We start from the raw sequence: 57,421 nt of genomic DNA, 5'->3' as shown, positions 1-57,421 counted from the left end.
CTCTTTGATGGAAGATCAAGTCTACGGCTTACAAAAGCAAGGGGAAAAACGCGCGATTGCGTTTAATAGTCAATTGGACCTTGCTGATCGCCAGTATGTGATGCAGCATTTGCAGAAGTACAAGTTTTTGTTTTTAAGTCCAGAAATGATCGTACAAGAAGCTGTTTTGCATCAATTGGAACAGGTTAAGATCGCCATGCTCGTGGTGGATGAAGCCCATTGTGTTTCGCAATGGGGCATTGATTTTCGACCAGAGTACTTGCAGCTTGGTGAAGTAAAGAAACGCTTGAAGGCACCCGTTACGTTAGCATTGACGGCTACAGCAACAGCACAAGTGGAAGCAGACATACGGCAAGTATTATTAGCAAAGAACGCCAATGTCTACCGTTATTCGATGAACCGCAGCAATATCGGCTTGTTCGTAGAGCAAACGACAGACAAAGATGCGGCATTAGCAGACTATCTCAGCCGCTTAGGCGGGGCTGGGATCATCTACTGTTCCACAAGAAGCAAAGTCGAAGAAGTCTATAACAAACTGCGTCAGCGCTATTTGGTAGGCTATTATCATGGTGGTCTCGCGAGTGATCAAAGAAAAACGTTGCAGCAGCAGTTTTCTCAGAATAAATTAAAATTACTCGTTGCTACCAATGCGTTTGGGATGGGGATCAATAAGGAAGATATTCGCTTTGTGATCCATTATGATCTACCTGATTCATTAGAGAATTACAGTCAAGAAATCGGGCGAGCTGGTCGTGACGGCAAACAAAGCAATGCGATTTTGCTTTATCAGGAACATGATGAGCAGATCCATTACTTCTTTCAGCGAGAAAACAAAGAAGAACGCCTTGCTTTAGAACGAATGGTTCAGGAGAAGAGGAAAGAACCCTTGACACCGTTGCAAGAAAAGTGGCAGCAAAAAATGAAAGAGTTGGGAACTTCCTTTTGGCTGGAAACATTAAAACGCAATGAACAGCAAAAACAAGAACAATTACAGAAAATGTTGGCTTATATTCATTTTACAGGTTGTCGCCGACAATTTTTACTGGCGCATTTCGGAGAGGAAGCCCAGGAGAATCCTTATTGTTGCGACAATGACGGGATCGAAATAGCGGGTGAAGAACAGCTGCCCGAGAAAAAGGAAGCCCATCATTGGCAGGAACGTTTAATAAAAATTTTTAAAGATATAAATTGAATCGTATTTTGTAGGACAGTTTTTATTTACCTATGGTATAATACATCGGAAGGAAACTAGGAGGGAATACGAGTGAGCAAGAAAGACAATGACTACAATTCAGAAAATCAAGAACCGTGGGAACAACCAATCTATGATACAGAATACGATGATTCTGCATCAAGATCCCAACAAAGAAAACAAAAGCGTGGGAATTCACTCTTTTTGACGATCGTTTTAGTTTTGCTTTTCTTGATCGTGGCAATTCCGGTTGGTGCCGGTATTTGGGTATTGAACCATAACAATGATGCCCCAACCACAGCAAGTTCGAGCAGTACTGTAGAAAGTACGACAGAGTCTTCAACAACCGAATCATCAACGACGGAATCATCCACTACGGAATCGACAAGTGAAACGAGTTCGTCAACAAGTGAATCAAGTTCTTCTAGCAGTTTTTCTGCGCCAGCTTCATCAACACCTTCAAGCAGTGAGCCGGCACAAGAACAAAACAATGCTGGACAAGATACTACCCAAAATAACCAAGGGCAAGGCGCTGCTGGTAATGAACAGTATACCACTGTGCAAGCAGGTGAAGGTCCTGAACAAGTGGCAGCTCGTACAGGTATCTCAGTTGAAACCCTATATCAATTAAATGGGATTGATCCGAACAACTACATGCTTTACCCTGGCGACACGTTAAGAGTTAAATAAAAAACCGCTTTGGCGGTTTTTTTTCTTGAAAGAGAGAAGCCAAGGTGGACGATAAGCAGAAACGATGAAGGAATACACATCGTTGGGAAACGAGGAGTAAGAAAAATGAAAAAAATCAACATCGCTATTGATGGTCCTGCGTCATCTGGGAAAAGCACAGTGGCAAAAATCATCGCGAATGACCTGGGATTTATTTATACGGATACCGGTGCCATGTATCGAAGCATCACGTATTTAGCTTTAAAAACGGGCTGTTCACTTGAAGATGAAGCGGCGATCGCTGCTTTGATCGATCAATACCCCATCACTTTTGAACCGACTGAACACGGTCAAGAGGTCTTTGCGGGAGGAGAGCAAGTCACAGAAGCGATCCGTCAGCCAGAAGTAACCAACGCAGTTTCGAAGGTGTCGGCATACCCTGCGATCCGCGAAAAACTCGTCCAACAACAGCAGATGATCGCTAAAGATGGCGGTGTCGTGATGGATGGCCGCGATATTGGTACGGCGGTTTTACCACAAGCAGAAGTCAAAATTTTTCTGGTAGCAAGTGTGGAAGAACGCGCACAGCGCCGTTTTAAAGAAAATCAGCAAAAAGGGATCAAAACCGATTATGAGACGTTGAAAGAAGAGATCCAGCAAAGAGATTATCTGGATTCTCACAGAGAAGTCTCCCCTTTGAAACAAGCGGAGGATGCGGTTCGAATCGATACGTCTGGTTTAACGATCGAGCAAGTCGTCGAAGCAATCAAAAAAACCATCAAAGAAAAAATTGATTAACAAAAACAATGGGTGTTCCCCATTGTTTTTTTATTTTTCGAAACCAAAAGATGAAAGTGAGTAAGAAAACAGAGGTGAAAAGACTTTTTTAACGAAAAAACCGTAGTTTTTTAGGAAAATAAGAGAAATCGCTTTATTTTTTTTTCATTCTATTTTAAACTAAAAGATGTAGTGCAATTATTGCAGAATTGTTGGTTAGGAGGACATGAGAGATGACAGAATTTGAAAATAATCAGGTTGAGAGTGGAAATGAATCAATGGAAGCCGCTTTAGACAATTTCCAAGAAGTAAAAGTTGGAGATATCGTTAAAGGTGAGGTATTGGCCATTGAGGATAAACAAGCGATCGTAGGGATCGAAGGCGCCGGCGTTGAAGGCGTTGTTCCTGCAAAAGAATTATCAACTTTACCTGTTGAAGACATCAACGAAGCAGTCAAAGTTGGGGATGTCTTAGAATTGGTTGTGATTTCAGCAATTGGTAAAGACAAAGAAAACGGCAGCTATCTCCTTTCTAAACGTCGCTTAGACGCGAAAAAAGTTTGGGAAGATATCGAAAAAGATTTCCAAGAAGGAAAAATCATTGAAGCACCAGTCACCAACGTTGTTAAGGGCGGGTTAGTGGTTGATGTAGGTGTTCGTGGGTTTGTCCCAGCATCAATGGTCGAAGACCATTTTGTTGCGGATTTCGAAGATTACAAAGGGAAAACATTGACCTTCAAAATCGTTGAGATCGAGCCTTCAGAAAACCGTTTGATCCTTTCTCATAAAGCAGTTGTCGAAGCAGAAAAAGCAAAACAAAAAGAAGCTTTATTAGCTGATTTATATGAAGGACAAGAAGTAGAAGGAAAAGTAGCGCGTTTGACCGACTTTGGTGCCTTCGTAGACCTTGGCGGCATCGATGGACTTGTCCATGTCTCTGAAATTTCTCATGGACATGTTGGCAAACCGAGTGATGTTTTATCTGTTGGCGATACCGTCAATGTGCGTATCTTATCTGTTGATGCAGACAAAGAACGTGTGTCACTTTCGATCAAAGACACATTGCCTGGACCTTGGACCAATATTGAAGAGCAAGCGGCTGTTGGCAGTGTCTTGACGGGGACTGTTAAACGCTTGACAAGCTTCGGTGCGTTTGTGGAAGTCTTCCCAGGTGTTGAAGGGCTGATCCATATTTCACAAATCTCCCATAAACACATTGCGACACCACATGAAGTCTTACAAGAAGGTGATGAAGTGCAAGTGAAAGTGCTTGAAGTGAACCCTTCAGAACACCGAATCGCATTAAGTATCAAAGCATTAGAAAAAGCCGAAAACACCAATGAAACACAAGAGGTTTCAGAGGATGATTATCAATTGCCAGAAGAATCAACTGGTTTTACTATGGGTGATATCTTAGGCGATGCCTTAAAAGACAGCGACGAAGAGTAATTGTATGCCATCAGCTTATAACGATTCGATGTTTGAATTTGTTATAAGCTGGTTTTTTGTTTGTCAGGAAAGCTTGCAACTTTCCATGGCTTTAGGTAAACTAAGTAAGATTGAATACAAGAAGCAGCGTACAAGGACTGCTTTTTTAAATGGAGGGTAAAAAATGTCAAATCCAACAATAGCGATCGTTGGACGTCCGAATGTGGGGAAATCGACCATTTTCAACCGGATAGCTGGAGAACGAATTTCGATCGTTGAGGATACTCCAGGAGTGACCAGAGATCGTATTTATGCCACTGGTGAATGGCTAGGCCGTGAGTTTAGCGTGATCGATACAGGTGGGATCGATTTAAGTGATGAGCCGTTTATGGATCAAATCAAGCATCAAGCAGAAATCGCCATCGATGAAGCAGATGTCATTGTTTTTATTACGAGTGCTCGTGAAGGAGTAACCGATGCTGATGAGCTTGTGGCTCGTTTGCTGTACAAAAGCAACAAACCCGTGATTTTAGCCGTCAACAAAGTTGATAATCCCGAGATGCGTACCGACATCTATGAATTTTATGGTTTGGGTCTAGGCGATCCATACCCAATCTCAGGAAGTCATGGATTAGGGATCGGGGATGTCCTTGATGAAGCTGTCAAACACTTCACCAATGAAGCAGAAGAAGAAGATGATTCCATCATCAAGTTTAGTTTGATTGGTCGACCAAATGTCGGTAAATCCTCTTTGATCAATGCAATTCTTGGGGAAGAGCGAGTGATCGTTTCTGATATCGAAGGAACGACTCGTGATGCGATCGATACCCATTTTACCAGCGAAAGCGGTCAAGAATTTACCATGATTGATACGGCAGGGATGCGTAAAAAAGGGAAGGTCTACGAGTCTACTGAAAAATACAGTGTGATGCGGGCGATGCGGGCCATTGAACGCTCAGACGTCGTCTTGATGGTCTTGAACGCCGAAGAAGGGATTCGCGAGCAAGACAAACGGATCGCTGGCTATGCCCATGAAGCAGGCCGTGGAATCATTATTGTTGTCAATAAATGGGATACATTGAAAAAAGAAACGAATACGATGCGTGATTTTGAAGAAGAAATCAGAGATGAATTCCAATATTTGGATTACGCGCCAATCATTTTTGTTTCCGCAGTGACGAAACAGCGCTTGAATAAGCTGCCGCAATTGATTGAAGAAGTCAGCATGAATCAAAACATGCGTATTCCATCTGCGTTGTTGAATGACGTCATTATGGACGCTGTGGCGATCAACCCAACCCCAACAGACAAAGGCAAACGTTTGAAGATTTTTTATGCGACGCAAGTAGCTGTCAAACCGCCAACTTTTGTTATTTTTGTCAACGAAGAAGAACTGATGCATTTCTCTTATGCACGTTTCTTAGAAAATCAAATCCGCAAGGCATTCACTTTTGAAGGAACGCCGATTCGGATCATTCCTCGCAGAAGAAAATAGAGATTTTATCATACTTTGTTTCTTTTTACAAAGAAATCTGTCCTTTTCTAGAAAAATGGGAAAAAACCAAAAAAAAAACCCCCTAAAATGTTAAAATCCTTGATATTACAAGGTTCTTATGATAACGTTATATCAGAATATTGATGGTAATCAATATTTGACAAAAACCTTGGACCACTCAAGATTTTTGTTGATGCATGACATCAAAAAAAATATCAGGAGGTGAAACCATCCATGGCAAATAAAGCAGAATTAATCGAAAAAGTTGCAGCAGCTACTGACTTAACTAAGAAAGACGCAACTGCAGCAGTAGACGCTGTATTCTCAACAATTCAAGACGCTTTAGCTAACGGTGAAAAAGTTCAATTGATCGGCTTTGGTAACTTTGAAGTTCGTTCTCGTGCAGAACGCAAAGGACGCAACCCACAAACTGGTGAAGAAATCAAGATCCCTGCTAGCAAAGTACCTGCATTCAAACCAGGTAAAGCTCTTAAAGACGCAGTGAAATAATTGAGTCTTGTAGAAACCCTTGAGTAATCAAGGGTTTTTTCTTTTGTCTAACTAGGAACTGCCACCATGCAGGCGGATCGAATGGGAAAAGAAACGGTTATTATTGTCAGAAAATTCAAAAATATTTTTTGTTTTTCTTTTGATCTAAAAAAAACAAGGGTTGCGGGCACACCCTAAATTCTCAAGCAAGAATAAAGGTGATTTAAAAGTCATTTTTATCAAAAGAAGCAAGCGATTAAATGACATCTAATGTGAGGAAGGGTTCCTTGAAATTGTCATTATTGAAAAAAAATTCAGAAAATTCGTTGACAAGTGTTTTTGCAAAGGGTATATTGGTAAACAATTACAAGAACGTTACTATTTCTAATGAAGGAGCCATTTTCTATGCGCAATTTTAATCAATATTTATTAGTCATTATTATTGATACCAGGACTTAGAACACGGAAGCAAAAATTATCCGTTTGTTTGAGTCCTATTTGCGTAAGTAAAATGGGATTCTGGCAAAGCATCCCAGTTTTTTATAACCGGGATGCTTTTTTTTATTCCAAAATGCAGGAGATGATGAGTGTGAGAAGTGATCAGATTAAAAAAGGGATCGATGCAGCGCCAGCTAGGAGTCTGCTCTATGCCACAGGACAAGTAAAAAATATCCATGACATGAACAAGCCATTTATTGCGATATGTAATTCCTATATCGATATTGTGCCTGGACATGTGCATTTACGGGAGTTAGCAGATATCGCTAAGGAAGCGATTCGTGAAGCTGGCGGCATCCCTTTTGAGTTCAATACGATCGGTGTGGATGATGGCATTGCGATGGGCCATATTGGCATGCGTTATTCGCTACCCAGCCGAGAATTGATCGCTGATTCCGCAGAAACCGTGATCAATGCTCACTGGTTTGACGGCGTATTTTATATCCCGAATTGCGACAAGATCACTCCTGGCATGATTTTAGCAGCGATGCGGACGAACGTACCGGGGATCTTTTGTTCTGGCGGTCCGATGAAAGCCGGTATTGATCCACGGGGCCACCAGATAACCTTGTCTTCCATGTTTGAAGCCGTGGGGACTTACAAGACTGGCAACATGACGAAAGAAGACTTTGAATTTATGGAGCAAAATGCCTGTCCGACTTGCGGTTCCTGTGCAGGGATGTTTACTGCCAATTCAATGAACTGTCTCTTAGAGATCTTAGGATTGGCAATGCCAGGCAATGGTACGATTCTTGCCGTGTCTGAAGAACGACGAGAACTAGTTAGACAAGCCGCCTTTAAGTTGATGGATCTTGTTGAAAAACAAGTGAAACCTCGAGACATCGTGACCAAAGAAGCTATTGATGATGCCTTCGCTTTAGACATGGCGATGGGGGGTTCCACCAACACAGTGCTGCATACCTTAGCGATCGCCAATGAAGCTGAGATCGATTATGACTTAAGACGGGTCAATGAAATCGCTAAAAGAGTGCCTTATCTCTCAAAAATCGCGCCATCATCAGCCTATTCGATGCACGATGTTCATGAAGCTGGCGGCGTTTCGGCAATCATAAGGGAGCTTTGTGATATCGAGGGAGCGATTCATCCTGATCGACCGACTGTCACAGGCAAGACGTTACGAGAAAATGTCGCTGAAGCGAAGATCCACAACGAAGAAGTTATTCATCCCAAAGAAAACCCGTATAGTCCTGTGGGTGGTCTATCGATCTTGTACGGTAATATCGCCCCAGAAGGCAGTGTCATCAAGGTCGGTGGGGTCGATCCAAGTGTCCAAGTGTTCAAAGGCAAAGCGATCTGTTTTGATTCACATGATGAAGCAGTTGCTGCCATCGACAATCATACCGTACAAAAAGGACATGTTGTAGTGATCCGCTATGAGGGACCAAAAGGAGGACCAGGTATGCCAGAAATGTTGGCGCCTACCTCAAGTATCGTTGGACGTGGGTTAGGCAAAGATGTCGCCTTGATCACCGATGGCCGCTTTTCAGGAGCGACCCGAGGAATCGCCGTGGGCCATATTTCGCCAGAAGCCGCTGCAGGGGGTCCATTAGGCCTTGTCAACGATGGCGATGAAATCATTATAGATTTACCAAATCGAACGCTGAATCTGCAAGTATCCGATGAAGAGCTTGCCGAGCGCGCGCAAGAACGACCGAAGTTTCGTTCAAAAGTGAAAAAAGGATGGCTTGCACGTTATACCGCTTTAGTGACTTCTGCCAATACGGGCGGGATTATGCGAGTACCTGATGAGGAGGAGTAGCAATGGAAAATATCGAGTATCAAGCATCGCATCTAAGGACTGGCGCACAAGTATTAGTGGACAGCTTACAAGAGCAAGGCGTCGAAATGATCTTTGGCTATCCGGGCGGCGCCGTCCTGCCGTTATATGATCAATTATATGATGCAGCGATTCCGAATATTTTGACGCGTCACGAGCAAGGCGCGATCCACGCCGCTGAAGGCTATGCCAAAGCTACTGGCAATGTTGGAGTCGTTTTAGTGACGAGCGGACCAGGTGCTACAAATGTCGTCACGGGCATTGCCGATGCTATGAGTGATTCCGTACCATTGGTAGTTATCACGGGACAAGTGGCGGTACCAGGAATTGGCAAAGATGCCTTCCAAGAGGCGGATATTCTGGGTATCACGTTGCCGATCACGAAGCACAACTACCAAGTCCGCTGTGTCGATGAGCTGCCAAAAGTGATCGCTGAAGCCTTTCATATCGCTTCCACAGGGCGAAAAGGACCGGTTGTCATCGACCTTCCGAAAGATATTACCTTACAAGAAACCGCTGAAACCTGCTCGTTGCCAATCACAAGGAAAAGCTATCAACCAACGGCAGAGCCTTCCCGTCTGCAAATCGAAAAACTGATGCAAGTCTTGGAAAAAGCTCAGCGACCAGTGGTATTGGCGGGTGCAGGCGTGATCGCTGCCGAAGCTGCGGCTGAACTAAATGCATTTATTGCCAAGTACAAGTTGCCGACAGTGACAACGTTGCTTGGCTTAGGCTTACTGCCAAGTGATCATCAATTTTTCTTAGGCATGGGCGGTATGCATGGCACCTATGCGGCGAACATGGCTTTATCAGAAGCCGATTTGATTATCAATATCGGCTCTCGCTTCGATGATCGCTTAGCAACGGCCGGCAGTCAGTTCGGCAAGCAGGCCATCGTTGCTCATATCGATATTGACCCAGTGGAGATCGGCAAGATCGTAGAAACAAAGATCCCAATCGTCGGCGATGCCAAGGCTGCTTTGCAGCAAATGCTGCGGTACCCACCAACAAGAGGAACCTGGACGACTTGGTTGGATCTATGCCAAAAACGGAAAAAGGAAAAACCTTATCGCTATGATCGCACTCAGACACAAGAAATCAAACCACAAAAAGTCATCGAAGAAGTAGGGCGTTTGACCAAAGGAGAGGCTTACGTCATCACCGATGTTGGTCAGCATCAAATGTGGGTCGCGCAGTATTATCCTTTTCGCTTTCCCAAACAATTGATCACCAGTGGCGGACTAGGGACGATGGGCTATGGCATCCCTGCAGGAATCGGCGTTCAATTTGCTCATCCAGAAAAAATGGTCGTGGTGTTCGTTGGCGATGGTGGATTTCAAATGACGAACCAAGAATTTGCGATTTTGAATGAGTATGGCTTGAATGTCAAATTTGTGTTATTGAACAACTGCTCTTTAGGAATGGTTCGCCAATGGCAAGAAACATTCCATGGCAAGCGGCGCTCTGCCTCCGTTTTTGCGCAGCAGCCTGATTTTGTCAAACTGGCACAGGCTTATGGCATTGAAGGCTGTCGGATCGATGCCCCAGAGCAACTGGCTGATCAATTGGCAGCAGCTTTTTCTCAAGCAGGGCCGCAGCTGATCGAAGTAATGGTCTCGCCATCTGAGCATGTGCTACCGATGATCCCACCGGGGAAAGCCAATCATGAAATGATGGGGGTCTAAGGGGATGAAACGGGTATTAGCAGCAATCGTCCATAATGAAGCAGGTGTTTTGAGCCGTATCACGAGTGTCTTAAACCGCCGGCAGGTCAATATCGAGAGTATCTCTGTCGGCACAACGGAACGGCCAGAATTTTCACGAATGACGATCATTGTCAACGTGAACGATTTGGCAGAAACAGAACAAGTGACTAAGCATTTGAACAAGCAGATCGATGTCTTGAAGGTTTCTGATATTACAGAAGTTCCTCATATCGAACGGGAGCTGGTGCTGATCAAAGTCAATGCGCCAACCACAAGCCGTTCGGAGATCCAAGCAGTGATCGATCCATTTCGAGCACACATTGTCGATGTGGCACTGAAAACGATCGTTGTGCAAGTTGCCGGCGATACGAAAAAGGTAGAAGCATGCATCGAAGTTTTACGTCCATACGGCATCAAACAATTGGCACGGACGGGTGTCACTGGCTTTACAAGAGGGTAAGTGCAATTTTGAATTGCTTAAAATAAAGAAAGAATTCGGAGGAAACAAGTATGGTAAAAGTATATTACAACGAGGAAGTTACAGATAATCTAGGAGACAAGAAGATTGCGATCGTCGGCTACGGCTCTCAAGGGCACGCTCATGCGCAAAATTTACGGGACACAGGTCATGAAGTCTTTATCGGCATTCGTGAAGGAAAATCAGCGGAAGCCGCAAGAAACGATGGATTTGAGGTTTTCCCAGTAGCCGAAGCCGTTCAAAAAGCGGATGTAGTCATGATCTTGGCACCCGATGAGATCCAAGGATCGTTGTATAAAAATGAGATCGAACCGAATCTTTCTGCGGGCAATGCATTAGCATTTGCTCATGGTTTCAATATTCATTTTGATGTGATCGCGCCACCAAAAGAGGTGGATGTTTTTCTAGTTGCGCCAAAAGGACCAGGTCATTTGGTGCGTCGAACCTTTACCGAAGGGTTTGCGGTACCAGCCTTGTTTGCAGTTTATCAAGATGCGACTGGCAACGCACAAGCAACGGCTTTATCCTATGCAAAAGGCATTGGTGCCACACGGGTCGGCGTTTTGGAAACGACCTTTAAAGAAGAGACCGAAACCGATCTTTTCGGTGAGCAAGCCGTACTTTGTGGCGGTTTGACCAGTATGATCGAAGCGGGCTTTGAAACATTGGTAGAAGCGGGGTACCAACCGGAATTGGCTTATTTTGAAGTTTGTCATGAATTGAAACTGATCGTTGACTTGATTTATGAAGGAGGCTTCAAAAAAATGCGCCATTCGATCTCGAATACGGCTGAGTATGGTGACTACGTTTCTGGTGCACGGGTGATCACTGCACAAGCCAAAGAAAACATGAAAGCCGTATTGACAGACATCCAAAACGGCCAATTTGCGAAAGGATTCATTGAAGACAATCAAAACGGCTTCCCTGAATTCCATAAAATGCGTGAGGAAAACGGCAATCATCAAATTGAAAAAGTCGGCAGCGAGTTACGGAAAATGATGCCGTTTGTTGCGAAAGATTAGGAGGGACGCGTTTGTTGGTGACAGTTTCTGCAATCGAACAAGCCTACGAGCGACTGCGGGGAGCAGTTAGTCATACGCCGCTGCAGTATGATCGCTTTTTATCTGAGAAGTATCAAGCGACGGTCTTGTTGAAGCGAGAGGACTTGCAAAAAGTCCGCTCCTTCAAATTACGCGGTGCCTACTATGCGATCACCCAGGCAGATCCTGAACTGACTCGTCGTGGCGTCGTCTGTGCCAGTGCCGGGAACCATGCGCAAGGTGTTGCTTATACCTGTCAAGAACAGCAGATCCGAGCGGTTATTTTCATGCCGACAACGACGCCACAGCAAAAAATCGCGCAAGTCCTCTTTTTCGGTGGAGATTATGTCAAAATCGAATTGGTGGGAGATACGTTTGATGCGGCAGCCCAAGCGGCTAAACACTTTGCAAAAGAACAGCAAATGGCTTTCATTGCTCCCTTTGACGATCCTAATATTATCGCAGGACAAGGAACCGTTGCTGTGGAGATGCTGGCGGATGCTGAAAAAAAACAAGTAACGATCGATCTGGTCGTGGCAGCGATTGGCGGGGGCGGCTTGATCAGCGGAACCGCAGCCTATTTGAAAGAAAAGCAACCGAAGATAAAAGTTGTTGGAGCAGAACCTGTAGGGGCAGCCTCGATGCAAGCCGCCTTTGATCATCAAGGACCAGTGGCACTGGAGCATATTGAAACCTTTGTGGATGGTGCAGCGGTCAAACAAGTCGGAGCTCAAACCTATGCCCATGCCAAACGCTACGTGGATCAATTGGTAGCTGTGGAAGAAGGCGCAATCTGTCAAACGATTCTGGAATTGTACAGCAAGCAAGCGATCGTCGCTGAACCAGCTGGTGCCTTGAGTGTGGCAGCTTTGGATCTGATCAAAGAGCAAATCAAAGGCAAAACAGTCGTCTGTATTGTGAGTGGTGGTAACAATGATAGTTCCCGTATGGCAGAGATCGAAGAGAAATCACTGATCTATCAAGGATTGAAACATTATTTTATCGTCAATTTCCCACAACGTCCCGGTGCGTTGAAGGAATTTGTTAGCCATGTATTAGGTCCCGATGATGATATCACTAGGTTTGAATATACAAAAAAAATCAATCGTGGAACAGGACCAGTAATGCTGGGAATCTTGTTGAAACACAAAAAAGATCTCCCCGCATTACTGTCACGAATTGAACAGTTTGACCAAAACTATATCAACCTTCAGCAAAATCAATCACTCTACTCACTTTTGGTTTAAGAAAAAACATGATTTTCCTTTGGAAGAAGAGGAAATCATGTTTTTTGCTTTTTATCGGATCGTTGAACCAATCACAGGAAAATACTTCCTAATCATTAGCGATTTAGTAGGTGTTTAAGCGGCTTCTTGTTATAATAGAAAGTAGTAGCAAAGGAGTGAGCCGATGGAAGCTGTTTTTTTCCGAAATGAACAAGAAACCCAAATTTCTTATGGTGAAACACTAGCATCGGTCATGAGAGAACAGTCGATCGAGCCGCAGCAGGTGATCATTTTGACGAATCAGCGCTATTATGACCGCTTTTCAGAAAAATTGACCCGCCTGTTTTTGCCACGAGAGGTCAATTGGTATATTTGTACCAATCAAATGTATTGCAACAACTTTAGCGAGTTTAAAGCTGCAATGGATTTCTTCGGTCGCTTTTCAAAACAAGAGCCGCTGTTGATCGTCGGTTTTGGGAATGAAGGCGTGTTGGCATTGAGCAGTTTTATCCACGCGACGTCGGTTCTGACGACACAGCTTTGGCTGATTCCCGTTTCCTTGCGGGCCTTAGCTAAAAGTGTGAAAGAAACAGCGATCGTTGTGAAAAAGCCAGATATCCCGATGCTGGAAAATCCTAATACACCCGAATTTGTTATTTACGATCAGACGATCGCAGAAAAACAGATCGATGGGAAATTGGTCGATTTTTTGACTCTGATTCGTTGTGGCGTGCTTGCCGATAGTGAGTTTTTAAAAGAGCTTTATCGAACCTATCCCAGTCATCAGGCGTTGATGAGACATTCGTTGGCTGCGTATACCGATCGGTTGATCCAACTATACCAGCAATCAGGCAGCGAATTGGAAGAGTTTGGCCAACTCTTTGCCGATGCTGCTTATCGAACGGAAAATGGGCACTTGCTGTCTGATGCGATGAAATTATTCTTTGGCTTTTTGTTTCATTTTATGTGGACCGTCCAGCAGCAATTGACTGTTGATCTGCCCGTGTTCTGCCCATGGCTTGCCCGCTTAGGTTTTCCCATCGAATTGCCCGAGTCTTTTTCATTAAGCGAATATTTCAGTCATGTACTGGAATTGCAGCAAAAAGAAAAAAAACTGTTATTTTTGGCAAAAGTTGGTACAATAGGGGGCAGAACGAAAATCGAGGAAAAAGATCTCGTCCAGACGATGGAGACTTATCAGCGATTAATCAATGAGATTCGAGGGGTCTAAATGGAAACATATAGTGAAAAAATGTTAAAGGCATTAGCCGCGGAAGAACTGGCTGAAGCACAATTAAATTTTACCGAAGCTCTGCAAAAAGATGATGATGAGACATTAGGCGCTTTAGGTGATGAACTATTGCAGATCGGCTTTTTGGAAGAGGCGAAAACGTTATTTGAAACCTTGCAACAACGACATCCTGATAATGAAGCTTTGCTGCTTCCTTTAGCAGAAATTGCGATGGAAGAAGACCAGATCGAGACGGCTTTTGCCTATATTGATCAAATACCACCGACCAGTGAAGCGTATTTGCAAGCCTTGCTATTGAGTGCGGATCTTTACCAATTGATCGGTATCCCTGAAGTTAGTGAAGCCAAACTAAAAGAAGCGCAAAGCATTGTGCCAGATGAACCTTTGATACGGTTTGCCCTAGCGGAGTTAGCCTTTTCGACTGATCGCTATCAAGAAGCCGTTGACCTTTATCAAGGATTGCTGGAAGAAGAAATCACGGATATTTCGGGGATCTCGATCGTTGAACGGACGGGTACATCATTGAGTATGGCTGGCAAGTTTGAAGAGGCATTGGAATATTTTGAAGCAAGCCTAGAAGACGAACAGACCGATGAGCGTCTTTTTCAAACAGCTTTAGTCTATTTGCAGCTAAAAGAAAATGAACAAGCGATTCGCTACTTGCAGCAGTTGCGGGTCATGAATCCGCAATACCGTGCCTTGTATCTTTATCTTGCAGAAGCATTGCAAGAAGAAGAGCAGCTGGAAGAAGCGCAGCGTGTGATCGAAGAAGGGATTCATGAAGATCCATATCAAGTGGATTTCTATCATTTTGCTGCCGAGAATGCTTACCGACTTCATGACAGTGAAGCAGCAGAATCATTTTTACTAAAAGCACTGGAGACTGGTGACAAAGAAGATGATACGTTACTGACCTTAAGTAATTTATACTTGAATGAAGAGCGTTGGCAAGAAGCGATCTTGACCATCGAACGAATGGAAGACAATGAACAGCCGCATGCCCTTTGGAATTTGGCGCAAGCGTATAATGCGCTGGAAGATTTTGACAAAGCAGCAAACTATTACGAAGAAGCCAATGCTGATTTGCACCATGAGCCAGCATTTATGAAAGAATATGGCATTTTCTTACGTGAAGAAGGGCGTTTACCTGAAGCACTTCATTTGCTGCAGCATTATTTGGCGCATGAGCCAGGTGATTTAGAAGTACAGTCGATCGTGGAGGACTTATTAGAAAGATAGGTGAGAGAAATGAACATCAATGTACAAGAAAAGAAAAAGTTTCTTAATTGGTTAGTTTCGACCGTTTCCTTCAGCCGCCGAGAAGTCTCTTGGGTGTTAAACTATCTGGCGAACCATGAAGCGATCTTGACCAATGTTCATTTTGTAGAAGGGGCGGCCGCAGCCAAACGGGGCTTGAGTGTCCGCAGTACAGAAATTGGGGGCGAACCGTTTGTCTTGAGCATCGAAGGGCAGACCTTTTATGACATTGATCAGATTTTTCATGAGATTCGCATGAATTGGAAACAACCCTTGTATCTTGAATGTCTCTTCCCAGATTCTTGGTCGCAATCCTTTTATTTAGCAGTTTTAGAAGACAATCCTTATGAACGTTGGAACGACCACTTGGATCAAGAAATGACCCAACATGTTACTCAGTACCTTGAAAAAGAAGAAACAAAAACCAAAATCGATACCTTGTATCGGCAAATCGATCTAGCCTTGGAAAATGGGGATCGTGATGCCTTCTTAGAACTTTCCGATGAAGTAAATCGACACTTGCTCCAGCAAAAAGAAGAAAGCCGTTAACAAGCAAAAAGCAGCCTTTTAATCGGGGCTGCTTTTTTCAATCTTTATTTTGTTTTAGAAACAGCGGTTTTGCGCTGTAAGAACCGCGACTTAGGTCTTAAGTAGGTAAAGCCTTCACCTTCGACTTCATGGACATTGATGACAGAAACAAACGCTTGCGGATCAAAGTCATGAACGATGCGCTTGACTTCAGAAATCTCCCGCCCGCTGACCACCATATAAATGATTTGTTTCGACACTCTTGAGTAAGCCCCTTCGCCCTGTAAAAACGTGACGCCTCGTTCTAATTCATCCATTAAAACAGGAGCCATCTCTTCGCTGTGATTGCTGATCACTAAGATCCCTTTGGCTGAATAGCCGCCATCTAGGATCGAATCGATCACGCGCGTGAAGACATAAGAAAAAATCAAGGTATACATCATGCGGTTCAAATCTATATAAGTCAAAGAAAGCAACAGGACGAACACATCAAAGATCAAAAGCGAACGACCGATCGTCACCCCAAAGTTTTTCTCTAAAATACGTGCCAATACATCGACTCCGCCAGTCGTTCCCCCGACCTTGTAGACGATCCCACTACCGATCCCTGCAATCAAACCAGCCAAGAGCGCAACGATCAGCAGATCGTGCTGCAGATCGATCAACAGGGGAACACTCTGCCAGAATGCCAACCAAAAAGACAAACCAAAAGTTCCTAAAATCGTATACACTAATGAGCGTCGACCAAGAATTTTGCCACCGATCAAAATGATCGGAATATTTAAGATCAGTGTACTGATGGCAGGATTGATTCCCCATAAGGCTCGCAGGATCAAGGTGATCCCCGTCACACCGCCTTCTGCTAAGTCATTTGGGATATTTAGATAGACTAGACCGAAGCCATAGATACTTGTACCAAAAATAATCAAAACAATATCGCGAATCGTTCGCCATGAAAAAAATGCCCGCATCCTGTTTCCTCCGTTATTCAACTTCCACAAGTATCAATGTAGCACGAAATCATTGAATGTACAACAAATCCTGAAGGGGGCTCTATCTAGGCAGGCAGCCATTCTTTTGGTAAGATAAACGAGAAAGGGTGGAGAAAATGACAGAAAAACGTTCTTTGGCATCGATGCAAGAAGAAGTCGATGCGTATATTCAGCAATTCAAAACTGGCTATTTCAGCCCCCTCGCCCAAATGGCTCGTTTGACCGAAGAAGTCGGCGAATTGGCGCGAGAAGTGAATCACTATTACGGGGAAAAAAATAAAAAAAGCGATGAAGTTGAAAAAACAGTGGCAGAAGAACTCGGAGATGTGCTCTTTGTGACGATGATCATGGCCAATTCACTAGACATCGACCTGACTGAAGTGTTTGAGGAAAATATGGCAAAATTCAATCAGCGGGATGCGTATCGTTTTGAAAGAAAAGATGGGAAAGTAAATGAAACTGACTAAATTACCAAAAGAATTTGCGGAAGCTGCACCGCTTTTAAAAAAAATCGAAGCCGCAGGCTATGAAGCATACTTTGTCGGCGGCAGCGTGCGAGACACGATCTTAGGCCAGCCGATCCATGATGTCGATATTGCTACCAGTGCATTTCCAGCCGAAATCAAGGCACTTTTTCCTCGAACCATTGACATTGGCATCGAGCATGGGACGGTGTTGGTTTTGTGGGAGCAGGCGCAGTATGAGATCACTACGTTTCGAACGGAAGCAGCCTATCAAGATTACCGCAGACCCGACAAAGTGGATTTTGTCCGTTCCCTGAAAGAAGATCTAAAACGGCGGGACTTTACCATCAATGCGTTGGCACTTCAAGAAGATGGTGTCATCATTGATCTTTTCGATGGTCTGGCAGATATCGATAATCAGATTTTACGAGCAGTGGGTCACCCCCAGGAACGTTTCCATGAGGACGCCCTACGAATGATGCGGGGGCTGCGTTTTGTCAGTCAATTGGGCTTTGTTTTAGAAACAGAAACATTGGCTGCTATCCATGCGAATCATGCCTTGTTGGGAAAAATCTCTGTTGAACGGATCATGATTGAATTCGTGAAATTGCTGTTAGGCAATCATCGGAACCAAGCACTACGGGCGCTAGTAGAAACCGAATGCTATATCTATTGCCCAGGCTTGCGGGAATACGGTGAGGCGTTACTGCGGATGGCAGACCTGCCAACGATCCCATTAGAAAACGAAACGGCGGCCTGGGTTTTGCTGATTGACCAAATGGGTTTAGCGCCGGAGGCAGTCCGCAGCTTTTTAAAAGCTTGGAAATGTTCCAATGACTGCATCCGCCAAGTACACACGGCTTATCAAGCACTGCTCGCGCGTCGAAACGGCGAATGGAATGACCTAGTGTTGTATCAGTTCGGTCTAGAAGCAACCTGTTTAGCCGAAGGATTATTGCGTTATGACAATCAGCCCAACGATCCAGCAAAAATCAGTCAGCGCTATCAGCAGCTGCCGATCCATTCACTGAAGGAGTTGGCGATCAATGGACGTGATTTACTGCAAACGATCGATCGTTCTTCTGGTCCGTGGCTCAAAGAAGTCTTGACCGCTGCCGAAGCTGCAGTCATCACACGAAAAATCCCTAATGAAAAAGAAGCACTATTAGCGTTTGTCCAAGCGTATTTAGCAAAGGAGGGATAACTGAAGAATGGAAAGCAAAAAAGAATTTATCGTGGGACAGCAAGACACTGCGGCTGTTTTGGGTTCTGGGGGATTAGACGTTTTAGCAACCCCACGATTGGTAGCAATGGTGGAAAACACCTGTTGGGAAGCCCTTGAGCCTACTTTAGATAAAGGGTTTACTACCGTCGGTACAAAGTTTTCGATCAATCATTTGAAGCCTTCACCAGTTGGAGCGACAATCACAGTTCTTGTGCAGTGGGAAAAAGAACAGGGGCTCCAATTTCATTATCAGGTAATCAACGAGAAACAACAGATCATTGCCAATGGGACGCATCAACGAGCGGCAGTGGAAATCTCTCGGTTCATGAAAAAAGTCAACGAAAAACAAAGTTAATTTGTGTCCCGATGGCGACTATGTGTTAGAATTAAAGTGTATTACTAATAAAAAGGAGCGTTTTGTCATGGCTAGAGAAATGAAAGCTTTAAAATTTTATTTCCGTAATGGAGAAACATGGACGATTGAGCGCCGTTACATCGGTGACTTGTGGATCAAACAAATCACGACCAGTTTTGGCCGCATCCACGGAAGCGAATTTGTTGAGATTCATCCATGTGCTGGGTTCAAAATTGAAATCTTCCAAGAAGGCGATCATGTGGCAACGCATGACATCAACTTAGGTGGGCTTGAATTAGGGATGTTTGCCCGTGCGTTGAAATATGAAGATATCGAACGGATGGAAATTCTTTACCGTAACGGTACACCGGATCTTGTGTATTTCCCATATAAGGACAAAGATACGGAAGGATTGGATAACGTATACCAATCAACAAAAATCAGTGAGAAAACGAAGAGCCTTTATATCGTGATCGACCCGAATCAGACAGTCGATGATGTCTATAAAGAACATTTCGAAGAATAAGAAAAACGCAGAACCAGCTGGTTCTGCGTTTTTTTTAGAATGATTCTTGGAACATATCCGTATACTTTTTTAATAAAAGATAGTCTTCGGCATATTCATCTTTTAAAACGATCGTATCGCCAAAGAAACTCTTACGCGCATGTTGGATGATACGATGCTGAATATCTTTTTCTAAAAGGTAATCGATCTCAGACTGTTTCAGGTTTTGTGCAGCAGTCGCCCGATTCTTTTCTAAATATTGCAGCAAATCGTACTCAAGGTGTCCCGCACCGTTGATGACTCGTTTGTATTCGATTTTGTCAATTTTCATCTGCTCACACTCCTTGCTATTAAAGTACCTTAGAAAAGAACAAAGGGGGAGCTGGGCGAATCGAAATTACATAAATCTTTAAAAAATGGACCGTTTGTTAATGTTATCTTAAGATTTGTCAGCAAAAAGGAAAGAAAAACGAATCAAGTGCCAGTATTTTTCGAACCATCAGCAAACGGTTCTTTTTCCTTTTGCTGATGGACGGGTCCTATATTAGCGATCCCATCTAGACCACCGGCATGTCCGCCGACTAATTTGCTGCGAGCAATGGCGCGAGCGCCTTCCATTCGGCTTGTGGCATGAACGATCGAAGTGAAGCCGTATTTCTCACGAATCTTATCGATGATCAAATCTAATTTACGCTGGCGCAACTGCGTTTCTGCTTGCTCAAAAAGATCCAGCTGGACATTTTCTGTATAAACCAATTTTGAATAGGTAATACCAATGTGGCGAACGACTTGCCCCGTATAAAATTTTCGAAAGAGAAACAGGCAATGAGCCACAAGTTTGCGGGTATTATCAGTTGGCGGGATCTTCATTTGTCGGGAAAAACCAGAGGCAGTTTCACCAAAGGCTACGCCGATGTAAACATTGATACAAGCGGTCTGACAATGATGACGGCGAATCCGAGCGGCAACTTGCTCCGCCATTTCCTTGATGACGATCTCGATTTCTTCTTGTAAATAATAATTGCGATGTAGGACTTGGCTATTGCCGTAGCTTTTTTCCATCACTTGTGGTGTCGGTTCAGATAAAATCGTGCGATCAATGCCATGGGCGTGATGATAGAGCTGCTCGCCAATGATCCCCATGCGACTGCGTAAAAGATCAGGACTGGCGTGAGCCAATTGCTCGATCGTTTCAATCCCCATCAAGTGAAGTCGTTTTTCTGTGCGCCGACCGATCCCCCAGAACTCTGTCATAGGGGCGATCTGCCAAACTTTTGTCGGTACATCGTCATAGGTCCATTCAGCGATCAAGGAACGATTGTGTTTGGATTCGTTATCTAAAGCTAGTTTTGCTAACAATGGATTATCGCCAATGCCGATGGTGACATACAATTTCGTTGTTTCGTAAATGTCTTTTTGAATTTGCTGGGCAATCACCCAACGTTTTTCTTCGCGAGAGATCGTTTTATCGGGAATGAAAAGATCCAGTGTACGGGTCAGATCCATCATCGTTTCGTCGATCGAATAGAGCAGCAAGTCGTCTTGTCCAACATATTTGCGAAAGACATTATTGACTTTGGTGTTTTCTTTGATATAAAAACTCATACGCGGCGATGCTTTGTACAAATCGGGATGTGTCGGCAGGTTGTCATTGCGAGTCACATTTGAAATCCCCAATACCGATTTTGCCTTTGGGGAAGCTGCTAAGACTAAGCCGTTACCAGTATTGTCAGAATGTGACATGACGACCAGCATCGCTTGGATAGGATCTAACCCGCGAGAGATGCATTCGACAGAAGCATAAAAACTTTTGACATCGATAAATAAGATATCGCGTTTTGGCTCGAGCGCATAATTAAAACCACCCATTTTTATCACTCCTTACCGAGATTATACGAACGTTTGTTCTTTTTTGTCAAGCGAACAGGAGTGGATGAGGTGGATTTGTTTTTTTATAGAGAGATTATTTTTGTTTTATAATGATGGGAAACATTGGTTTATAAGGAATACATTCATTTCAGATTATCAGAATTCGATTGGACATAAATACGGGGTTTTGTCTTTTTACCCGAAAAACGGATAAAAAAACAGCCGATCCATTGGACCGACTGTCGTAGCTTAAATCAATTTTCGGCAGGTAGGGTTGCAAACAAACTTAAGAGATTGCCGTCTATATCTTTGACAATGGCATAGTGTTGCCCCCAAAAGGCAGACCAAGGTTCTTTGAAAGACTGATACCCGGCAGCAACGACTTTTGCATGAAGGGCATCAACTTCTTCAGGAGAATCACATAAAAAGGCTAATTCAATCGTATCACCCACAGTCATTGGTGCATGTCCGTAGATCCCAGCAACCATCTTGCGGCTATTCAAGGAGATGCGAACCCCGTCGTTTGCTAATTCCATATAATCTTCTGAGTGCTGACCTAGTGGCGTGAAGCCAAGTACTTGATAAAAAGCCAGTGCCTGTTCCATGTTTTTTGTGATAATACCGACCATATCTAGTTTCATTGTTTTCTTCCTTTCATGTGGGCGTTCTTTACATAACAGTCCATGCAGTTGCTAGCAATGAAGATCACTTCGTTTCTGTCAGACGGTAATGGTGCAACCGTTCAGCCAACGTACCAGTATGCAATTCAAATAAATGGTTGTCATCGTCATAAAAATAAATAGAAGCACCTTCGCCTTTGATGCGGGAACGATCTTTTTCGATCTTCAATCCTAGTCCTTGGATGCGCGTAATCAAGGAATCGATTTGAGCTTGATCGATTTTAAAGGCAATATGGTTATACGTTTTCGGCAGCTTCTGGGAGGCATCCTCCATAACAGCAAGCCATAAGCCATCGATCAAAAAGAATTTTTCTGGGAAGTAAGAATGGGCCTGATCTTGACTATCATAAACTTCCTCTGCATCAAACAATGTTTCCAGCATCGTTGTCGTCTTTGCTAAATTCTGTACGATCAACGTGATATGGGAAATCTCCATCGCATCAACACTCCTTTGCTATGACGAAATAGGGGAAAGAGAAACAATCAGTATCAAAAGAAGCATTATGTTAGTGATTGTGAAATACCAAGAGGAAGAGCAGAACATAAAACAGTGTATCTGTTGCGCAAGGAATAAGTTTCTTCGTGTATTTTGTCCAAAAGAAGACATTTATTAAGAAGAGGACAATCACCGTCGGTAGGCTAAAGGTCCAAGCAGGGTGTTTGATGAAAATGAAAAGCATATTTCCAATAAGAACAAAAAGAAAAGCGCCATAAAACAGACGATAGTTACTAGGTAGATACGCAAAATTGCCAAGCATGGGTTCACCTCCTATAGGCAGTATAGCATGAAAGGGTCGATCGGAGATCAAAGTGTACAGAAAAGGTGGCAACGGGAGAGAGCGGCTTCATATTATGGTTATTGCCAAAATCATCTCGCGCATAATCGCGGGAGAGATACTGCAAAAAATTTCGGAAAATAAAGCTGTCGCTAATCGCCCCTGAAACTTTTGTGGTTGCTCATGGGTTCGCCTTATTCTTCCGCCAGAAAAAAAGCAGCAGTGCATTCACTAAGTGAATTTGGCTACTGCCTGCTTCTTTTTATGATGGACAAAGAGAGACAATAAAACGATGAAAAGAATAGTTATTCGATGTGTTCCAGGAGAAGCTTTTCTGAGCAATTTAGGCAAAGGATCGGCGCGTTTATCAGTGCTAATTCTTTTCTGGGTTTTAGTTGGTAAGCAGAAGCTTTCGGCGGAAACGGCCATTTTGTCCAAACGACTTCACCTGTGCCGATCACTTTTTTGCAATGGTTGCAACGAAACTCTTTTTCTTCTTTGTTAAACATTTAATTTCTCCTTTTTTCTATACATTATACATTAAAATTTATTTTTGTGACTTTACAAAGAAATGGTCTAAAAGTCCAAAGAAGAGAAGTCAAGAAGCAGCTAAAACAAAGAGCAATCAAGGAGACGATGCAATTACTATCTAAGTTTGAAAGAACAAGGGCTAATAGAAGGGGAGTTCCATTCAAAACTATCACCTCAAAGCTAGTTTTTACAAAAAAAAGAAGTTCGCAAACGCCTTGGTTATCAGCGTTTGCGAACTTCTTAAATAGCATTATTTTGTTTCGCGGTGTAAAGTAACTTTTCTTTCACGTGGGCAATATTTTTTCTTTTCCAAACGATCAGGATTGTTACGTTTGTTTTTGTTTGATAAGTAGTTGCGTTCTTTACAAGAAGTGCACTCTAATGTGATGTTTACGCGCATGTTTTTCCCCCCTAACGATACAAGAATCCTCTAAGAAATCTCTCAGACTAAAATATAATAGCATGTTTCGTGAGGGAATGCTAGCTTTTTCCTGAAATTTGTTAAGTAGTTTTACTTGACGAATTTCTTGAAACGCATTAGTCCAATTTGCTCTGGATATCTTCGATCATTTTGGTGTAGGCGATCGGACCGTTGTAGAGCCAGCTTGATTCAGGGCCGAATTCCCATAAATGATTGTTTTTGACTGCATTAAGATTTTGCCAGACTTGTTCACTGAAAAAATCAGCGCCTTTATCACTATTCACTAAAATCAGGTAATCGGCATCCAATTCTGCTAATTTTTCCAGAGAAACGGCAGACCAATCAGCAGTGGCACTTTCACTGATTTCCGAAACCAGTGCGGGAACTTCAAAACCGAGTTCGTGATACAGCAGCTGACCGCTTGATTTTGTTTCTGAAACCATGAAGACAGAGTTATTGACCACCCATAAAACAGCGATCGACTTGCCTTGGATTTGATCAGCGTACGTTTCTTTGGTAGCAGCGACTAATTCATCATAATCAGCTTCTACTTGGGCAGCTTGCTCTTCTTTGTGTAACACCTTTGCGATATCTGTCAGACGTTCCCGCCAGGTCACGTCTTCGCCATTTGTGACCACATAGGTCGGCGCAATTTTACTGTATTGATCATATTTGTCGCCTTCCACCATGGAATTGCTATCCATCAGCAGCAGGTCTGGCTCAAAGCTCAAGACATCTTCAAAGGGCAGATCGTAGTTAATCCTTGGAACCTCCGCCAGTTTGTCTTGCAAGTATGCTTGATCACTGTCATTGCCGACGGTCCATTGAGCAACCGGTGTTACCCCTAAAGCGACCAAATAATCTTCCAAATAACTACCAATCACCCGCTGTGGGTTTTCGGGAACAGTGACTTCATTTCCCATCGCATCGGTAAAGGTTGTTGCTATTTCTGAAGAAGTAGTGGCTGATCCACTGCTATCCGTTGAGTCATTATTCGTGCCGCAAGCACCCAGTAGGGTAAGGGAGCAGGCAGCTAGCAGGGTAAGCCAAGTACTTCTTTTTGACCATTGTTTCATAGAAACATTTCCTCCTTTGTTACATGTTGAGCACTTATTATTTTAATTGAGAATAATTCTCATTTGCTGATAGCTATTATCACGAAGAAACGCGCCTTTGTCAATCTTATTTTTTTATTTCCTTTTTTTAGAACTATTGACGAATAGTAGGATTACATTCATAATTGATAAGCATTATCAATCATTTATTTTGGGGACGAATATGGCGAAATTACGAACAGTTGACTTGAGTGTCGGCTATCAAAAACAAAAAATTGTGCAAAATCTAACAATTGAGATGCCAGAAGGGAAAATCATCGGCTTGATTGGTCCGAACGGCAGTGGGAAATCGACGTTTTTAAAGGCACTTGCCCGAATTTTACGGCCTTTGTCTGGTGAGGTCCTCTTAGATGCACAAAACCTGCAAAACATCAAAACCAAAGAAGTAGCGAAAAAGATTGCGCTGCTCTCACAAGTTAGCGATTCATCGATTGGCTTGACGATTCGCGAAATTGTTTCTTATGGTCGTTTTCCCTATCAAAAAGGACTAAATAGTTTATCGGAACAAGATCTTGCAGCGATTGACTGGTCCTTGCAGGCAACGGGTTTGACGGCACTAGCAGATGAAACGATCAGTACGCTGTCAGGGGGACAAAAACAGCGCGTATGGATTGCCATGGCACTGGCGCAAGATACGGATATCGTGATTTTAGATGAACCAACGACTTTTTTAGACCCTGCGCATCAATTAGAAATTTTGCTCTTATTACAGCAAATCAATAAAACCTACGGAAAAACGATCATTATGTCGATTCATGACCTGAATCATGCCTCACGTTTTTCTGATTATATTTATGCATTAAAAGGTGGAGAACTGTTGGTCTCTGGTACACCGGAAACAGTGCTGACCAAAGAGTGGCTGCAGCGTTTGTTTGAGATCGATGCCATGTTAGGTACCTTTCCTAATAGCACAAAGCCATTGGTCTTGACCTATGAGTTAGGAGCCCAAGCATGAAAAAGTTTCCTTGGTTGCTGCTGCTTTTTAGCGGCTGCTTTATTATCTGTTTCTTTTTGGCGATCACCCAAGGCGCTGCAGACCTTTCCTTTGAAACGATCTGGGATGCTATCTTTGCTTTTGATTATGAGAATCAGCTGCATCAAGTCTTGCGCAATATTCGATTGCCCCGTGTGTTGGCTGCTTTTCTAGTAGGAAGTTGTTTTGCTGTTACGGGAGCTATCATGCAGGGAATTACGAAAAACGCTCTGGCAGATGGCGGTCTTTTAGGTGTCAACAGTGGGGCTGCGATGGGATTAGCGATCGCATTTATCCTATTTCCTAGTATTCAACCGAGTCAAGCGGCGCTATTTTCGTTTTTTGGTGCCTTTGCGGCAACTGCGCTGCTTTTTTTATTGACTCGCTATGCCAAATTGGGTATGTCACCTACAGGTTTGATTTTGGCTGGTGTGGCACTAAGTTCTTTTTTCTCAGCCATCAGTCAGACCCTGTCACTGCAATTTGATTTAAATCAAGAGCTAGCCTTTTGGTTTATCGGTGGTGCCGCAAATGTGACTTGGCAGCAACTGCGTTTTGTGGGCCCCATCTATCTGATTGCCATCGTTTTTGTGCTACGTCTAGGAAAAGCGTTGAATCTGTTAGCGCTAGGAGATGACACCGTCATTTCATTAGGCAAGCACCCACATCTGATTCGGGCATCTGCCTTACTGTTAGTCGTAGTTTTGGCGGGAATGGCGGTTTCGCTTGTTGGACCGGTCAGTTTTGTCGGCTTAATGGTTCCTCATGTCGTGCGGGGAATGGTGGGCAAAAACTATCAACTGATTTTGCCTTTGACGATTCTTGGAGGAGGAACACTGGTGATGGCCGCTGATCTGGCTGGCCGCCTGATCAATCCGCCCTTTGAGACACCCTTTGGGATACTGATGGCATTGATTGGTGTGCCTTTTCTATTGATCAAGATACGGAGGGAAGGCTGATGAAAAAAACACTCTCTGTTTTTTTCCTACTGCTGATGGTCGCTTTTTTAGGAAGTGTCATGGTGGGAAAAACAATTTTATCCTTTCAGGCATTAGGGGCAATCTTTCAAGGAACGGCATCTTCGAGTCAAGTACTGACTTTTACTGAGTTTCGACTACCACGGGCTTGTCTAGCGCTGATCGCTGGTGGTGCCTTTGGTTTTTCTGGGTTTGTCTTGCAAGGAGTAACGAGAAATGAGTTGGCTGATGCAAGTATCGTAGGAATCAACAATGGGGCAGGGCTCTTTGTGATGATCTACTTAGGTTTTTATACCCAAGGATCGCAGCTTTTGCCTGTCGTTGGGATCATCGGTGGTTTATTAGCTGCTGTACTGGTCTATTTGATTGCCTATAAGCACCGCCAATTGTTATCGATGGAGCGAGTACTGCTGGCGGGAATCGCCGTCAATGCAGGGCTGGCGGCGGCTACCTTACTCTTTACGGTGGAATTATCAAAAGACCGCTATCGCTTTGTAACAGCGTGGCTTTCTGGTTCGATTTGGGGTACTTCTTGGCAGCAAATCACCAGTCTGCTTCCTTGGGTCATCGTATTGTCTGTCGCAGCTTTCTGGACCGTACCAAGGCTTAACTTACTTGGCTTTGGCGAGGAGCAGGCAATTAGCTTAGGGGTTTCTTTGACCCGTTTGCGGACGTGGTTTTTAGTGATCGCGGTTGGTTTGGCTGCCAGTACGGTTGGCTATACTGGTAATTTAGCCTTTGTGGGCTTATTGGCGCCTCATATCGCTAAGGGACTCATCGGCAGAGAATCTCGCAGTGCCTTTTTCTTAGCGGGAATGATCGGCAGTCTGCTAGTCTTAGTCAGTGATACGATCGGTCGTTTGCTATTGACAAGCGGCGAGATCCCAGCTGGTATCATCATTTCTATCGTAGGGGCACCATACTTTGTCTTTTTGCTGATCCGACGTAAAGAAGGATGAGCAACTAGTCATGATCTTGTCAAGAAAACTGCGATTCTAGTTTGCTATTTGGACACAGTTTTTGGTACTATTTCTGAGAGGAGTGATCCAATGGAAAAACCAGTCATTAGAGAGCACATGATCCAAACATTAAAACAAATGCCAATCAAACAAAAGCAGCAGAAAGAAACGCTGATTTTGCAGTTGCTGTTTTCTTCTCAGATTTGGCAAACAGCTGAGTCAGTAGGTGTGATCCGTTCGTTGCCATTTGAATTTGACACAGCGGCTATTTTTGCTAAAGGATTTGAACAAAACAAACGAATCGCAGTGCCGAAAGCACAACAGAAAAAATTGCAGTTTTATCATGTGGAGCCGACAACGCGTTATGAAGCGTCGGCATTTGGGGTTGAAGAGCCGATCAGTGAGCAAGAAGCCCATCACTTGGATTTGCTGATTGTTCCCGGTTTGGCGTTTTCTAAAAACGGCTATCGCATCGGCTTTGGCGGCGGCTATTATGATCGTTTCTTGTCAGCTTTCGATGGCAAGACCGTTTCTTTGGTCTTCGGAGAGCAATTCAACGATCAATGGACACCAGATGTATTCGACATCCCAATCGATAAAATCTATACGGATTCTCTTATTCGCACGTAAAGGAGCACGTCAATGAATTCTCAAATGAAAAGATGGCTGAATCAGCCGGTCTTCACGTATCTGTTTTTAGCTATCCAAACAATTGTGTTTATCTTAGGTTATTTTAGTCCCTCTATTCAATCAGGCGGAGTGATGTTTGGTCCGTTTGTCGTTTATTTAAATGAATATTGGCGTTTCGTTACCCCGATCTTTCTACATTTCGGTTTGGCTCATTTTGCGATCAATTCTGTGATTCTGTATTATATGGGGCAGCAAGTAGAAGCCATCTATGGTCATAGCCGTTTTTTTGCCTTGTATTTGCTAAGCGGCATCATGGGCAATACCATGAGTTTTGCCTTCAACCAAATAGGGGTTCAATCAGCAGGCGCTAGTACTTCTTTATTCGGACTTTTCGGGGCATTTTTGATTTTAGGTTGGCATTTTAGAAATGATTACCGCATCCAAGCAATGGTACGGCAATTTGCCCTATTCGTTGGATTGAACCTGGTTTTTGGGGTGTTTGATCAAACGATCGATATGTGGGGACACATTGGGGGGATCCTCGGTGGGTTATTGTTAGGGAATCTTTTGGCATTGCCAAAGAACTATGGAAAATATTCGATACACACCAGAATCCTCTCTGGCGTACTCTTTGTTTTCTTATTGGCTATTTTTGTGATATATGGTTTTAAAAAATATTAATTACTTGTATAATAAGCAGGAAGTGGTTAAATGGAAACGTTATATGACGTACAACAATTACTGAAACAATTTGGTGTTTACGTATATGTCGGCAAGCGGATCTACGATATAGAACTGATGCAAATCGAGCTGAAAAACTTTTATGACAGTCGCTTGATAGATCGGGATGTATATCTGACTGCCCGGCGAATTCTTACGCGGGAGCATCGAATTGAAGAAAGCCGGGAGGAAAACAAGTGATGGACAAAAAAATCATCGGAATTGATTTAGGCGGAACAACGGTGAAATTCGCTATTTTAACGAGCGAAGGGGAGATTCAGCAAAAATGGAGTATTGACACCAATATTCTTGATGAAGGCTCACATATCGTGCCAGAAATCGTGGCATCGATCAATCATCGCCTAGAATTATATGGCTTACAGCCAGAAGCATTTATCGGTATTGGTATGGGGACACCAGGAAGTGTCGATCGTGACAAAGGAACCGTCATCGGTGCCTACAATCTGAACTGGAAAACACTTCAGCCAGTCAAAGAACTGATTGAAAAAGGCACAAAAATCCCGTTTGCCATCGATAACGATGCCAATGTAGCAGCTTTAGGTGAGCGTTGGAAAGGGGCAGGGGATAACAATCCTGATGTCATCTTTATCACACTAGGTACAGGTGTTGGCGGCGGTATCATCATGGAAGGGCAATTGCTTCATGGGGTTGCTGGTTGTGCCGGAGAAATCGGTCATATCACTGTTGATCCTGAAGGGTTTGAATGTACTTGCGGCAAACGTGGTTGTTTAGAAACGGTTTCTAGTGCGACGGGTGTTGTGCGAGTTGCTCGACAGTTGGCAGAAGAATATGCTGGCGATTCGGCATTGAAACAGCAGCTGGACAATGGGGAAGATGTTTCAAGTAAAGATATTTTTGAAGCGGCTCAAGCAAACGATCCATTTGGCTTGATGGTCGTTGATAAAGTGTGCTTCTACCTTGGGTTGGCATGCGGAAACTTAGGAAACACATTAAATCCATCGAGTATCGTTTTAGGTGGAGGCGTATCAGCAGCCGGTGAATTTTTACGTGAACGGGTTGCTGCCTACTTTGCTCAGTTTACCTTCCCACAGGTAACGGAAAGTACCGAAATCAAATTGGCAGAACTTGGGAATGATGCCGGTGTGATCGGGGCAGCATCATTAGCTTTGCAATTTGCAGCAAAAGCTTAGATGCCAAGCTGCTAGGCAATGATACATTCAAGCAGCATAAATCAAAAAAAGAATGATTGTTACAATAGAGAGGAATAGAAGAAATGACACCAATTATGTGGCTAAACTTGGTTTTGGGATTAATCATCTTAGCAATCGCTTTGAACTGGGCGTATTTTCAAATCATGGGACGCCGTTCAGCAACGATCATCTCAGAAGATGAATTCAAAGCAGGAATGAAGAAAGCCCAAGTGATCGATGTTCGGGAAAAAAATGAGTTTGACAGTGGACATATTTTAGGGGCGCGTAATATTCCTTTTACTGTTTTGACGAATTCCTTCAGCGCATTTCGTAAAGATCAACCGATCTACTTATATGACACGCGTAAATCGTTGAGTATTCGCGCAGCGAATAAATTACGTAAAGAAGGCTTTACCAATGTCTATATCCTAAAAGAAGGATATGAAGGCTGGAGCGGCAAGACGAAAAAGAAAAATAGTTTATAAAATAGAGAACTCAAGGCAAAAGAACACAAGCAAATTTGAATGAGTGACGAAACACCAAACGGAGTGTTTCAAGTAAGTCATTGTTCAATTTACATTGTGGGCTTTTGCCTTTATTTGAACTTAGGTCTATTAATAAGGAGAGTGTGCGTTGATCAAGCGAAAAAGAATTTATGAAGCGGCGGAAACGACAGATGGCTATCGGGTATTGGTGGATCGCATCTGGCCTAGAGGGATGAAAAAGGAAACAGCTCAGATCGATCTATGGCTCAAAGCAGTCGCACCAAGTACTGAATTGCGCAAATGGTTTGGGCATGATCCTGAACGTTTTGATGCGTTTAAAGACCGCTATCTACAAGAATTAGAGAAAGCGCCCGCTAAAGATGCCTTGGCACAGTTAAACGCGTTGGTTGCTGAACAAGAGACCGTGACCTTACTATACGGAGCGAAAAATGAAGAACAAAATCAAGCCGTGATTTTGCAGGACTTATTGGAGAAGGAAGAATGATTACCTAAAAGAGCCGCCAGCCTATTGAAGGCTGACGGCTCTTTTGTAGCTAATGATTAACGGGCAACGCTTTTACGCATCGCACGTTTCCGTTTTTCATCATGATCCGCTTGTTGTTCATCAATTGGATCAATCACTTGTTTCTTGACCGTCATAACAACACTTGCAGCTGCAGCAACCGTTGCGACTGTTCCTACTAAAAATCCTGAAAGAAATCGTTTCATCATTAAACACCTCGCCTTTAGTTATAGGTTCATTATGAATGAAAACGGAAAAAATATCAAAAAAAATCACTTTTGGGACTGAAAACGCTTGAAATAATTTAGTAAATATTTTACAATAAGTTTACTAAAAAGAAAGTGGGAGTGAGAGAAATGGAGCAATTGCAACAGATATTTATTGATAAATTTGGAACAGAAGGCACAGGCATGTATTTTGCACCAGGGAGAATCAACTTGATCGGTGAACACACGGATTACAATGGCGGTTATGTTTTCCCGGCGGCGATCACATTAGGGACGTATGCAGTAGCACGAAAACGTGAAGACCAGTTGATCCAACTCTATTCAGAGAACTTTCCAGAAAAAGGCGTGATCTCCTTTTCGTTAGATGAGCTGGATTACCGAAAAGAAGATGATTGGACAAACTATCCGAAAGGAGTCGTTCGTTTCCTAAAAGAAGCGGGGCAAGTGATCGATCGAGGCTTTGACATCGCTTTTTATGGCAACATTCCGAATGGCGCAGGTCTTTCTTCTTCGGCATCGATTGAATTGCTGACGGGGGTTTGTCTTAAAGATCTCTTTGATTTAACCCTGACGACCTTGGACTTAGTTAAAATCGGCAAGAAAGTCGAAAATGAGTTTATTGGCGTTAACTCAGGGATCATGGATCAATTTGCGATCGGAATGGGTCAAAAAGACCATGCATTGCTTTTAGATACGAACACGTTAAATTATGAAGTCGTACCAGCGGCATTTGGCGATTATGTCGTAGCGATCATGAATACCAATAAGCGACGCGAATTGGCTGATTCTAAATACAATGAACGACGTGCAGAATGTGAAGAAGCATTGGCTCGTTTGCAAAAATCATTAGCCATTGATTCATTGGGCGCATTAGACGAAGCAACCTTTTTTGCAAATACAGCATTGATCGATGATCCACGCTTGATCAAACGGGCGAAACATGCGGTGACGGAAAACCAACGGACATTGAAAGCAAAAGCTGCTTTGACTGCTGGTGATCTTGAAGAATTCGGCCAGTTATTAAATGCCTCCCATGCTTCATTGCGAGATGATTATGAAGTGACAGGGCATGAACTAGATACACTAGTCGCAGCCGCTCAAGCGCACCCTGCTGTTCTAGGTGCGCGGATGACGGGTGCGGGCTTTGGCGGTTGCGGGATCGCATTGGTCAAAGCAAGTGAATGGGCTGATTTCGAAGCGTCAGTCAAAGCAGCCTATTTAGCAGAAATCGGCTACGCAACCGACATTTATCAAGCAAGTATTGATGATGGTGCACGAAAACTGTAGAATAAGAAACGATGAAGGAATGAAGAAAGAAGGCTGAAAATATGGCGATTTTAGTATTAGGAGGAGCCGGCTATATCGGTTCTCATGCAGTCGATCAATTGATCGAACAAGGAAAACAAGTCGTTGTCGTTGACAATTTGCTGACAGGACATCGCCAAGCGATCCATCCAGCAGCAACCTTTTATGAAGGAGATATTCGCGACAAAGCATTTTTACAATCGGTATTTGAAAAAGAAACGATCGATGGCGTGATTCACTTTGCTGCCAGCTCTTTGGTGGGAGAATCTGTGGAAAAACCATTGAAGTATTTCAACAATAATGTGTATGGGATGCAGGTCCTCTTAGAAGTGATGAAGGAACATCAAGTGAAACATATCGTCTTTTCCTCTACAGCAGCAACTTATGGGGAACCTGACCATAGTCCAATCACAGAAGAAACCCCAACAAATCCTAAAAATCCATATGGCGAAAGCAAGTTGATCATGGAAAAAATGATGCGTTGGTGCGATGAAGCTTATGGAATGAAGTATGTCGCATTGCGTTATTTCAATGTGGCTGGCGCGAAGTCGGATGCTTCGATCGGTGAAGACCATGATCCAGAAACACACTTAGTACCGATCATCTTGCAAGCTGCTTTAGGACAACGTAAAGAGGTAGCGATTTTTGGGGAGGATTACGATACTCCAGATGGTACTTGTGTTCGCGATTATGTCCATGTCGAAGATCTGATCGCTGCTCACCTGTTGGCATTAGAATATTTAGAAAAAGGCAATGAGAGCAATGTTTTCAATTTAGGCAGCAATCATGGGTACTCTGTGAAAGAAATGGTGGAAGCTGCTCGCAATGTAACGAAAAAAGAGATCCCAGCCAGAATGGCGTCTCGCCGTGCCGGTGATCCAAGTACCTTAGTGGCATCGAGTGAAAAAGCACGAAAGGTTTTAGGCTGGAAACCAGTCTATACCGACGTCGAAGCAATCATCGAGACTGCTTGGAATTGGCATGTCAGCCATCCAAATGGGTATCAAGGGCAGGAGGAATAACCAATGACGATCAGCCAAACAATCAGCGATTTCGTCACTTTAGCAATCAAGGCTGGCGGCTGGATGGAAATGGATCGTATTTATTTGCAAAACCGAGTACTAGCCATGATCGGGGAAGCTGTTTTTGAGCCCAGCGAAATTCGTTCTGTCGATCGTTCCTCCATTGATTTGATGGACGAGCTGGTGGCATGCGCTTTAAGCAATCAGCAAATTGGCGATTCTCACGCAGAAAGAGAAATCTTTGAAGCCCAGTTGATGGACTTTTTGACGCCACCGCCTTCAGTAGTCAATGCTTTTTTTGCGCAGCATTATGCCAATGATCCTAAAGAAGCGACGGATTATTTCTTTGAGCTGTGCCGTCAAAATGATTACATCAAGACTCGGGCCATCGCAAAAAATATCGTGTTCCCAGTTGATACCGAATATGGGGAGATCGAGATCACGATCAATTTATCAAAACCTGAAAAAGATCCCAAGCAAATAGCGAAAGAAGGAGCTGCTGCTTCTGTAGATTATCCGAAATGTATGTTGTGTTTGGAAAATGAAGGCTACCAAGGACGAGTCAATTATCCAGCGCGGACCAACCATCGGATCATCCGTATGAATTTGGATAATGAAGCATGGGGCTTTCAATATTCACCCTATGCCTACTACAATGAGCATTCGATTTTTCTCTCTTTAGACCATCGTCCTATGAAAATCAATTTGCAAACCTTCGCTCGCTTGTTGCAGATCATTGAAGTGATGCCGCATTATTTTGTCGGGTCCAATGCCGATCTGCCGATCGTTGGGGGTTCGATCTTGTCTCATGACCATTATCAAGGGGGACGGCACACGTTTGCCATGGCAAAAGCGCCGATCGAGCAACGCTTTTCTTTAACTGGTTTTCCTGATGTCGCTGCGGGGATCGTGAAGTGGCCAATGTCGGTGATACGACTACAAGCGAAAAACAAACAAAAATTAGCCGCCGCTTGCCAATATGTGTTAGCCCAATGGCAACAGTACTCAGATCCAAGTGTTTCGATCAATGCCTTTTCAGAAGATGGAACGCCTCATCATACGGTGACACCGATCGCACGCAAGCAAGGAGAGCTGTTTGAAATGGACTTAGTCTTGCGGGATAATAATGTTTCCAAAGAACATCCTGACGGCATTTTTCATCCGCATCAAGAAGTGCAGCATATCAAAAAAGAAAATATCGGATTGATTGAAGTCATGGGCTTGGCAGTTCTCCCGCCGCGTTTAGCTCCGGAACTAGAAGAAGTGACTGCTTATCTATTGGATCAGCCCAATCAAATCGCGGCATACCATATTCCTTGGGCAGATGCGATCAAAGCCCAGCACCCAGAATGCACTGCCGAAAACGTGTCGCAGATTTTACGTAATGCATTAGGGGAAGTCTTTAGACAAGTATTGACGCATGCAGGCGTCTTCAAGCGAGACCAGACAGGGCAAGCGGCCTTTGCTCGCTTTATAGCTACTTTATAAAAAAGTTCCCCGCAAAAAAAGGAGGCTGGAAGATGGCAACGATCAAAGATATTGCACAACAGGCTGGCGTCTCGCCAGCCACTGTATCACGGGTGCTGAATTACGATTCAGAATTATCGGTCAGTTCTGAAACCAAAGAGAAAATTTTTAAAGCCGCAGAAGCACTCAATTACACAAAACATAAAAAAAAGAGTCAGCCAGAAACCAGTAGTATGCGCTTGATCCAATGGTTTGATACCGAGGAAGAATTAGCAGATCTTTACTATTTAGCGATCCGTATCGGGATTGAAAACAAAACCGAAGAATTAGGGATTCGTTTGCTGAAAGAACCCTACGAAGGATTGACTGATACCGCAGTCGATGGAACGATTGCACTAGGGAAATTTGATGATCACCAGATTCGACAATTGAAAAAAAGCCAAGCCAATTTGTTGATGGTCGATTTTGACGCATTGGCTCAGGGCGTCAATTCTCTGGTGGTGGACTTTCAACAAGCGGTGGATTTAGTGATCGATGACTTTATTGCAAAAGGCCACCAAAGGATCGGCTTGTTATCAGGCGTTGAGTTTACCAAGGATCATCACCAAGAAATCGAAGACCCTCGGCGCCGAATTTTTGAGGAACGGCTCCGTCGGTTGAAGCTGCACCACCCGCAATATCACCTCAGCGCACCGTTTACAGTAGAGGGCGGTTATGAGGCGATGAAAGAGTATTTGCAGCAAAACAAAGAGTTGCCAAGTGCTTTATTTGCTTCCAGTGATGCCTTAGCGATTGGCGCTATGCGTGCTTTGCAAGAAAAAAACATCAAGATTCCTGAGGAGATCGCAATTATCGGCTTCAACGATGTCAGTGTTGCAAAGTACGTCTTTCCGACGCTGTCAACCATCAAAGTTCATACGGAATGGTTGGGGGAGCTGGCAGTGACGACCTTGCTGGATATCATTACGAATGCAGCACCCGTTCCTCGCAAAGTTACGATCGCAACGGAACTGATCACGCGCCAATCCTCCTAGCAACCAGTTGAATCACCGAAGGATGTCGTTACACACGTCAACTGAGTTTTAATGGAATAACAAAAAATGACTATCGTCTTACCCGAACCTTTAAACAGCCTCGTCGGTTTGCAGCTGCAGCCGTGCTTGCTTTTTTCAAAGGTTCGGGTATTGTTGTCCTATTGCTTTTTTTCTAAACGCAGGCATCTTTTTGGAGACTTGGTTGGGCATTTGATTAGAATATGGTAGAATATGAGAGAGTTTTTTGAATGGGGAGAAGATAGATGAAAACATTAGCGATTGATACCTCAAACCAGACACTGGCGGTTGCGGTGGTCGATGGTCAAGAAGTGTTGGGACAAAGCCAGACGATGGCGATCAAAAACCACAGCACAGCATTGATGCCTGCCATTGATGGATTGATGCAAGCGGTGGGGATGGCACCTAAAGAGCTGGAGCAAATCGTTGTTGCGAAAGGTCCTGGTTCGTATACAGGTTTGCGAATCGGCGTCACAACAGCAAAAACGCTGGCGCAAACATTGAACATCCCGCTGATTGGTGTTTCTAGTTTGAAAGCAGTCGCTGCCAATTGTGTGGGCGTATCGCAAGTGATCGTGCCGTTGTTTGACGCTCGCCGTCAAAATGTCTACGCAGGTGCCTACCAATGGCATAATGGGACCTTAGAAACAAGGATCAAAGACCAGCATATCTCACTGTCTGAATTATTGACCCAGTTAAAAGCAGTCGATGGTCAAGAAGTGCTATTTGTCGGCGCCGATACCATCAAATTTAAAGACATGATCGAGGCGGAACTGCCGACAGCCCATATCAATCAAGTATCGTTATGGAATTACCCGAATGGCGTTGTTTTAGCTGCTATTGCGAAAGAAGAAGCGCCGGTCGCTTCGATCCATGATTTTGTACCAGACTATTTAAAATTAGTTGAAGCCGAAGAAAAATGGTTAGCCTCGCATGAACCGGGAGTGGATGCCTATGTTGAAAAAATTTAAAACGATGACGGGAAAGCTGGCCCTTTTCCGTCAGATTCAATACCCAGAGCGTAAAAAAGAGATACGAGGGGAAATGTACGTTGTTCGTGAATTAGTCGGAGATGACATTAAAGAGCTGCTGCAGGTGGAGCGTCTCGTGTATGCGGGGGAACTGCCTTGGAACAAGAGCGCCTTTTTGTCAGAACTTTATTCACGGGTCAAACATCTTTATTTGGGCATCTTGCATAATGAGCGGATGATTGGGTTTATCGGGGTGCGGATTTTAGGCGCTGATGCCCATATCACCAATATCGCGATCATTCCTGATTATCAAGGAAAAGGGATCGGTTCTTTCTTGCTAGGAGAAATCGAACGTTATGCACGGAAAAACAAATGCGACCGTTTGACATTAGAAGTTCGCCTGGGCAATCGTGATGCGCAACGTTTGTATCGGACCCTCGGGTTTGTTTCACAGGCGATCAAAACGGCGTACTACACCGAAGGCAATGAAGACGCATTGGATATGGTGAAATTTTTAAATGACTAACGAACAAGCAGATCAAACGATCCCGACACCGCAAATGCTCTGGTCATTGGCAGATCAGAGCTATCCCTTTGGCTCGCCTTGGAATGTGCAGCAATTTCAACAAGATCTGCAAAACAGCAACAGTCGCTATTTGTTCCGTTATGGAAAAACCAATCAAGAGCTAATGGGGTTTCTCTGTTTTCAGCAAGTGCTGGATGAAGCAGAGTTGTTTAATGTAGCGGTTTTACCAGCGTATCAAGGTCGTGGTTTGGCGAAAGAATTGTTGAAGCAAATGGAATCGCTCGTGGAACAAACCGATGGTCGGCGCATCTATCTTGAAGTGCGTGTGTCGAATTTGCAAGCACAAGCTCTTTATTTACGTATGGGCTATACAGTCATCGGTCGTAGAAAAAAATATTACAGTCATCCAGAAGAGGATGCGTTGATTATGGAAAAGAAAGTAGGCGGACAAAAATCAAATGAATGAATTGATTTTAGCCATTGAAAGCAGTTGTGATGAAACCAGTGTGGCAGTGATTAAAAACGGCGACACCATTTTAAGTAACATTGTTGCTTCGCAGATCAAGAGCCACCAGCGCTTCGGCGGTGTCGTACCAGAAGTCGCTAGTCGTCACCATGTCGAACAGATTACTTTATGTATCGAAGAAGCATTGACACAGGCCGACACCCAACCTGAAGAGTTGTCAGCTGTTGCTGTTACCTATGGTCCAGGGTTGGTTGGGGCACTGTTGATTGGGCTTTCTGCAGCAAAAGCCTTTGCGTGGGCCCACAGCTTACCGCTGATTCCGGTCAATCACATGGCAGGACATATTTATGCAGCTCGCCTAGTGAAGCCATTGGTTTTTCCTTTAATGGCGTTATTGGTCAGTGGTGGCCACACCGAATTGGTGTATATGGCAGAAGATGGCTCTTTTGAGATCATCGGTGAAACGAGAGATGATGCCGCTGGTGAAGCCTATGACAAAGTCGGTCGTGTTCTAGGTTTGCCTTATCCTAGTGGGAAAGAAATTGATCGCCTTGCGCATCTAGGCAGTGATACGTATCACTTTCCTCGAGCAATGATACAAGAAGATAATTTTGATTTTAGTTTCAGCGGCTTAAAGAGTTCCTTTATCAATTTTGTGCATAATGCACAGCAAAGAGAGGAAGCTTTGTCAGTAGAAAATCTAGCAGCTAGTTTCCAAGCCAGCGTTGTCGAAGTATTGGTTCACAAAACGTTGCGGGCATGCCAAGCTTATCCTGTAAACCAGCTGATCGTTGCTGGGGGAGTCGCGGCGAATCAAGGCTTGCGTGACGTTTTACAAAAAGCGATGCAGGAATTGCCGGAAGTGGAATTGTTGATTCCACCGTTGCGTCTTTGCGGAGATAATGCGGCCATGATTGGAGCTTATGCCCATGTTGCGTTGAAAAAGCAGCGCTTAGCAGATCTTTCATTGAATGCTGATCCAAGTGTCAGCTTTGCCCATACGATTTCTTAAGATGATTGCACCTAAGATCCGTTCTTAGGTGTTTTTTTTTGGTTTCTTTATGAGCAAATAGAAGATTTTGTTGTATTTTATTTCATAATTTGATATTATCATGTATAATTATTGGTTAATTGAAGGGCGGGTATGCAATGACATCGGTTTTTAAAGGACGCAGTTTTTTAGCAGAAAAGGATTTTACAAAAGAAGAACTACAATATTTGATTGATTTTTCCCAGCACTTGAAAGGGATGAAGGCCAACAATCAACCACATCGCTACTTAGAAGGAAAAAATATTGCACTTTTGTTTGAAAAGAATTCGACACGGACGCGAGCAGCCTTTACGGTTGCAGCGGTGGATCTGGGGGCACATCCGGAATTTTTAGGGGCCAATGATATTCAGTTGGGGTCTAAAGAATCCGTTGAAGATACCGCCAAAGTATTCGGCCGTATGTTTGACGGGATCGAGTTTCGCGGCTTTAGCCAACAGGTTGTCGAAGATCTGGCCAACTATTCAGGCGTACCTGTTTGGAATGGTTTAACGGATGAATGGCATCCAACGCAAATGATCGCTGACTTTTTAACCATTCAAGAAAACTTCGGTGAGCTGACTGGCTTGACCATCGCATACTGTGGGGATGGGCGCAACAATGTCGCTAATTCTTTATTAGTGACCAGTGCGATTTTAGGGGTCAATATTCATGTCATCACTCCGAAAGTCTTGCAGCCAGAAGCAACCATCATCGCACAGGCACAAGCCTATGCCAAGCAATCGGGCGCAAAGATTTTGGTGACTGATGATGTGGATCAAGGTGTTCTAGGCGCTGATGTCGTGTATACCGATGTTTGGGTATCAATGGGTGAAGAAGAAAAATTCCAAGAGCGGATTGAACAGCTGCTGCCGTATCAAGTCAACCAATCGTTGATGAAAAAAACACAAAACGATCAAGTGATTTTTATGCATTGTTTGCCAGCATTTCATGATGATCAGACCACGTATGGCAAAAAAGCAGCGCAGGCGTATGGAATTTCTGAGATGGAAGTCACTGATGAGGTCTTTCGTAGCAAGTATGCCCGTCAATTTGATCAAGCCGAAAATCGTTTGCACTCAATCAAAGCGATCATGGCAGTGACTGCTGGAGATCTATTTATTCCTAAAGTATAAAATAATTTTTTTGAAAATGCCAAAATCTCGCTAGCCAAACAAACATTTCTTTGCTATACTTTCTGGGAAGTAAATAGCCTTGATTTGATGAAACAAGAGAAGTAGCGATTCGAGTATCAGTTAGCGAGTTCGGGGTGGTGGAAGCCGAATTGATCAGATTGTGAAACGCACTTGTGAGAATTTGCCAAGCAAACGGAATTCTGCCGTTATCAGAAAAAAGTAGGTCCGAAAAGGACAATCAGAGTGGTACCGCGGGAAATCTCGTCTCTAGTGCATGTTATGCGCTAGAGGCTTTTTTGTTTTTATCAATCATTTCTTGCATGAAAAACATACAACTGTTTGCTTGCTTCAAACAACGTTTCATCAAAAAATGGGTTCAGTCATTATAGGAGGGATACTATGAATAACAAAGAAATCGTCGCACAAGCGATCCATCAAGTAGTAAAAGAAGATCTATCGATCGAACAAGTTCAGCAATTACTGGAAAATCCAAAGTCAGCCGACCATGGGGATGTGGCATTCCCAGCCTTCTCGCTAGCAAAAGTCTATCGGAAAGCGCCGCAGCAAATTGCCGCAGACTTAGCAGAAAAAATCGATCAAGCGTCTTTTGAAAAAATTGAAGTGGTCGGTCCATATTTAAACTTCTTTATGGATAAAAAAGCAATCTCTGCCCACGTCTTAGAGATGGTTCTCAAAGAAAAAAATCATTTTGGCGATCAAACCATCGGCAATCAGCAAGCAGTACCCATCGATATGTCTTCACCCAATATTGCCAAACCCATCTCAATGGGGCATTTGCGTTCCACTGTGATCGGTAACTCGATCGGCTTTATTTTAGAAAAAATCGGTTACCAGCCAATTCGCATCAACCATTTAGGCGACTGGGGCACACAATTTGGGAAATTGATCGTGGCCTATAAAAAATGGGGGTCAGAAGAAGCGGTCAAAGCGGAACCAATCAACGAACTGTTGCGTTTGTATGTTGATTTTCATGAAGCTGCCGAGACAGATAAACAATTAGAAGATGATGCGAGAGCTTGGTTCAAGAAACTAGAAGATGGTGACCAAGAAGCAATGGATTTATGGCAATGGTTCCGTGATGAATCATTAAAAGAATTCAATAAAATCTATGATATGTTGGAAGTTTCCTTTGATTCATTGAATGGCGAAGCTTTCTATAATGATAAAATGACAGAAGTCGTGGAATTATTAGAGGAAAAACACTTGCTGAAAGAAGACCAAGGGGCAGAAATCGTTGATTTGGCTGCGTATGACTTAAATCCAGCCTTGATCCGCAAATCCGATGGTGCGACCCTTTACATCACCCGGGACATGGCTGCTGCATTGTACCGCAAACGGACCTACAATTTTGCTAAATCATTGTACGTGGTAGGAAATGAGCAAAGTTATCACTTCAAGCAATTAAAAGCTGTTTTGAAGGAAATGGGCTTTGAGTGGGCAGATGATATGACCCACGTACCATTTGGATTGATCACCAAAGATGGGAAAAAATTATCTACGAGAAAAGGGAAGATCGTTCTTTTAGAAGAAGTATTGAATGAAGCGATCGATTCAGCGAAAGAACAAATCACTGAAAAGAACCCAACGCTTGAAAACAAAGAAGAAGTTGCAAAACAAGTCGGTGTCGGGGCAGTCGTTTTCCACGACTTGAAAAATGACCGTTTGAATAATTTCGACTTTACGCTAGAAGAAGTTGTCCGTTTTGAAGGAGAGACCGGACCCTATGTGCAATATTCTCATGCCCGTGCCATGAGCATTCTTGAAAAAGCCGACTTTGATCCTGCTGCTGTCAGCAGTTTGTCATTGGCAGATACTGAGAGCTGGGAAGTCATCAAATTGATTCAGCGCTACCCAGAAACCGTGCTGCAAGCAGCAGAAAAATATGAACCATCCGTCATTGCTAAACATGCCATCAAATTGGCACAGGCCTTTAATAAGTATTACGCCAATGTGAAAATCTTGGCTGAAGATGCGGAAAAAGACGCACGTCTGGCTCTAGTTTATGCAGTAACGACCTTATTAAAAGAAGATTTACGGTTGCTTGGTTTACATGCACCCGACAAAATGTAACAAAAAAAGCTGTGTCCTTGTTTCGACAAGGACACAGCTTTTTTGTAGTAAAAATACAGATAGGTCATGTTCGGTGTCTTATAAGACCGCGTGGTTTCTGATAAATTGATAAAAAGTTTCGGCATCTTCGTCGCTGCGGGAAATCACCGCTACTGTATCAAAGCCCGCCAACGAGCAAACTTTTTCTGGCATAGTCACTTCATCGATCGCAGCCGAAAGCAAAGGCGCATTGTCCGCAACGGTATGGATCAACGTCATAAATTGCACACGATCTACTTTAGTGACAACGTCTTCGATCATTTGTATCAAACGCTGCTCTTCTTCTTTTTCATCTTCTGACGATTGCATTCCTTGAAAAATGACAAACTTCGTCTGACCAGTTTCATCGGGCACTTTCACGATTTTCAAATCACGAATATCGCGAGAGATGGTCGCTTGCGTGGCGGAGACGCCTTGGGCTTCCAATTGCTGCAATAATTCTTCTTGCGTGCGTACAGTATGTTCAGTAATGATTTGTCTAATAAGTAAATGGCGATCAGCTTTTCGCATAGGTAAACTCCTTTAAGCATGATTGATTAAGTCAGCCTTATCATAGCAGATAAAGCCGAAAAAACCTAGATATAATAAGAAAAGAATTAGAACGTTAAAAAAAAGCTGGACCACGAATCGTAGTTTTTCATTTGAATCAGTTGCATTTCTTTTCTAGCTACTGTATACTGTTTAAGGCGTGAGTTTTTCACGTCAATCCCACATCTTGTTCCATCTGCGAAGCGGTGCTGATCGATTCAGTTCTTCAAGGAGTAAAAGAGCAAGAGAGGAAAACAAAAAAACCAAATTGGAGGAAACACAACATGGCAGTAATCTCAATGAAACAATTACTAGAAGCCGGCGTACACTTTGGTCACCAAACTCGTCGCTGGAACCCAAAAATGAAGAAATATATCTTCACAGAAAGAAACGGCATCTACATCATTGATTTGCAAAAAACAGTGAAATTAGTAGACGCAGCTTACGACTACATGAAAAATGTTGCTGAAGAAGGCGGCGTTGCATTGTTCGTAGGTACTAAAAAACAAGCACAAGAAGCAATCAAAGAAGAAGCAATCCGTTCAGGTCAATACTATGTTAACCATCGTTGGTTAGGTGGAACTTTGACAAACTGGGAAACAATCCAAAAACGTGTTGCTCGTTTGAAACAAATCAACAAAATGGAAGAAGATGGCACATTTGCTGTTCTTCCTAAAAAAGAAGTCGTTGGCTTGAACAAAGAGCGCGAACGTCTTGAAAAATTCTTAGGCGGTATCGCTGATATGCCAAGAATTCCAGATGTAATGTACGTTGTTGACCCACGTAAAGAACGTATCGCGATCCAAGAAGCACGCAAATTAAATATCCCGATCGTAGCGATGGTCGATACAAACTGTGATCCAGACGAAATCGATGTTGTTATCCCATCAAATGATGACGCTATTCGTGCCGTTAAATTGATCACAGCGAAAATGGCAGATGCTTTCATCGAAGGTAACCAAGGCGAAGACCAAGTAGCAGAAGAAGATTTTGCTGCTGAATCAACAGAAAACGCAACTTCAATCGAAGAAATCGTTGATGTTGTCGAAGGCGACAACGCATCAGCTGAATAATAAATGATGAAGCTGTTTCAAAGGCTAGGCGCCAAGCCTCACTCTCCTTTGAAACAGCTTTTTTTAAAGACAAGCAATCTTGTTTAAAAACATTTAGGAGGAAAAAAAAATGGCAGAAGTAACAGCTAAATTAGTAAAAGAATTACGCGATATGACTGGTGTAGGAATGATGGACGCAAAACGTGCATTAGTTGAAGTAGAAGGCGACATCGAAAAAGCCGTAGACTTGTTACGTGAAAAAGGTATGGCAAAAGCTGCGAAGAAAAACGACCGTATTGCTGCTGAAGGTTTAGCATCTGTAGCGATCAACGGCAACACAGCAGCAATCGTTGAAGTGAACTCAGAAACTGACTTCGTTTCTAAAAACGAAATGTTCCAAGACTTAGTAAAAGAAATCGCTGAAGTAATCGCAGCAAACAAACCAGCTGATATGGATGCTGCTTTAAAATTAGAAACTTCTAAAGGCACAATGGATGCTGCGTTGATCGAAGCAACACAAGTAATCGGAGAAAAAATCAGCTTCCGTCGTTTTGAAGTTGTTGAAAAAGATGACAATGCTGCTTTCGGCGGTTACCTACACATGGGCGGACGTATTGCTGTATTGACTGTTCTTGAAGGAACAACTGACGAATCAGTTGCGAAAGATGTTGCAATGCACGTTGCAGCGATCAACCCTCGCTACGTGAACGAAGCACAAATCTCTCAAGAAGAATTGGATCATGAAAAACAAGTCTTGACAGAACAAGCATTAAACGAAGGCAAACCAGCGAACATCGTTGAAAAAATGGTTGAAGGACGCTTGAAGAAATTTAAAGCAGAAATCGCTTTGGTTGACCAACCATTCGTTAAAGATCCAGATATGACAGTTGAAAAATATGTTGCATCAAAAGGCGCAACTGTGAAATCTTTTGTCCGCTTTGAAGTCGGCGAAGGTATCGAAAAACGCGAAGACAACTTCGTTGAAGAAGTAATGAGCCAAGTGAAAAAATAATTCTGTTCCTCGAACAGATGGGAACGCATGGAAGTGCGCTCCCTTTTTTTAAGCAAAAACGGTTTTTGAAGAAATAGTGTAGATAATTTTCAACGAAAGAGCACCAATATGCTACAATAGTATTGGAGAATGTACGGAGGAATCATGATGGGCAAACCAAAATATCAACGTGTTGTATTAAAATTAAGTGGTGAAGCATTAGCGGGTGACGAAGGCTTTGGGATCAAACCACCGACGATCCAAGAGATCGTTAAAGAGATCAAGGAAGTCCACGAATTAGGCGTACAGATGGCGATCGTGGTCGGCGGCGGAAACATTTGGCGTGGACAAATCGGCGCGCAAATGGGGATGGAAAGAGCACAAGCTGATTACATGGGCATGTTAGCGACTGTGATGAATGCTTTAGCATTACAAGACACGCTAGAAAATGCTGGTGTACCAACGCGTGTCCAAACTTCGATCGAAATGCGTCAAATCGCAGAGCCTTATATTCGTCGCAGAGCAGAACGTCACTTAGAAAAAGGGCGGGTCGTCATTTTTGCAGGCGGAACCGGAAACCCTTATTTCTCAACTGATACGACCGCAGCCTTACGGGCAGCTGAAATCAACGCTGATGTCATTTTGATGGCGAAAAACAATGTTGATGGCGTCTACTCAGCAGATCCTAAAACGGACCAAAGTGCTGTGAAATTTGAAGAATTGACCCATTTAGAAGTCATTTCTAAAGGATTGCAAGTAATGGATTCAACCGCAAGTTCATTAAGTATGGACAACGATATTCCATTAGTCGTATTCAACTTGAATGAGCATGGAAACATTCGCCGCGCCATTTTAGGTGAACATATTGGAACGACAGTAAGGGGGAAATAACATGGCTGACAAAATTTTAACAGAAGCAAAAGACAAAATGAAAAAAGCAGCAGAAAACTTGCAGCGGGAATTAGGACAAATCCGTGCTGGCCGCGCGAACGCGAGCATCTTAGACCGCGTAATGGTTACTTACTATGGTGTACCAACACCCTTGAACCAAATGGCTTCAATTACGATTCCAGAAGCAAGAATTTTGATGATCACACCTTTTGACAAAACAATGATCCAAGAAGTAGAAAAAGCTATCATGCAAAGTGATATTGGTATCACGCCTGCCAATGACGGAACAGTCATTCGTTTGGTGATTCCTCAATTAACGGAAGAACGTCGTAAAGAATTAGCCAAAGACGTGAAAAAAGAAGCTGAAAATGCGAAAATCGCGGTCCGTAACATTCGCCGTGATGCGATGGAAGCTTACAAGAAACAAGAAAAAGCTGGCGATATTACAGAAGATGATTTGCGTGAATCTGAAAAAGAAGTGCAAACTGCTACAGATAACAGCATCAAAGAAATCGATGCGATCGCAGCTGAAAAAGAGCAAGAGCTACTTGAGGTTTAAAAGGAATGACGAAGAGTCGCTTCAGCGGCTCTTTTTTTATGGTCGAAAGTGCCGTATGTACTTGAATATCACGACTGTTTTTTTGTTTTTTCTTAATATGGAAATCTTTTCTTGGTTTTCATAGGCAAGAAATCTGATTATTGTTATAATGTAAAAGATGAATTTCAAGAATTGGAAGAGGAGCGAATACGATGCTGCGTTTTTTTCCACAAAAAGACAAATATATCAAAGAAGCGGCTGAACATGAATTTGATCCATCACTGCCGATTCCCCAACACATCGCGATCATTATGGATGGCAATGGCAGATGGGCGCAAAACCGGCGCTTGCCAAGAGTAGCTGGTCACAAAGAAGGCATGGAGACGGTAAAAAAGATCACGAAACATGCTTCACACCTTGGTGTGAAAGTATTGACTCTTTATGCGTTTTCAACAGAGAATTGGAAACGGCCAAACGAAGAAGTGGACTTTTTGATGCAACTGCCCGTCGACTTTTTCGACACGTTTGTTCCTGAGCTGATCAAAGAAAATGTTCAAGTCAAAGTGATGGGGTTCACGGAATCTTTACCCGCGCATACACAAGAAGCGGTCAAGCGAGCGATTGACCAAACCAAAGATAATACTGGGATGATCTTGAATTTTGCTTTAAATTACGGCAGCCGCGCAGAAATTTTGACTGCGGTACAAGCCCTTTATGAAGAGCTTGCAGCTTCGGAGGAAGCCCTGCCCAAGCTCACGGAAGACATGCTGGCGACACATTTGATGACTGGTTTTTTGCCAAACGCGTTACGTGATCCTGAATTGGTGATTCGCACGAGTGGCGAAGAACGTATCAGCAACTTCTTGTTATGGCAGATTGCTTACAGCGAATTATTCTTTACGAAAGCGCTCTGGCCTGATTTCGATGCTGCTTTACTAGAAGATGCGATCGGGAGCTTTCAACAACGAAACCGGCGTTTTGGCGGTTTGAAAACGAAGGAGGAAGAAGAGTGAGACAACGTGTAATCACTGCGGTCGTCGCATTAGCCTTTTTCCTGCCAATTATTTACGTTGGCGGCATTGCCGTCGAATTGCTGGCAGCAGCGATGGCAGGGATTGGTGTTTATGAATTATTTCGGATGAAAGTACTAGCTGTTTTCAGTTTTGAAGGAATTCTTTCAATCATCGGTGCGGTGATTTTAGTTTTACCTCAAGAACGCTGGTTTTTCTTTTTGCCAGAGGGCACAGATAAAAGTGCCTTGTATTATGTAATCGTCCTTTTATTACTAGGGATCGCGGTTATTTCTAAAAATACGTATACTATCGATGAAGCTGGTTTTCCAGTGATCGTCAGCTTATATACGGGTGTCGGGTTTGAACGTTTCTTGACGGCACGTTCAGCAACAGATGGCTTAGTCGTTTTAGTTTTCGGTCTGTTTATCGTGTGGGCAACGGATATTGGGGCTTACATGGTGGGACGGCGTTACGGACAACGAAAATTATGGCCAGAGATTTCCCCTAATAAAACGATCGAAGGGGCCCTAGGCGGGATTGCTGCTGCGGTGGTCGTAGCCGGACTGTATCTGCTAGCATTTCCAGGGAAAGATTATTTTGGACATGGTAGTGCCATCATGATCTTATTGACGGTCCTCTTTTCGATCGCTGGTCAATTCGGGGATTTAGTGGAATCGGCAATCAAACGTCATTATGGCGTGAAGGATTCAGGCAATCTTTTGCCAGGACATGGCGGGATCTTGGATCGCTTCGATAGCATGCTGTTTGTGTTTCCAATCATGTATTTATTCGGTGTTTTTTAGAAATTATTTAGAAGTGCAGGCTTGGCTTGCGCTTCTTTTTTTAAATTCTTGTTACAACGGGAATGTGAGTTCCTCAACGGGAATCGGTGTGATAAAATAAGGAAAGGCTGCCCTGAATGAGAGGGATGCTGTGAAAGAGAGGAACGAGCATGAAAACGATACTTGTATTTATCATTATCTTTTCCGTAGTGGTAGTGATTCACGAGTTTGGACACTACTTCTTTGCAAAACGGGCAGGTATTTTAGTAAGAGAGTTTGCCATCGGTATGGGGCCTAAATTGTTCGCGCATCAAGCGAAAGATGGGACGACCTACACGATTCGGATGCTGCCATTAGGCGGGTATGTCCAAATGGCGGGCTGGGGTGAAGATGAAACAGAATTAACACCAGGTATGCCAGTCTCCTTGGTTCAAGATGCAACTGGCAAAGTTATCAAAATCAATACGAGCAAAAAGATCCAATTGCCGCAAGCGATCCCTATGGAAGTGACCGACTTTGACTTGGAGGAGAAGTTGACGATCACAGGGTTTATCAATGGCAATGAACAAGAAGCGATGACGTACGCTGTGGATCATGATGCAACGATCATCCATGAAGATGGCGTTGAAGTTCGGATCGCACCTAAAGACGTTCAATTCCAGTCCGCAAAGCTTTGGCAGCGAATGCTGACGAATTTTGCTGGACCGATGAACAACTTTATTTTATCCTTGGTCTTATTCACTGGGTTGGTGTTTGCACAAGGTGGTGTTGCGAATCAAGATGCAACCATCGTGACAGGAATCGAAGCAGGAACACCGGCAGCTGAAGCAGGGCTGCAAAATGGCGATGAAATCTTAGCTGTCGAAGGTGTCGATGTTTCTAACTGGTCAGAATTAACGACTGAGATCCAAAAGTACCCAGATACTCAGATTGCTCTAGCAGTCAAACGAGGATCAGAAACACTTGATTTGACGGCAACTCCTGCGAGTCAAGAATCAGGGGAGACCACGATTGGTTTCTTAGGGATCACCGCTTCCTTAAAAACTGGGATCGGAGATATCTTACTGGGCGGCTTGCAAACGACCATTGACAATTCACTGGTGATTTTTAGAGCAGTCGGCAACTTGATTGCCCAACCAGATATCAATAAATTGGGTGGACCGGTAGCGATTTTCCAACTGTCTTCTCAAGCTGCATCGCAAGGGGTAACAACGGTGATCGCGATGATGGCGATGATTTCCATCAACTTGGGGATCTTTAATTTATTGCCGATTCCTGGATTGGATGGCGGGAAGCTGGTTTTAAATATTTTAGAAGGTGTGCGAGGTAAGCCAATCAGCCAAGAAAAAGAAGGCATCATTACCCTGATTGGGTTTGGGTTTTTGATGCTGCTGATGGTTCTCGTTACCTGGAATGATATCCAACGTTTCTTCTTTTAAAATAATACGCACAAGCAAATCAATTGTTGATCGGGTGAACATGATTTTTTGTAGCAAAGGAGAAAAAAATGAAACAGTCAAAATGTTTGATTCCGACATTGCGGGAAACCCCCAGCGATGCGGAGACGTTAAGTCATCAACTGTTAGTTAGGGCAGGGTATATTCGACAAGTGGCGGCAGGCATTTATGTTTACTTGCCGCTAGCACAAAGGGTGTTAGAAAAGATCAAGCGGGTCATCCGTGAAGAATTGGCACAAATCGATGCCGTAGAGATGGCGATGCCTTCTTTGCTTCCATATGAGCCATGGAAGGAGTCAGGACGTGCCTCATTGTATGGTGAGTCCTTGTATCGATTAACCGATCGAAACGAACGAGAGATCGTTTTAGGACCTACTCATGAAGAGCCGTTTACGACATTGATCAAAAACGAGATCACGTCTTATAAACGGCTGCCATTGAGCTTGTATCAGATCCAAACGAAATATCGGGACGAACAGCGGCCACGCTTTGGATTGATCCGCAGCCGCGAATTTATCATGCAAGATGGCTATTCCTTTCATGCCGATGAAGCTAGCTTAGATCAAACCTATAATCGTTACGAAATGGCTTATCATGCCATATTGAAACGCTGTGGGATCGAGTATCGGGCAGTGGTTGGTGACAATGGTTTGATGGGTGGCAGAGATTCGAAAGAATTTTTGGCATTGTCAGGGATCGGTGAAGAGCTGATCTGCTACTCGACTGAAAGCGATTATGTCGCCAATTGGAAATTAGCAACCAGTCAATACATCGCCAAAAAATCTCACGAGACCTATTTAGAATTACAAAAAGTCGTTCAGGATGAGCCTTTAACGTTAGAGGAGTTGGCGCAGGCATACGAAACAGACTTGCAAAAAATCGTTCAAGTATCTTTATTACTCGTTGACGAGCAAGTCATTATGGTGTTATTACGTGGCGATCACAGCCTCAATGAAACAAAGGTCAAGCATTACTTAGCCGCTGATCACGTGAAGGTGCTGACTGCCGAGGAAGCGGAGTCTTATCTGACGAGTGAGACGCAGCTGCGCAGTCCCATTTCGCTTGCTGATTCGATCCAGTTGTACGCCGATCAGCATGTCCAAGATATGGCGAATCTGATCGTTCCAGCGGCAGAAAAACAAAGCTATTATCTCAATGCGAATGTGGGGCGTGATTTTCAACCATTAGCCTTTGCCGATTTTCGCTTGGTTCAAGAAGGTGATCCTTCCCCAGATGGAAAAGGAACCTTAACCTTTACGCGAGGAATCGAAGTTGGGCATATCTTCAAGTTAGGAACCAAGTACAGTGAGGCGCAAGAAGCGACGGTTGTCGATGAAAACGGCGATGAGCAACCAATCATCATGGGCTGTTATGGGCTGGGGGTTTCTCGGCTGCTTTCAACGATCGTCGAACAATACGGCAATGAGTTTGGGATCGATTGGCCCCAAGAAATTGCCCCATTTGATGTGCATATCATTCAAACGTCGATTGAAGATAGCTATCAAAATGCCTTAAGTGAAGAAGTAGAAGAAATGATGAACCAAGTCGGCTATCAAGTGCTGGTAGATGACCGCAATGAACGTGCAGGGGTCAAATTTGCAGATGCCGATTTGATTGGCTGTCCGATTCGCTTGACTATCGGTAAAAAAGCCGTAGAAGGCATCGTAGAGATCAAAATCAAGCATACTGGTGCGACCGTTGAAGTGAGAAAAGAAGAAGTCGCTTCGACCCTGACGATTTTGTTAGCCAATCAGGAATAAACAGGAACGAACAAGAATGAATAGCAGATCGAGAGAGGAAATCCTTTCTCGATTTTTTAATGAAAATGAGGGCAAAAAGAGGTATACTAGTGAGTACTGAGAAAAGGAGGATCTTCAATTGTCAAAAGAAAGAGAGACCTTTGAGATATTATTAGACCAAATTGCAGCTGCCCCAAATCTTCGGCAGCATCCGTTGATGCAGACTGCCCAAATCAAACAAGTGACCGTGCATCGACAATCAAAAGCGTGGACGTTTTATTTCCAATTTGAACGTTTATTACCGGTGATGGTGTATCAGTCCTTTAAACAACATATTGAATTGGCGTTTAAAGAGATTGCGGAAGTTCGTATCATCATTGAAGCTCAAGATGGTTCCTTTGATGAGCAATTCATTCAAGAATATTGGCCATTAGCGTTAGCCAATCAAAATTGTGATCGACCACTGGTTCATCAAGTGATCAAAAACCAAATGCCTGTGCTGCAAGAGAACAAAGTGATTTTGCCAGTCAACAATGATGCGGTCATCACGATTTTGCAGCAGCAGTACTTGCCGATCATTGAGGAAAATTATAGTACCTTCGGCTTTCAAAAATTTCGGATCTTGCCGCAGCTAGACCAAGAGCAAGCGGAGGCGGCCTTAAAAGAACTTGAAGCACGCAAGGAAGAGCAAACAGCAGCGTTCCAACAACAAGCTGCTGAGAACTTAATGGCTCACGAGCAACGCAAAAAAGAAGTCAAAACAGTCGAATTTGACGGACCAATCGCCTTGGGACGTAATATTCCTGCCGATGAACCTGTGACACCGATGATCAATATCATCGAGGAAGAACGCCGAGTTACGATCCAAGGGTATGTCTTTGATAAAGAAGTCCGGGAATTGCGTTCAAAACGGAAGATTTTGATCTTAAAAATCACCGACTATACGTCATCGTTTAGTGTGAAAAAATTCTCCAACAATGAAAAAGATGAACAAGTCTTTGATGCCATCGCCAAAGGTAGTTGGGTCAAAGTACGCGGTAGCGTCCAAGAAGATACCTTCATGCGAGATCTTGTTATGAATGCGCAAGATTTGCTGGAAGTTAAACACGAAGCTCGCAAAGACTATGCACCTGAAGGAGAAAAACGGGTCGAACTCCACCTGCATTCCAATATGAGTACGATGGATGCCACCAACAACGTGGCGGATTTTGTCGCTCAAGCAGGCAAATGGGGCCATAAGGCGATTGCGATCACCGATCATGGTGGAGCGCAAGGGTTCCCTGATGCCCATCATGCAGGAGAAAAGGCTGGTGTTAAAATTCTTTACGGTGTGGAAGCCAATATCGTGGATGACGGCGTAGCGGTTGCCTACAATCCTCAGCCTGTTCCACTGACCGATGCTACTTATATCGTGTTTGACGTGGAGACCACTGGGTTGTCTGCAGTATACGACACCATCATTGAGTTGGCTGCTGTGCGGATGCATAAAGGCAACGTGGAGGCATCCTTTGATGAATTTATCGATCCAGGTCATCCGTTATCGCGAACGACCGTAGAACTGACGGGAATCACCGATGAAATGGTTCGCGGATCAAAATCAGAAGAAGAAGTCTTACGTTTGTTCCGTGAGTTTTCTGAAGGAGCCATTTTAGTTGCCCACAATGCGTCATTTGATATGGGCTTCTTAAATACCAGTTATCGAAAATACGGTATTCCAGAAGCGGAAAATCCCGTCATTGATACATTGGAACTCGCTCGTTATTTGTATCCAGAGTTTAAGCGATTCGGTTTAGGTGTCCTTTCCAAAAAATTCGGCGTTAGTTTGGAGCAACATCACCGAGCGATCTACGATGCCGAGGCAACCGGTCATTTAGCGTGGATCTTTGTCAAAGAAGCGATGGAAAAACATGACATGCTACTGCACGAAGATTTGAACCGACACGTGGGGGGGGAGAACTCCTATAAAGCAGCTCGGCCTTTCCATGCCACGATCTTAGCCCGAACACAGGCGGGATTGAAGAATTTATTCAAGCTAATCTCGATGTCGAATGTGAAGTACTTCCATGATAAAGTTCCGCGGATCCCGCGCTCAGAATTGGTGAAATTGCGGGAAGGATTGTTAGTCGGAACCGCCTGTGATAAAGGAGAAGTCTTTATCGCAATGATGCAAAAAGGGGTCGATGCAGCACGAGAACTTGCCAAGTTTTATGACTACATCGAAGTCATGCCCAAAGCAGTTTATGCCCATCTTCTGGAAACAGAACTCGTGAAAAGTGAAAAAGACCTAGAAGACATCATTCGGAATCTGGTAAAAATGGGGGAAGAGTTAGGGAAAATCGTTGTGGCTACTGGGAATGCCCATTACCTGAACGAAGAAGACGCCATTTATCGCAAGGTCTTGATCAATTCCATGGGAGGCGCCAATCCGTTGAATCGTCATAGCCTACCAGATGTGCACTTCCGTACTACGGATGAGATGCTGACCGCTTTTCAGTTTTTAGGTCCAGAAGTAGCGAAAGAAATTGTAGTGACGAACCCGAATAAAATCGCTGATCTCTGTGAAAAAGTCATTCCGGTAAAAGATGATCTGTATACACCAAAGATTCCCGGATCTGAACAAGAGATCACCGACTTGAGTTACAACCGTGCCAAAGAGCTATACGGTGATCCATTACCAGAAATTGTGGAAAAACGTTTGAAAAAAGAGCTTGATTCGATTATTGGGAATGGGTTTTCCGTGATCTATTTGATCTCACAAAAACTAGTTCATAAAAGCAATGAAGACGGCTATCTAGTAGGCTCACGGGGATCAGTTGGTTCTAGTTTCGTCGCAACCATGACCGGGATCACTGAGGTCAATCCATTAGCTCCTCATTATTATTGTCCCGATTGCCAGTATTCTGAGTTTTATGAAGACGGCTCGTATGGTTCTGGTTATGATATGCCAGAGAAAAAGTGTCCAAAATGCGGCACTCGTCTGAACAAAGATGGCCATGATATTCCTTTTGAAACATTTCTTGGCTTCCATGGCGACAAAGTCCCCGATATCGATTTGAACTTCTCAGGGGAATATCAGCCAGAAGCCCATAACTATACGAAAGTACTCTTCGGTGAAGAATACGTCTATCGTGCAGGAACGATCGGTACCGTAGCCGATAAAACAGCCTTTGGTTTCGTAAAAGGCTTTGAGCGCGATCATAATCTTCATTATCGAGCAGCCGAAGTCGATCGCCTGGCAAAAGGCGCCACTGGCGTCAAACGGACGACTGGTCAGCATCCGGGGGGGATCATCGTTATTCCAGACTATATGGATGTCTATGATTTCACCCCAATCCAATACCCAGCGGATGATCAAAATGCGGAGTGGAAAACGACCCACTTTGATTTCCATTCGATTCACGACAATATCTTGAAGCTGGATATCCTCGGACACGATGATCCGACGGTCATTCGGATGCTGCAGGATCTATCAGGCATCGATCCAAAAACGATCCCTACCGATGATCCAGAAGTGATGCGTATTTTTGGCGGCACGGATGTGTTAGGTGTGACCGAAGAGCAGATCTATTCGAAAACCGGAACATTAGGCATCCCAGAATTTGGTACCCGTTTTGTGCGGGGGATGCTGGATCAAACCCATCCATCGACCTTTGCTGAACTCTTGCAGATCTCTGGTCTTTCCCATGGTACCGATGTATGGTTGGGCAATGCGGAAGAATTGATTCGTCGCGGAGATGCCAGCCTAGCGGAAGTAATCGGCTGTCGGGATGATATCATGGTGTACTTGATCCATGCCGGCTTAGATGACGGGATGGCCTTTAAAATCATGGAGACGGTCCGTAAAGGACAATGGAACAAGATCCCTGACGACTTGCGGGATACTTACTTGCAAGCGATGCGGGAGAACAATGTCCCTGAATGGTATATCGATTCTTGTTCGAAGATCAAGTACATGTTCCCGAAAGCCCATGCGGCGGCGTATGTTTTGATGGCGTTGCGGGTGGCTTACTTTAAAGTGTACTTCCCAATTCTCTATTACTGTGCTTATTTCTCTGTCCGGGCGGATGACTTTGATTTGATTGCTATGTCAAAAGGAAAAGATGCCGTAAAAGAACGGATGCAAGAAATCAATGACAAAGGAATGGATGCGTCAACGAAAGAAAAAAATCTGTTGACAGTTCTGGAATTAGCCAATGAAATGCTGGAGCGCGGCTATGAATTCGGGATGATCGATCTGTATAAATCCGATGCAGAAAATTTCGTGATCGATGGGAAAAAATTGATCGCACCGTTCCGAGCAGTACCGAGTTTAGGGCTGAACGTAGCGAAACAAATCGTGGAAGCACGAAAAGATGGTCCCTTCTTATCGAAAGAAGACCTCGCCAATCGCGGGAAAGTATCTAAGACGTTGATTGAATACATGACGGATAACGGTGTTCTAAAAGATCTACCAGATGAAAATCAGTTGTCGTTGTTCGATATGTTGTAAGCCAACGTCTGTTCACATAAAAAAATAAGCCCATCATTGCAGTATCTAGTATAGCTAGTTTCTGTATGATGGGCTTTTTTGTCTTGTTTATGAAGATAACCTAAGCAGCCACAATCTGGCGAAAATCAGAAAAATCGTGGTCTATAGTGACAAATCATAAGGGAGTTGCCGCTTGGACAGCGAATCAATCGAACCTTTACCATACAAAGAGAAGAAAAATACTCGTTACCGAAAGAAGCGAATGCCTTTGGTAACGAGTATTTTTCGACAAAGTTCGTTAACTAGCTAAAAAAAGAAAAAAAGCAAAACAGGCAGATACACCATGTACAGTAATACGGAATAGCCTAGACATGAAGTTGCAAATTCTTCATCCCCTTGGTAGTTTCGTACAAGGATCGGGACAGAGTTTTGGACGGGCATAGAGGCTTGAATAATAAACACAGAAAGCATCAATTCAGGAACAGGGATGATTCTGCTTAATAGCCATACAACGAGAGGCGAAAGAATGAAGCGACCAAACAGGACACCAGCAATGTCTTTGGTCATTCGCAAGTTCTTGAGCCCGCCAAAGTACACGATGATCCCGATAATAAACATTGATAGAGGCGTCGTTAAATCTGCTAGGTAGCTTCCAAGCCCATCAACAAAGGAGGGCAGTGGTAATGTGAACAGCATCCAGATCAAGCCGATAATGAAACCAATCAAGGCTGGCGAAAAAATCTTTTTTAGCATGACCAATGGATGAAAGGAAATGCGGGCTTCGCCGAAATCGGGGTTATCTTTTGCTAACTCAAAAATACCGATGGTCCAAAATAATGTCGTATTTACGATGTAGTACAACAATACATAGGGAACGGCTTTTTCACCAAAAATGGCTAAATTGATCGGTAAGCCGATGAAGATCGTATTGGAAAAGGTAAACATGGCGGAAAATGCCCCTTGGTGTTTGGTTTCAACTTGCGCGAAACGGCGCCATAAATAACCGGCGAAGTAAGTGATCATCATGGAAAGCAAAGGGATGATCATCCCGGAAACTAATGAGAGAAACTCGTCTTTCGTAAAGTTTTTAATGATCGTCAAAAACATATTGGCGGGTAATGAGACATTTAACACCAGTTTTGAAAACGTATCGGCGGTTCGATTAGAAAACCATTGTTTGTAAGACAACCAATAACCGATAAACATGAGACTGAAAATGACAAAAATATTGATATATGCTTGAAACATGCGCTCACCTCTCATTTACTATAGCGAAAGGCAATAGAAGAAGCAACTGATTCCCATTTGAAAACAACAAAAAACCAAACCGCCCAATGAGCGATTTGGTCAAGAATTACTTCCGTTGCTGCTTGCCAGCGTTACGACCTTTTCCGTTAGGCTTTGTCGTGTTCAACGCTTTTTTGACAGC

At 43.6% G+C, this 57,421-nt stretch carries 59 protein-coding genes and 1 other annotated feature (2 of these 60 only partly in view); of the genes, 46 read left to right on the top strand and 13 right to left on the bottom strand.

The window, feature by feature from the left end; all coding sequences use genetic code 11:
* The 14 genes from IGK14_RS11230 to IGK14_RS11165 form a co-directional block, all read left to right on the top strand.
* Nucleotides 1-1,192, top strand: partial view of a RecQ family ATP-dependent DNA helicase gene (locus IGK14_RS11230; RefSeq protein ID WP_010749234.1) — the 3' portion only. 191 nt of this gene lie to the left of the window's left edge; the window shows 1,192 of its 1,383 coding nt (coding positions 192-1,383); the start codon falls outside the window, past its left edge; it ends in the stop codon at nt 1,190-1,192.
* Between the two features lie 72 nt (nt 1,193-1,264).
* Complete coding sequence (locus tag IGK14_RS11225; protein ID WP_010749235.1) at nt 1,265-1,882, top strand: LysM peptidoglycan-binding domain-containing protein; 618 nt, start codon at nt 1,265-1,267, stop codon at nt 1,880-1,882.
* A gap of 105 nt (nt 1,883-1,987) precedes the next feature.
* Nucleotides 1,988-2,659 carry a (d)CMP kinase gene (gene cmk, locus IGK14_RS11220; protein ID WP_010749236.1) on the top strand — a complete coding sequence of 224 codons (672 nt, stop codon included), beginning with the start codon at nt 1,988-1,990 and terminating at the stop codon, nt 2,657-2,659.
* A gap of 212 nt (nt 2,660-2,871) precedes the next feature.
* On the top strand, nt 2,872-4,086 hold the full coding sequence (gene rpsA, locus IGK14_RS11215; RefSeq protein WP_005229333.1) for a 30S ribosomal protein S1: 1,215 nt from the start codon (nt 2,872-2,874) through the stop codon (nt 4,084-4,086).
* Nucleotides 4,087-4,249: 163 nt separating this feature from the next.
* Nucleotides 4,250-5,560 (top strand): ribosome biogenesis GTPase Der, encoded by a 1,311-nt coding sequence (der, locus tag IGK14_RS11210; protein ID WP_005231911.1) that lies wholly within the window; start codon nt 4,250-4,252, stop codon nt 5,558-5,560.
* 234 nt (nt 5,561-5,794) lie between these two features.
* Entirely contained in the window at nt 5,795-6,070 is a 276-nt protein-coding gene (locus tag IGK14_RS11205) for an HU family DNA-binding protein (protein WP_003126821.1), read from the top strand.
* A gap of 568 nt (nt 6,071-6,638) precedes the next feature.
* Nucleotides 6,639-8,327: a dihydroxy-acid dehydratase gene (ilvD, locus tag IGK14_RS11200; protein WP_010749291.1), complete on the top strand. Its 1,689-nt coding sequence runs from the start codon at nt 6,639-6,641 to the stop codon at nt 8,325-8,327.
* A 2-nt stretch (nt 8,328-8,329) separates the two neighbouring features.
* The gene (gene ilvB / locus IGK14_RS11195) at nt 8,330-10,030 is read left to right on the top strand and encodes a biosynthetic-type acetolactate synthase large subunit (protein ID WP_010749292.1); all 1,701 of its coding nucleotides are present in this window, start codon (nt 8,330-8,332) and stop codon (nt 10,028-10,030) included.
* Nucleotides 10,031-10,034: 4 nt separating this feature from the next.
* Complete coding sequence (ilvN, locus tag IGK14_RS11190) at nt 10,035-10,511, top strand: acetolactate synthase small subunit (protein WP_005229349.1); 477 nt, start codon at nt 10,035-10,037, stop codon at nt 10,509-10,511.
* Between the two features lie 50 nt (nt 10,512-10,561).
* A complete protein-coding gene (gene ilvC / locus IGK14_RS11185; protein WP_005229350.1) occupies nt 10,562-11,551 on the top strand; it encodes a ketol-acid reductoisomerase in 990 nt (329 codons plus the stop codon).
* 11 nt (nt 11,552-11,562) lie between these two features.
* Nucleotides 11,563-12,816 (top strand): threonine ammonia-lyase IlvA, encoded by a 1,254-nt coding sequence (gene ilvA / locus IGK14_RS11180; protein ID WP_034695989.1) that lies wholly within the window; start codon nt 11,563-11,565, stop codon nt 12,814-12,816.
* 163 nt (nt 12,817-12,979) lie between these two features.
* A complete protein-coding gene (locus tag IGK14_RS11175; RefSeq protein WP_438712246.1) occupies nt 12,980-14,026 on the top strand; it encodes a hypothetical protein in 1,047 nt (348 codons plus the stop codon).
* Nucleotides 14,027-15,286, top strand: coding sequence for a tetratricopeptide repeat protein (locus IGK14_RS11170; protein ID WP_005229356.1), 1,260 nt, complete (start codon nt 14,027-14,029; stop codon nt 15,284-15,286).
* A gap of 9 nt (nt 15,287-15,295) precedes the next feature.
* On the top strand, nt 15,296-15,853 hold the full coding sequence (locus IGK14_RS11165; protein WP_005229358.1) for a YpiB family protein: 558 nt from the start codon (nt 15,296-15,298) through the stop codon (nt 15,851-15,853).
* A gap of 44 nt (nt 15,854-15,897) precedes the next feature.
* Here IGK14_RS11165 and IGK14_RS11160 read toward each other — a convergent pair whose 3' ends face one another.
* Nucleotides 15,898-16,803: a YitT family protein gene (locus IGK14_RS11160; protein ID WP_010749295.1), complete on the bottom strand. Its 906-nt coding sequence runs from the start codon at nt 16,801-16,803 to the stop codon at nt 15,898-15,900.
* Nucleotides 16,804-16,940: 137 nt separating this feature from the next.
* On the opposite strand from IGK14_RS11160, the gene IGK14_RS11155 reads away from it, so the two are divergent.
* The 4 genes from IGK14_RS11155 to IGK14_RS11140 all read left to right on the top strand — a co-directional run bounded on the left by IGK14_RS11155 (nt 16,941) and on the right by IGK14_RS11140 (nt 19,394).
* Nucleotides 16,941-17,291, top strand: coding sequence for a nucleotide pyrophosphohydrolase (locus IGK14_RS11155; RefSeq protein ID WP_005231912.1), 351 nt, complete (start codon nt 16,941-16,943; stop codon nt 17,289-17,291).
* Nucleotides 17,278-18,492 carry a CCA tRNA nucleotidyltransferase gene (locus IGK14_RS11150; protein WP_010749296.1) on the top strand — a complete coding sequence of 405 codons (1,215 nt, stop codon included), beginning with the start codon at nt 17,278-17,280 and terminating at the stop codon, nt 18,490-18,492. The genes IGK14_RS11155 and IGK14_RS11150 overlap by 14 nt, the downstream gene beginning before the upstream one ends.
* Nucleotides 18,493-18,499: 7 nt before the next feature.
* The gene (locus IGK14_RS11145; RefSeq protein WP_010749297.1) at nt 18,500-18,868 is read left to right on the top strand and encodes a thioesterase family protein; all 369 of its coding nucleotides are present in this window, start codon (nt 18,500-18,502) and stop codon (nt 18,866-18,868) included.
* Nucleotides 18,869-18,935: 67 nt separating this feature from the next.
* Nucleotides 18,936-19,394 carry a hypothetical protein gene (locus IGK14_RS11140; protein WP_005229368.1) on the top strand — a complete coding sequence of 153 codons (459 nt, stop codon included), beginning with the start codon at nt 18,936-18,938 and terminating at the stop codon, nt 19,392-19,394.
* A 34-nt stretch (nt 19,395-19,428) separates the two neighbouring features.
* Here the strand turns inward: IGK14_RS11140 and IGK14_RS11135 are convergent, their stop codons facing one another.
* From IGK14_RS11135 to IGK14_RS11100, 8 genes are all read right to left on the bottom strand, one after another.
* Nucleotides 19,429-19,704, bottom strand: a complete 276-nt coding sequence (locus IGK14_RS11135) for a hypothetical protein (RefSeq protein ID WP_005229370.1) — start codon at nt 19,702-19,704, stop codon at nt 19,429-19,431.
* 143 nt (nt 19,705-19,847) lie between these two features.
* Nucleotides 19,848-21,242 (bottom strand): Y-family DNA polymerase, encoded by a 1,395-nt coding sequence (locus tag IGK14_RS11130; RefSeq protein WP_010749298.1) that lies wholly within the window; start codon nt 21,240-21,242, stop codon nt 19,848-19,850.
* A 254-nt stretch (nt 21,243-21,496) separates the two neighbouring features.
* Nucleotides 21,497-21,883, bottom strand: coding sequence for a VOC family protein (locus IGK14_RS11125; RefSeq protein WP_010749299.1), 387 nt, complete (start codon nt 21,881-21,883; stop codon nt 21,497-21,499).
* A 64-nt stretch (nt 21,884-21,947) separates the two neighbouring features.
* Nucleotides 21,948-22,358, bottom strand: coding sequence for a FosX/FosE/FosI family fosfomycin resistance hydrolase (fosX, locus tag IGK14_RS11120; protein ID WP_010749300.1), 411 nt, complete (start codon nt 22,356-22,358; stop codon nt 21,948-21,950).
* A gap of 70 nt (nt 22,359-22,428) precedes the next feature.
* The gene (locus IGK14_RS11115; protein WP_010749301.1) at nt 22,429-22,680 is read right to left on the bottom strand and encodes a hypothetical protein; all 252 of its coding nucleotides are present in this window, start codon (nt 22,678-22,680) and stop codon (nt 22,429-22,431) included.
* Nucleotides 22,681-23,003: 323 nt separating this feature from the next.
* Nucleotides 23,004-23,207 (bottom strand): hypothetical protein, encoded by a 204-nt coding sequence (locus IGK14_RS11110; protein ID WP_010749302.1) that lies wholly within the window; start codon nt 23,205-23,207, stop codon nt 23,004-23,006.
* Between the two features lie 272 nt (nt 23,208-23,479).
* Nucleotides 23,480-23,629 (bottom strand): 50S ribosomal protein L33, encoded by a 150-nt coding sequence (rpmG, locus tag IGK14_RS11105; protein WP_005229384.1) that lies wholly within the window; start codon nt 23,627-23,629, stop codon nt 23,480-23,482.
* 137 nt (nt 23,630-23,766) lie between these two features.
* Entirely contained in the window at nt 23,767-24,726 is a 960-nt protein-coding gene (locus tag IGK14_RS11100; RefSeq protein WP_010749303.1) for an ABC transporter substrate-binding protein, read from the bottom strand.
* Between the two features lie 202 nt (nt 24,727-24,928).
* Between IGK14_RS11100 and IGK14_RS11095 the strand changes: the two genes are divergently transcribed.
* The 9 genes from IGK14_RS11095 (at nt 24,929) to IGK14_RS11055 (ending at nt 31,186) form a co-directional block, all read left to right on the top strand.
* A complete protein-coding gene (locus IGK14_RS11095; RefSeq protein ID WP_010749304.1) occupies nt 24,929-25,720 on the top strand; it encodes an ABC transporter ATP-binding protein in 792 nt (263 codons plus the stop codon).
* Complete coding sequence (locus tag IGK14_RS11090; protein WP_010749305.1) at nt 25,717-26,697, top strand: FecCD family ABC transporter permease; 981 nt, start codon at nt 25,717-25,719, stop codon at nt 26,695-26,697. Before IGK14_RS11095 ends, IGK14_RS11090 begins: the two co-directional genes overlap by 4 nt.
* Complete coding sequence (locus IGK14_RS11085; RefSeq protein ID WP_010749306.1) at nt 26,697-27,674, top strand: FecCD family ABC transporter permease; 978 nt, start codon at nt 26,697-26,699, stop codon at nt 27,672-27,674. Before IGK14_RS11090 ends, IGK14_RS11085 begins: the two co-directional genes overlap by 1 nt.
* 90 nt (nt 27,675-27,764) lie before the next feature.
* Entirely contained in the window at nt 27,765-28,304 is a 540-nt protein-coding gene (locus IGK14_RS11080) for a 5-formyltetrahydrofolate cyclo-ligase (protein ID WP_010749307.1), read from the top strand.
* A 12-nt stretch (nt 28,305-28,316) separates the two neighbouring features.
* A complete protein-coding gene (locus IGK14_RS11075; protein WP_005229393.1) occupies nt 28,317-28,985 on the top strand; it encodes a rhomboid family intramembrane serine protease in 669 nt (222 codons plus the stop codon).
* 30 nt (nt 28,986-29,015) lie between these two features.
* Nucleotides 29,016-29,225, top strand: coding sequence for a YqgQ family protein (locus IGK14_RS11070; protein ID WP_005229394.1), 210 nt, complete (start codon nt 29,016-29,018; stop codon nt 29,223-29,225).
* On the top strand, nt 29,225-30,196 hold the full coding sequence (locus IGK14_RS11065; RefSeq protein WP_005229395.1) for an ROK family glucokinase: 972 nt from the start codon (nt 29,225-29,227) through the stop codon (nt 30,194-30,196). Before IGK14_RS11070 ends, IGK14_RS11065 begins: the two co-directional genes overlap by 1 nt.
* Before the next feature lie 83 nt (nt 30,197-30,279).
* Nucleotides 30,280-30,681 carry a rhodanese-like domain-containing protein gene (locus tag IGK14_RS11060; protein ID WP_005229396.1) on the top strand — a complete coding sequence of 134 codons (402 nt, stop codon included), beginning with the start codon at nt 30,280-30,282 and terminating at the stop codon, nt 30,679-30,681.
* Between the two features lie 148 nt (nt 30,682-30,829).
* The gene (locus IGK14_RS11055) at nt 30,830-31,186 is read left to right on the top strand and encodes a DUF488 domain-containing protein (RefSeq protein WP_010749308.1); all 357 of its coding nucleotides are present in this window, start codon (nt 30,830-30,832) and stop codon (nt 31,184-31,186) included.
* 56 nt (nt 31,187-31,242) lie between these two features.
* Here IGK14_RS11055 and IGK14_RS11050 read toward each other — a convergent pair whose 3' ends face one another.
* Nucleotides 31,243-31,410, bottom strand: a complete 168-nt coding sequence (locus IGK14_RS11050; RefSeq protein WP_017144401.1) for a DUF3042 family protein — start codon at nt 31,408-31,410, stop codon at nt 31,243-31,245.
* Between the two features lie 150 nt (nt 31,411-31,560).
* Between IGK14_RS11050 and IGK14_RS11045 the strand changes: the two genes are divergently transcribed.
* From IGK14_RS11045 to argS, 10 genes are all read left to right on the top strand, one after another.
* On the top strand, nt 31,561-32,718 hold the full coding sequence (locus IGK14_RS11045; protein ID WP_010749309.1) for a galactokinase: 1,158 nt from the start codon (nt 31,561-31,563) through the stop codon (nt 32,716-32,718).
* Nucleotides 32,719-32,759: 41 nt separating this feature from the next.
* Complete coding sequence (galE, locus tag IGK14_RS11040; RefSeq protein WP_010749310.1) at nt 32,760-33,758, top strand: UDP-glucose 4-epimerase GalE; 999 nt, start codon at nt 32,760-32,762, stop codon at nt 33,756-33,758.
* A 3-nt stretch (nt 33,759-33,761) separates the two neighbouring features.
* Complete coding sequence (gene galT / locus IGK14_RS11035) at nt 33,762-35,246, top strand: UDP-glucose--hexose-1-phosphate uridylyltransferase (protein ID WP_010749311.1); 1,485 nt, start codon at nt 33,762-33,764, stop codon at nt 35,244-35,246.
* 32 nt (nt 35,247-35,278) lie between these two features.
* On the top strand, nt 35,279-36,259 hold the full coding sequence (locus IGK14_RS11030) for a LacI family DNA-binding transcriptional regulator (protein ID WP_005229404.1): 981 nt from the start codon (nt 35,279-35,281) through the stop codon (nt 36,257-36,259).
* A 263-nt stretch (nt 36,260-36,522) separates the two neighbouring features.
* A complete protein-coding gene (gene tsaB, locus IGK14_RS11025; protein ID WP_010749312.1) occupies nt 36,523-37,248 on the top strand; it encodes a tRNA (adenosine(37)-N6)-threonylcarbamoyltransferase complex dimerization subunit type 1 TsaB in 726 nt (241 codons plus the stop codon).
* Nucleotides 37,232-37,774 (top strand): ribosomal protein S18-alanine N-acetyltransferase, encoded by a 543-nt coding sequence (gene rimI, locus IGK14_RS11020; RefSeq protein ID WP_010749313.1) that lies wholly within the window; start codon nt 37,232-37,234, stop codon nt 37,772-37,774. Before tsaB ends, rimI (IGK14_RS11020) begins: the two co-directional genes overlap by 17 nt.
* Complete coding sequence (rimI, locus tag IGK14_RS11015) at nt 37,767-38,240, top strand: ribosomal protein S18-alanine N-acetyltransferase (protein WP_010749314.1); 474 nt, start codon at nt 37,767-37,769, stop codon at nt 38,238-38,240. Before rimI (IGK14_RS11020) ends, rimI (IGK14_RS11015) begins: the two co-directional genes overlap by 8 nt.
* Entirely contained in the window at nt 38,233-39,252 is a 1,020-nt protein-coding gene (gene tsaD / locus IGK14_RS11010; protein WP_010749315.1) for a tRNA (adenosine(37)-N6)-threonylcarbamoyltransferase complex transferase subunit TsaD, read from the top strand. Before rimI (IGK14_RS11015) ends, tsaD begins: the two co-directional genes overlap by 8 nt.
* Before the next feature lie 137 nt (nt 39,253-39,389).
* A complete protein-coding gene (argF, locus tag IGK14_RS11005) occupies nt 39,390-40,403 on the top strand; it encodes an ornithine carbamoyltransferase (protein WP_010749316.1) in 1,014 nt (337 codons plus the stop codon).
* Nucleotides 40,404-40,481: 78 nt separating this feature from the next.
* Nucleotides 40,482-40,675: a binding site (T-box leader), on the top strand.
* Nucleotides 40,676-40,802: 127 nt separating this feature from the next.
* On the top strand, nt 40,803-42,494 hold the full coding sequence (argS, locus tag IGK14_RS11000; RefSeq protein ID WP_005229423.1) for an arginine--tRNA ligase: 1,692 nt from the start codon (nt 40,803-40,805) through the stop codon (nt 42,492-42,494).
* 78 nt (nt 42,495-42,572) lie between these two features.
* Here argS and IGK14_RS10995 read toward each other — a convergent pair whose 3' ends face one another.
* Nucleotides 42,573-43,043 carry an arginine repressor gene (locus IGK14_RS10995; RefSeq protein ID WP_005229424.1) on the bottom strand — a complete coding sequence of 157 codons (471 nt, stop codon included), beginning with the start codon at nt 43,041-43,043 and terminating at the stop codon, nt 42,573-42,575.
* A gap of 302 nt (nt 43,044-43,345) precedes the next feature.
* Here IGK14_RS10995 and rpsB point away from each other — a divergent pair, with 302 nt between their 5' ends.
* The 9 genes from rpsB (at nt 43,346) to IGK14_RS10950 (ending at nt 56,013) form a co-directional block, all read left to right on the top strand.
* On the top strand, nt 43,346-44,134 hold the full coding sequence (rpsB, locus tag IGK14_RS10990; RefSeq protein ID WP_005229426.1) for a 30S ribosomal protein S2: 789 nt from the start codon (nt 43,346-43,348) through the stop codon (nt 44,132-44,134).
* A gap of 109 nt (nt 44,135-44,243) precedes the next feature.
* Nucleotides 44,244-45,125, top strand: coding sequence for a translation elongation factor Ts (tsf, locus tag IGK14_RS10985; protein WP_005229432.1), 882 nt, complete (start codon nt 44,244-44,246; stop codon nt 45,123-45,125).
* A gap of 147 nt (nt 45,126-45,272) precedes the next feature.
* The gene (pyrH, locus tag IGK14_RS10980; RefSeq protein ID WP_005229433.1) at nt 45,273-45,995 is read left to right on the top strand and encodes a UMP kinase; all 723 of its coding nucleotides are present in this window, start codon (nt 45,273-45,275) and stop codon (nt 45,993-45,995) included.
* 1 nt (nt 45,996) lies between these two features.
* Complete coding sequence (gene frr, locus IGK14_RS10975) at nt 45,997-46,554, top strand: ribosome recycling factor (RefSeq protein WP_005229434.1); 558 nt, start codon at nt 45,997-45,999, stop codon at nt 46,552-46,554.
* 191 nt (nt 46,555-46,745) lie between these two features.
* Entirely contained in the window at nt 46,746-47,546 is an 801-nt protein-coding gene (locus IGK14_RS10970) for an isoprenyl transferase (RefSeq protein ID WP_010749317.1), read from the top strand.
* A complete protein-coding gene (locus IGK14_RS10965; RefSeq protein ID WP_438712235.1) occupies nt 47,543-48,349 on the top strand; it encodes a phosphatidate cytidylyltransferase in 807 nt (268 codons plus the stop codon). Before IGK14_RS10970 ends, IGK14_RS10965 begins: the two co-directional genes overlap by 4 nt.
* Nucleotides 48,350-48,498: 149 nt before the next feature.
* Nucleotides 48,499-49,767, top strand: coding sequence for an RIP metalloprotease RseP (gene rseP / locus IGK14_RS10960; protein ID WP_010749319.1), 1,269 nt, complete (start codon nt 48,499-48,501; stop codon nt 49,765-49,767).
* Between the two features lie 68 nt (nt 49,768-49,835).
* The gene (locus IGK14_RS10955) at nt 49,836-51,545 is read left to right on the top strand and encodes a proline--tRNA ligase (protein ID WP_010749320.1); all 1,710 of its coding nucleotides are present in this window, start codon (nt 49,836-49,838) and stop codon (nt 51,543-51,545) included.
* Nucleotides 51,546-51,663: 118 nt separating this feature from the next.
* Nucleotides 51,664-56,013 carry a PolC-type DNA polymerase III gene (locus IGK14_RS10950; protein WP_010749321.1) on the top strand — a complete coding sequence of 1,450 codons (4,350 nt, stop codon included), beginning with the start codon at nt 51,664-51,666 and terminating at the stop codon, nt 56,011-56,013.
* Nucleotides 56,014-56,298: 285 nt separating this feature from the next.
* Here the strand turns inward: IGK14_RS10950 and IGK14_RS10945 are convergent, their stop codons facing one another.
* Together IGK14_RS10945 and yidC are read right to left on the bottom strand one after the other, a co-directional pair.
* Nucleotides 56,299-57,240, bottom strand: coding sequence for an AEC family transporter (locus IGK14_RS10945; protein WP_010749322.1), 942 nt, complete (start codon nt 57,238-57,240; stop codon nt 56,299-56,301).
* 106 nt (nt 57,241-57,346) lie between these two features.
* Nucleotides 57,347-57,421: the 3' portion of a membrane protein insertase YidC gene (gene yidC, locus IGK14_RS10940; RefSeq protein ID WP_010749323.1), read on the bottom strand. The gene runs 855 nt beyond the window's last position; 75 of the gene's 930 nt are visible here — the last part of the coding sequence; the start codon falls outside the window, past its right edge; the stop codon is at nt 57,347-57,349.

This window comes from Enterococcus sp. DIV0970a (genome assembly GCF_051711265.1).
In the GTDB taxonomy this organism is placed as follows: domain Bacteria; phylum Bacillota; class Bacilli; order Lactobacillales; family Enterococcaceae; genus Enterococcus_D; species Enterococcus_D casseliflavus.
Note: the sequence above shows the minus strand (reverse complement) of the source record. Positions and strands in the feature narration are given on the sequence as shown.

What these genes read in the sequence shown, in the direction of transcription:
- cmk (WP_010749236.1), top strand. Translation starts at nt 1,988, where the DNA reads ATGAAAAAAATCAACATCGCTATTGATGGTCCTGCGTCATCTGGGAAA.
- rpsA (WP_005229333.1), top strand. Translation starts at nt 2,872, where the DNA reads ATGACAGAATTTGAAAATAATCAGGTTGAGAGTGGAAATGAATCAATG.
- der (WP_005231911.1), top strand. Translation starts at nt 4,250, where the DNA reads ATGTCAAATCCAACAATAGCGATCGTTGGACGTCCGAATGTGGGGAAA.
- IGK14_RS11205 (WP_003126821.1), top strand. Translation starts at nt 5,795, where the DNA reads ATGGCAAATAAAGCAGAATTAATCGAAAAAGTTGCAGCAGCTACTGAC.
- ilvB (WP_010749292.1), top strand. Translation starts at nt 8,330, where the DNA reads ATGGAAAATATCGAGTATCAAGCATCGCATCTAAGGACTGGCGCACAA.
- ilvN (WP_005229349.1), top strand. Translation starts at nt 10,035, where the DNA reads ATGAAACGGGTATTAGCAGCAATCGTCCATAATGAAGCAGGTGTTTTG.
- ilvC (WP_005229350.1), top strand. Translation starts at nt 10,562, where the DNA reads ATGGTAAAAGTATATTACAACGAGGAAGTTACAGATAATCTAGGAGAC.
- IGK14_RS11175 (WP_438712246.1), top strand. Translation starts at nt 12,980, where the DNA reads ATGGAAGCTGTTTTTTTCCGAAATGAACAAGAAACCCAAATTTCTTAT.
- IGK14_RS11170 (WP_005229356.1), top strand. Translation starts at nt 14,027, where the DNA reads ATGGAAACATATAGTGAAAAAATGTTAAAGGCATTAGCCGCGGAAGAA.
- IGK14_RS11165 (WP_005229358.1), top strand. Translation starts at nt 15,296, where the DNA reads ATGAACATCAATGTACAAGAAAAGAAAAAGTTTCTTAATTGGTTAGTT.
- IGK14_RS11160 (WP_010749295.1), bottom strand. Translation starts at nt 16,803, where the DNA reads ATGCGGGCATTTTTTTCATGGCGAACGATTCGCGATATTGTTTTGATT.
- IGK14_RS11155 (WP_005231912.1), top strand. Translation starts at nt 16,941, where the DNA reads ATGACAGAAAAACGTTCTTTGGCATCGATGCAAGAAGAAGTCGATGCG.
- IGK14_RS11150 (WP_010749296.1), top strand. Translation starts at nt 17,278, where the DNA reads ATGAAACTGACTAAATTACCAAAAGAATTTGCGGAAGCTGCACCGCTT.
- IGK14_RS11145 (WP_010749297.1), top strand. Translation starts at nt 18,500, where the DNA reads ATGGAAAGCAAAAAAGAATTTATCGTGGGACAGCAAGACACTGCGGCT.
- IGK14_RS11140 (WP_005229368.1), top strand. Translation starts at nt 18,936, where the DNA reads ATGGCTAGAGAAATGAAAGCTTTAAAATTTTATTTCCGTAATGGAGAA.
- IGK14_RS11135 (WP_005229370.1), bottom strand. Translation starts at nt 19,704, where the DNA reads ATGAAAATTGACAAAATCGAATACAAACGAGTCATCAACGGTGCGGGA.
- IGK14_RS11130 (WP_010749298.1), bottom strand. Translation starts at nt 21,242, where the DNA reads ATGGGTGGTTTTAATTATGCGCTCGAGCCAAAACGCGATATCTTATTT.
- IGK14_RS11125 (WP_010749299.1), bottom strand. Translation starts at nt 21,883, where the DNA reads ATGAAACTAGATATGGTCGGTATTATCACAAAAAACATGGAACAGGCA.
- fosX (WP_010749300.1), bottom strand. Translation starts at nt 22,358, where the DNA reads ATGGAGATTTCCCATATCACGTTGATCGTACAGAATTTAGCAAAGACG.
- IGK14_RS11115 (WP_010749301.1), bottom strand. Translation starts at nt 22,680, where the DNA reads ATGCTTGGCAATTTTGCGTATCTACCTAGTAACTATCGTCTGTTTTAT.
- IGK14_RS11110 (WP_010749302.1), bottom strand. Translation starts at nt 23,207, where the DNA reads ATGTTTAACAAAGAAGAAAAAGAGTTTCGTTGCAACCATTGCAAAAAA.
- rpmG (WP_005229384.1), bottom strand. Translation starts at nt 23,629, where the DNA reads ATGCGCGTAAACATCACATTAGAGTGCACTTCTTGTAAAGAACGCAAC.
- IGK14_RS11100 (WP_010749303.1), bottom strand. Translation starts at nt 24,726, where the DNA reads ATGAAACAATGGTCAAAAAGAAGTACTTGGCTTACCCTGCTAGCTGCC.
- IGK14_RS11095 (WP_010749304.1), top strand. Translation starts at nt 24,929, where the DNA reads ATGGCGAAATTACGAACAGTTGACTTGAGTGTCGGCTATCAAAAACAA.
- IGK14_RS11090 (WP_010749305.1), top strand. Translation starts at nt 25,717, where the DNA reads ATGAAAAAGTTTCCTTGGTTGCTGCTGCTTTTTAGCGGCTGCTTTATT.
- IGK14_RS11085 (WP_010749306.1), top strand. Translation starts at nt 26,697, where the DNA reads ATGAAAAAAACACTCTCTGTTTTTTTCCTACTGCTGATGGTCGCTTTT.
- IGK14_RS11080 (WP_010749307.1), top strand. Translation starts at nt 27,765, where the DNA reads ATGGAAAAACCAGTCATTAGAGAGCACATGATCCAAACATTAAAACAA.
- IGK14_RS11075 (WP_005229393.1), top strand. Translation starts at nt 28,317, where the DNA reads ATGAATTCTCAAATGAAAAGATGGCTGAATCAGCCGGTCTTCACGTAT.
- IGK14_RS11070 (WP_005229394.1), top strand. Translation starts at nt 29,016, where the DNA reads ATGGAAACGTTATATGACGTACAACAATTACTGAAACAATTTGGTGTT.
- IGK14_RS11065 (WP_005229395.1), top strand. Translation starts at nt 29,225, where the DNA reads ATGGACAAAAAAATCATCGGAATTGATTTAGGCGGAACAACGGTGAAA.
- IGK14_RS11060 (WP_005229396.1), top strand. Translation starts at nt 30,280, where the DNA reads ATGACACCAATTATGTGGCTAAACTTGGTTTTGGGATTAATCATCTTA.
- IGK14_RS11050 (WP_017144401.1), bottom strand. Translation starts at nt 31,410, where the DNA reads ATGAAACGATTTCTTTCAGGATTTTTAGTAGGAACAGTCGCAACGGTT.
- IGK14_RS11045 (WP_010749309.1), top strand. Translation starts at nt 31,561, where the DNA reads ATGGAGCAATTGCAACAGATATTTATTGATAAATTTGGAACAGAAGGC.
- galE (WP_010749310.1), top strand. Translation starts at nt 32,760, where the DNA reads ATGGCGATTTTAGTATTAGGAGGAGCCGGCTATATCGGTTCTCATGCA.
- galT (WP_010749311.1), top strand. Translation starts at nt 33,762, where the DNA reads ATGACGATCAGCCAAACAATCAGCGATTTCGTCACTTTAGCAATCAAG.
- IGK14_RS11030 (WP_005229404.1), top strand. Translation starts at nt 35,279, where the DNA reads ATGGCAACGATCAAAGATATTGCACAACAGGCTGGCGTCTCGCCAGCC.
- tsaB (WP_010749312.1), top strand. Translation starts at nt 36,523, where the DNA reads ATGAAAACATTAGCGATTGATACCTCAAACCAGACACTGGCGGTTGCG.
- rimI (WP_010749313.1), top strand. Translation starts at nt 37,232, where the DNA reads ATGTTGAAAAAATTTAAAACGATGACGGGAAAGCTGGCCCTTTTCCGT.
- rimI (WP_010749314.1), top strand. Translation starts at nt 37,767, where the DNA reads ATGACTAACGAACAAGCAGATCAAACGATCCCGACACCGCAAATGCTC.
- tsaD (WP_010749315.1), top strand. Translation starts at nt 38,233, where the DNA reads ATGAATGAATTGATTTTAGCCATTGAAAGCAGTTGTGATGAAACCAGT.
- argF (WP_010749316.1), top strand. Translation starts at nt 39,390, where the DNA reads ATGACATCGGTTTTTAAAGGACGCAGTTTTTTAGCAGAAAAGGATTTT.
- argS (WP_005229423.1), top strand. Translation starts at nt 40,803, where the DNA reads ATGAATAACAAAGAAATCGTCGCACAAGCGATCCATCAAGTAGTAAAA.
- IGK14_RS10995 (WP_005229424.1), bottom strand. Translation starts at nt 43,043, where the DNA reads ATGCGAAAAGCTGATCGCCATTTACTTATTAGACAAATCATTACTGAA.
- rpsB (WP_005229426.1), top strand. Translation starts at nt 43,346, where the DNA reads ATGGCAGTAATCTCAATGAAACAATTACTAGAAGCCGGCGTACACTTT.
- tsf (WP_005229432.1), top strand. Translation starts at nt 44,244, where the DNA reads ATGGCAGAAGTAACAGCTAAATTAGTAAAAGAATTACGCGATATGACT.
- pyrH (WP_005229433.1), top strand. Translation starts at nt 45,273, where the DNA reads ATGGGCAAACCAAAATATCAACGTGTTGTATTAAAATTAAGTGGTGAA.
- frr (WP_005229434.1), top strand. Translation starts at nt 45,997, where the DNA reads ATGGCTGACAAAATTTTAACAGAAGCAAAAGACAAAATGAAAAAAGCA.
- IGK14_RS10970 (WP_010749317.1), top strand. Translation starts at nt 46,746, where the DNA reads ATGCTGCGTTTTTTTCCACAAAAAGACAAATATATCAAAGAAGCGGCT.
- rseP (WP_010749319.1), top strand. Translation starts at nt 48,499, where the DNA reads ATGAAAACGATACTTGTATTTATCATTATCTTTTCCGTAGTGGTAGTG.
- IGK14_RS10955 (WP_010749320.1), top strand. Translation starts at nt 49,836, where the DNA reads ATGAAACAGTCAAAATGTTTGATTCCGACATTGCGGGAAACCCCCAGC.
- IGK14_RS10945 (WP_010749322.1), bottom strand. Translation starts at nt 57,240, where the DNA reads ATGTTTCAAGCATATATCAATATTTTTGTCATTTTCAGTCTCATGTTT.